We start from the raw sequence: 57,671 nt of genomic DNA, 5'->3' as shown, positions 1-57,671 counted from the left end.
AAAAGGATGTTGTAATGAGAGTGTTGCATATATACATATAGATGACAAAAGTATCGTCATACATGAAGATAGCTCATTATATAATAAAAAGGTATCTGAAACAATAAGCTATATAAGGAATAAATACAGTCAAAAATCGTCAGTGATAGGAATAGGTCCTATTGGAGAAAGAGTACAACCTCTAGCTTCTATTTTTAGTACTTATATGGAGGGCATTCCATCTTACTATTGTTCTAGAGGAGGTATGGGAGATATATTAGGGTCAAAAGGAATAAAGGCAATTGCTATTTCTTCAGACTTTCATTTTAACAGTAAAACTCATGATGAAGAGGCATTAAAAAATCTTGGAAAAGAGTTAACTAAGCTTATAATCGAACACCCAGTGTGTGGCGATGCGCTGCCAGCATACGGTTCTATAACTTTGATGAAAATGATGAAAGATGGAAAACAGTGGAATAAAGCTGAAAGCAAAGAGGATAAGATAAAAAATGAATCTACTGATAAACAGAATAGCGTTTGTAAAATAAATAAAACTTGTGCACCTCTATGCGTGGTAGGATGCTTGAATAGGTATTCAAAAAGTGATGATTCTGTATTTTTAGCACCTGCTGAAAGTGAGGTATATGCTGCGATAAAGAAAGAATTTGGAATTGACGATAAGTCATTTTCTTCTAATGTAAATAGGGAAGCTTTTGAATTGGGCATAGATAGCGTAGAGTTTGTATTCACTTGCTCATTGATGTCCAGGGTGCTAAATAAAACATATTCTAAAGAAGATATACTTAATGCTTTGAAAGAAATAGATGAGGACACACTTCAAGGAAGAACATTGTGTAGTACTACACGTGGAATTTATAGTTTATATAATGATAAAAAAAATCTTAAATACATGGTTAGCAAACCTTCAATAACCGAAGAAAATATGTTTAATATTTCATTACCATATAAGGTAAAGGAATATGAGGACTTAAATGACTTAGAATATCTTTATGCAAGCATGATAACACTAGAAAATCTGGGATTTTGTTTGTTTACCTCTTTTGCTTTTTTTGATAAGCAAGAAGGTATAGGTATGTTATCAGATTTATTTTATTATAAGACTGGAATAAAAATAAAAGAGAAAGACTTAATAGAATATAGTCTAAAATGTTTAAGTGATGAACTTGAAGCTGAAAGACAATCTAAAACAAGCAGTATTCAAAAAAGAATACCCGAATTTGTTAAGGTTCTTTATAGGTACTTTGATATGAAGTGATAAATTAAGTTATATTTGCTGAAAAAACAATCTGTGTCATCTCGACATAGATTGTTTTTTACATCCAATTAGATGTTTTATAACTACAATTTTTGATAAAAAAATGCTATAATTTAGTAAAGAGTAACATTATGATTAAGAGGAGTGAAATTATGATTTTCAAATGGAAGGATTCTTTTTGTACAGGAATAGAAGAAATTGATGCTCAACATAAAAGGTTATTTGAAATTGGCTCAGATTTATATGATATAGCTATATTAGACGATGGATTTGACCACTACGATGAATTAGTACAGATATTAAATAGCTTAAAGGATTATACTAAGTATCATTTTGAATATGAAGAAAAATTGATGAAGCAATATGAATTTCAACTGCTTGAGCAGCATAAAATTGAACATGATAAGTTTATAGGTAAATTAGTTGAGGTTGAGAGTGGAAATATTGATGAGAAGCAGAAGAGAACAATATTAGATATGATTGATTTTGTTGCAAACTGGATTAGCAATCATATCTTAAAGTCAGATTTTAAGTATAAGAGTTATTTTAATGAAAAGGGAATTGTTTAGATAGGAGAACTATTGATGTTTGAAAAATACGGATTATTTCTTAAAAGTGACTTTGAAACTAGAGTGTTATATGAGGATGAAAGTGACATTGATATAATAATACCCATAGATAACAGAACTTTAAATTTGAATCTAGCAGGAATGCCCAAGTATATAAATTCAAGAATGCAATTTCCACTTGTAAAAAATATTATTATAAGGCTTAGTAAGTCAAAAGAAATAAACACATGTACTATTCATTTTCTTAGAAGTATAGACTTACAGTCTTCTATTACTAATTTTGAAGTGAATTATACTAACTATGTTTTAAGAGTAAAGCTAGTTGAGTATTCAGCAGAGTTTTCTATCGAATTAGAAAAATAAAAGCATAATTTTAAAATAAAAATAGGATGGTGATATAGTGAAAAAAGATTTTTTTAAAAACAATCGAAAAAAGTTAACTGATAGTATTGGAGACAATTCCTTACTAGTACTATTCTCTGGATCTGCTCCTCAAAAATCTGCGGACGAGGTATATGAATTTGTCGTAAATAAGAACTTTTATTATATGACGGGTACAGAAAGAGAGAACTTTGCACTACTTATTTACAAGAACAACGGTGAGACTAAGGAAACACTGTTTATTGAAAAAGTAACTCCACTTGAGGAAAAATGGACAGGAAAAAGGATGACGCAAGAAGAGGCGAGAGAAATTTCTGGAATAGAAAACATAGAAGCTATAAGTAATTTTAAAAACTTTTTTAATAGCCTTATGTTAAGAGGTGAATATTCTAAGATATATCTTGATCTCGAGAAACGTGGATGGGACTCAATTAGTACTCCTGCATTGAAGTTTGCTAATGATGTTGCTGAAAGGTATCCTTATTTAAGAATAAAAAATATTTATCATAAGATTGCTAAGTTAAGAATGGTAAAAACTAAGGAAGAAATAGAAATGATAAAAAATGCAATTTCTATTACTAATAAAGGTATTAAGAGTCTTATGAGGAATGCAAGGCCAGGTATGTTAGAATATCAACTAGAGGCATATTTTGATTTTGAGATAAAAACACTTGGATCAAAGAGGTTTGCTTTTAAGACAATAGCAGCTTCAGGTGAGAATGCTACTGTTTTACACTATGATAAGAATAACTGTGAGATTAAGGAAAATGAGCTTATTCTTTTTGACCTAGGGGCACAGTATAAAAATTATTGTGCAGACATATCAAGGACATTTCCTATAAATGGCAAGTTTACTGATAGACAGAAGCAAATATATGAGATTGTGTTAAAGGCTGAGCTTGAGACAATAAAAGCAGTAAAGCCAGGGTTACCTTTTAGGGAGTTAAATAATGTTACCAAGAAAGTATTAGCCGAAGAATGTAAGAAAATAGGATTAATAAAAGAAGACTCTGAAATATCAAAATACTATTATCATGGAGTGAGTCATTATTTAGGGTTAGATACTCATGACGTTGGGGATTATGATGTTTGTTTACAGCCCGGTATGGTTTTAACTGTAGAACCTGGATTATACATAGAAGAAGAAAAAATAGGAATTAGAATAGAAGATAATGTTGTTGTCACTGAAAATGGCTGTGATAATTTATCATCAAATATTATAAAGAACATAGAAGATATAGAGGCTTTTATGAATAAATAAAAACAAAGTGAATGTGTATACACATTCACTTTGTTTTTTGAGACAAAATTATCATTTTATACGTCACTGTTTGCATGGGCAATTCTTGCACATGCAGCGGCAGCGATACCGCCTATCAAATCATCAAGAAAAGTATTTACTTTTCCACTTTCTTTCCCGATTCTATCTACTTCACCTATTATGCCTAGTTTGAGCTTATCTAGATATCCATAATTAGTAAAGCCTATGGAACCATAAATATTAGTTATACTAAGTGCAAGTATTTCGTCAATACCGTATAAAGATTCATCCTTTTTAATTATGGAAAGAAGAGGTTCCTCGATTAAGTTATTTTCTGCTAGAATATCAAGCTGAATTCCGGTTAATACTGCATTTTGTACTTCTCTTTTAGTAAGGACCTTTTCTACGTTTTCAATAGCATCATCTAAAGTCATTTTTACGTATCCTTTTTGTAGATCATATACTAATTCTGCTATATCACGAATTTTGACTCCTCTTTCTTCTAGCTTTTTTATAACTATTTCTTTCATTAAATTCCTCCCAATATTTCAAATAGTTTCTTGATAAAAGCAAATAGAAGTTAAATGTCTCCAGTATATATTATTCATCATTGGAAAATAGTATGCTATCTATGGCATAAGTTATATTGCTTCTTTGATTAAGGACAAACAGTTCTCGATACAACTGTTTAGTCCACTTATATTTGTTCCTCCACCTTGGACTAATTGTTGGCTTCCTCCCCCACGTCCATCAATATAGCTAATTGAAGCATTAAGAATTTCTCTCATATCAACTTGTATATTTTCTGATCTGCCTAAAATTATTTGACATTTATCTTGTTCTATTACTCCAAATACACATACTATATCATCGCAAGATAAGATTTTAGAAGTCAAAAACTTTACTTCTTTAAGATCCGAATTACTAAAGGTTTTCTTTATTAATTTGACTCCATTAAAAAACATACTGTCATTTATTAATTCTTTGCTTTTGTAGTTAAACAATTCTTCTTTAATTTCTTTATTTTCTTTTTCTAAATTTTTATAATCATTGTATAATTTTTCAACACTATTAAAAGTGCTGATGTCTTTTGCTGACAGTAGGGTAGAGATATTATTAATAATAGTATTTTTCCAAGTATAGTCCTTTAATGCTCTATTACCACATACAAACTCTACTCTTATATTACCTTTATATTTTTCCCACTTTCTTATTTTTAAGATTCCTACTTCTCCAATTCTTCTGTGGTGAGTACCTGCGCATGGAGAGAAATCAATGTTGTCAATTTCTACAATTCTGATATTTGATTCGACTTTTGGTTGCTTTCTTAAGGGCAATTGTGATGCTTGTGTTTTATCGACAATATAGGTTTTAATTGAAAAGTTAGAATAAATTACTTCATTGGCAAACCTCTCTATCTTCTCTAAATCGTTGTCAGTAAGGCTAGGTATCGTTACATCTATATATACATATTCGCTTCCAAGATGAAATCCTACAGTTTTAGCGTTATAGAGTTTTGCAAAAACGGCCGACAGTAGATGTTGGCCAGTATGCTGTTGCATATGGTCAAACCTCGTATCCCAATCAATATTTAGATTGACGGTATTCGAAGTAATATTATCTTCAACTATATGAATTATATCATTACCATCCTCATATACATCAATAACTTCTACTCCTCCTATGCTCCCTTTATCTCTAGGTTGTCCACCAGATAAGTGAGGGTAAAATATAGTACGATTTAGTGTAATGTAAAATTTTCCATTAGAATATTCTTTTTTGACAACCTTGGCATTAATCTCTCTTAAATATGGATTATTAAGATATAATCTTTCAGTCATTTTATCACCTCTGAGTTACTATTGAAAAGTTTTAATCTCGTCTTCGCTTATATATAAAACATTGTTGTTCTTATCTATCACTTTATAGTATTTACCAGCTAAATTCAATAGATAATCTACAGTTTGAGAGGTATCTTCTAAGATACCTACAGTTTGCTTGTTAGCAATAAGCTCACCTTCACCAATTATGAAAGCATTGTATTTATTACTCCACGAGTATTTTATTTCAAAATTTTTTTGATCTACTAATTTAAAATCACTAGGGATATTATCTTCATTATTAGAAGTTCCTTTGTATTTTAAGATTGTTTTAGATATGAACAATGTAATATTTTCATGGTCATTAGATATATTATCTATTACACTTCTTTCTGTTATTTTATACCATTTAGGATTTTCGTGTGAAGGATTAGTCCATTTTTCATAGTAAAATGCGCTGTAGTCTAATGATTGTCTAAATACCTCCTTGAAGCCTGAGTCTAGCTTTGTAAATATCTGAATATAATTATCAGTAAAGAAAGCCCCTGTATTTTCGTCTAATGTTTGATCTAATATTATAAAAGCTTTATTTTTTTTATTATTTTTGATAGACATGACATTATTTATATTGGTTAGATTATCAATTTTATCATTTAAAACATACATTTCGTTATATTTTTTATAAATTCCTATTACACCTGTATCTTTTGAAATGTTCAATGCAATTATGAGTTCTTCATTACTATCGCCATATACGTCAATGGGGTATATGAGCATTTCAATGTAATCAGAATAATCAATCCAATTATTATATTCTAAGTCTTTTAAAACAATTTCTTTTATCTGCTTTCGTGCGGCTGTCTTTAATGATTCATCATTAGAAAAAAAATTATCAATAAGCTTAGTACGAAGATTACTTTTAAGCGGAATTATATCATAAAAAACTACATGTTCTGTTTTTGACTCATAATATATATTTCCCAAAAAGATGCAAAATAGAAATAATATAATAATCAAAATACTTTTAAACCCCTTCAAATACAAAACCTCCTTGACTATACATTGACAAAGTGTTGTAGTTGGTATAAAATAAATGGTACAACATTTTAATCATTTAAATACATTTCATTTAAATCATATCTTACTTATGGGTCAATCGATTTTTCTCAAATACCCTTTTTAAATAATATTTTCTAATATTTATTTTTATTCTGTTATGAGATGTAATCTTATAAATTATTATTTTATGGGAATAATTCCAATATACCTTTTTATGTCATCCAACTGGAAAAATATAGATATTACATTAATTTGAAAGGAGTGCGTTGAATGGAAGAAAGAATTAGTAGAAAAAAATTAATATCTTTAAAGAGAGCAGAGGATTTAAAGACTAAAATTCAAGATTATTTAGATATTAAGGACGAAATTCCAAAGGGACTAGAACTAGCTGACAAAATAAATGAATCTAAAAGAAGGATATTAGATGTACTTGGAGGAAGTGAAGAAGATTGGAGTAATTATAAGTGGCAGCTAACTAATAGAATAAGTGATGCAGAGACTCTAAGTAAAATAATAAATCTTTCAGAAGTAGAGAAAAAACTTATATCTAAAGTTGGGAAAAAGTATAGATGGGCTATATCGCCTTACTATGCGAGCCTTATGGATACGGACGATAAATATGATACAATAAGATTATTAGCTATTCCCTCTGTAATTGAAATTGTTGAGGATTCTGGTGATAATGATCCTATGGCAGAGGAATATACAAATCCAGCTGGAAGTATAACTCGTAGATACCCAGATAGACTGATAATAAACGTTACTAACGAATGTGCTATGTATTGTAGGCACTGTCAACGCAGAAGAAATATTGGACAACAAGATGAACACAAGAGTACTGAGGTTATTAAACAATCTATCGAATATATTAAAAACAATAATGAAATAAGAGATATACTTATAACCGGTGGAGATCCTTTAACCTTACCTACTGATAGACTTGAATGGATATTAAAGGAGTTAAAAGAAATTCCACATGTAGAATATATTAGAATAGGATCTAGAACACCTGTAACTATGCCACAGAGAATAGATGATGAATTAGTCAATATGCTAAAGAAGTACCATCCTGTCTATTTGAACACTCATTTTAACCATCCTAAAGAAATAACTAAAGAATCTAAGGAAGCTTGTGAAAGATTAGCTAATGCGGGAATTCCACTTGGAAATCAAGCTGTACTATTAAATGGTGTAAATAATGACAAGTTTGTAATGAGATGTTTAAATCATGAATTGTTGAAGATAAGAGTTAAACCATATTATATTTTCCATGCTAAACATGTGAAAGGAACAGCGCATTTTAATACTTCCATTGATGACGGGTTAGAGATCATGGAGTATTTAAGAGGATACACTTCAGGGATGGCTATTCCTACTTATATTGTAAATGCACCTAAGGGCCAAGGGAAAACACCAATTTTACCTCAATATTTAATATCGCGTGGAAAAGATTATATAATGTTTAGAACCTGGGAGGGTAAAGTTATAAAATATGAAAATCATCCAACAGTAGATATAAAGGATGTCTATTAAATAATAGGTTAGAGTGTTGTCTCTAGCCTTTATTTTTTGAAACGTAGATAGTATATATTTTGTAGGCTATTTAGTATAATATTATTTACATATATTTTGTAAAAAATAAAAAATCGAAATAGGTGATGTCATGGACTTTATTGAATACCTTAAAAATGTTCCCATCTTTTCTCAACTCTTAGAGGCTGATTTAAAGAAACTTGAAAATATTGCAAAAGAAAGATTTTATAAAAAAGGAGCTCTTGTAATATCTGAAGGCAATAAAGGCGAGGCAATATATATAATAAAAACAGGAAAAGTTAAAATTTATAAGACTTCAAGTGATGGTAGAGAAATTATTTTAGATATTAAAGATGCTGGCAAAATATTTGCTGAAGTTACATTATTTAATGGCGGCATGAATCCAGCTACTGTTGCAGCTATTGAAGACTCTGTTATTTATTGTATTAATAACAATGATATTGAAATGCTCATAAAGAATAATCCGGATATGGCTTTAGAAATAATCAAGGTTTTAAACAAAAGACTACAGGAAGCACAGGCTAAAATTAAAAATATGGCACTAAACGATACTTACGTGAGAGTATCTCAGATGCTACTAAGACTATCTGAAAAGTATGGCGATTTAAAAAATGGAGTTATTGAGCTTAATGTTAATTTAACAAGAGAAGAATTAGCTAGTCTAGCTGGGACCTCGAGAGAAACTGTTAGTAGAATATTAAGTCAATTTAGTAAAGAGAAGATACTAAAAATAAGTGGAAGAAAAATAACTATTCTCGACATAAATAAAATAAAAGAATGGTCAATATAGAAGGTTTTGCTTCTTTTTTTTCTTTTATATATTGAACTTATCGATTTTATATCTAGCTGCGTATAATATTATAAGAAATATAAGCTAAATGTGGTATGAAATGCTATAATATGGAAATAATAAAGATGACTTAAGGAGGTGTTCTAGTGGATATATTGAATTCGATTGCTATAGACCTATATGAATTTATTGATTTTTTCTGCTTGAAATACAAATATGACCACCGAGGCATTCTTAAGAAGTTTAGACTTAAAAGTGGGTTAAATAAACAGTTAAACGATGAAACTTGGTATTGTTTATTTTTACAAAAATCAGCATTCAATTATTGTGCAAAGTTTTTATTAATAAAGTTAATGGAGGATAATGATAAAATAGCCTGCAAACTAAACAATGACGGTTTAAAGAAATGGAATAGCTTAGTCAGCAATATAAGTGGACAGTATGGAAGATTATATGAATTAGCAGAATTAGACTTGTTAGAGGCAGAAGATGTAAAGTCGGCATTTAAGCAAAGTGACTATGATATATATCAGATAGATGATGAGCTTGCAGCTTTTTTTATTGAAAGATTGAGAAAGTACGAATTCAAGTCATACACACATGAAATGATCTATCAAATTTTTAATAGATTGTATACTGATGAAAAACGAGTAGGACTCAATTTACAGTATTTTTATAAACCTGCAAATGCAATAGATTATATGTTATCTTTAAATAAGCAAAAAGAAAACCTCGTGTAGGTTTTCTTTTTGCTTATTTAAAGATTTTAATAGTCATCATAATCTTCAAACTCATCATAATCTTCATTACTTGTATCGTAAGTATCTTCATCGTCATAATCATCATATTCGTCATCATCAGAACAATTCATATAGTTGCTTTCAATAACATCATCCAATTCACCAGCATGTATCCTATCAGCTTTTTCTCTGATAAAATTGCCTACATCATATAGTTCTTCACTATCCATAACTTCAGCTGTTTCGTCTAATATTTTAATTATAGAGTCTACTATATCTGAAAAAACAGATACACTGTATCCTGAATCTTCGAACTCTTTTTCTGATATAATACTTGATATGACTTCTAAAGCTTGTTCTATACCTTCTAAACTAGTATAGTAAATTTCATCATATAGTTTGTTTAACTCACTTACTTCAATTTTTATTCTATCCATAAATAACCTCCTTACAAGCATGTTAATGTTATTAATGCATAAAAATGTCTATGTACTTATTGTTAAGATTAATATATGTAGTATTAACTTATTAAATGACATATAGTATGTTTTTTATACATAAATTAGCTGTACAAATTGTTTGTAAGCATAATATATTTTACTGGAAAAATGTTGAGATTTCAACAACTAAATTATGACATCATACGAAAAATTTCAACTAATTTTGAATAGTTTTTTTAAAAACTGTGATATAATATTTTGGGAGGTAATTACATATGAAAAAATATGCATATAAAATAGAAAATTTTAGAGCTTATGGAGTAACATCGTTAGTGCTTACAAAAGAGCATGAAAAAAGACTTAATGAACTAGGTAATGAAGGCTGGGAATTAATTGAATTAAATACTTTGAAAAACCCAAGAAATATAATTGCAGTATTTAAAAAAGAAACAACAGAATAGATAGTGGGTGTAATAATTGTTTGTTTTTAATACAAATTGTAGCGTGTTTATATCCTTAAGCACTAGACTAGCTTTTGTACGAGGAAATAAGGCTATTGGATACGACTATATAATTATTGGGATTTTACTATTAATATTTTCACTTAATAGAATGTATCGTAAGAGGAACAAATAACTTTTATAAATTTATATTGCTCATAGTACTATAAGTCCCTCAAACTTATATAATAATAGTAGAAAATAAGGGAAGGGGTTATATGCTATTTGAGATATATGATATATCAGTAATCCCTATCCTAATGTTTCTTACTAAAATAGTAGTAACATTAGGTGTAACTAAAAAATTTAGCCCTTTTTTGCAATGGTTTTTGGAATCATAATAGGAATAGCTTATTTTTTTCCAGATAATATGTTGAAGGATATTTTAGTTGGGTTGTTCATAGGGGCATTATCTGTAGGGTTTTATAGTGCACCTAAAAATATATATCAAGAGTTCGAAGATAGAAAAGAGAAAATGAAAGATAATAAATAATTTAATGGGGATTAGAAATCTAATCCCTTTATTTTTATTTAATATTGTTACGAATTGTTAATGTTTGTAAAAAATATTGTAATAATTATTATTTTGAATACTGCTATAATGTAGTTAATAGCATGAAAATTCAAAAAATGGGGGTACTTAAAATGGAACTAAGTGAGATTAAAGATATGGTTGGCAAAATTAAGGCTAATATACAACAAGTCATAGTTGGAAAGGACGATGTTATTGATTTACTATTGACTTCAATGATATGCTCTGGACATGTTTTGCTAGAAGATGTACCGGGACTAGGGAAAACAATGCTTGCAAAATCACTAGCAAAATCTATAAATAGTTCATTTAATCGTATACAGTTTACACCTGATTTGCTTCCTTCTGACATTATTGGAATTAACTTTTATAATCAGAAGGCGGGAGAATTTCAGTTCAAAGAAGGGCCATTGATGAGTCAAATTATTTTAGCTGATGAAATAAATAGAGCTACCCCAAGAACACAATCCAGCTTACTGGAAGCTATGGAAGAACATCAAATAAGCGTTGATGGAATAACATATGAGTTAAAAGAACCTTTTTTTGTTATAGCAACTCAAAATCCAATAGAAACTGGTGGAACATTCCCTTTACCTGAAGCTCAACTAGATAGATTTTATATGCAGCTTTCAATGGAATATCCAAGCTTTGATGAAGAGTTAGAAATACTTCTACGATTTAAAAGCAATAATCCTATAACAAAATTGAATTCTGTAGTAGATGCAGAAGATATAATTAAAGCAAGGCATTGCTTTACTAATGTATTTATAGATGAAGAGATCATAAAATACATACTAAAAATTGTTAGAGCAACTAGAGAACATGAAGAAATAGAACTAGGTATAAGTCCTAGGGGTAGTATGGCTTTGTTTAGAGCTTCTCAAGCTTATGCTGCTATAAAAGGTAGAGATTATGTTTTGCCTGACGATGTAAAGGCACTAGTTAGGCCTATTTTTGTACATAGACTTCTGTTAAGTGGACATGCTTCCTTAAAGGGAAGAAATGTTGATGACATTCTAACTCAAATAATATCTAAGATCAATACTCCTGTAGAGAATAATAAAGTTGTTTAGAGGTAGGAGATTATGAAAACCATACTAATTATATTAGTTTTATTAGGAGCTCTCTCTATAATAGTAAATCGGTGGGATAAAATATCTTTTAAAAATATTGAGTATAAAAGGTATTTGGATAAAGAAAGAGTTTTTATTAATGAAAAGGTTAAAATGACAACAGAAATAGTAAATAGGAAACTGCTACCTCTTCCTTGGATAGAGGTACGCGCAGAGATACCTAATGAATTTATTCTAAAAGATCAAAAAGTTACTATGATTAATGAAAAGAGCAAAAAAATATATAGAGTAATTACTTCACTAATTAGCTTTCAAAGAATTAAAAGATACAATACTTTATACTGCAATAAACGTGGATATTATTCGGTTTACGATACTAAGCTTTCAATTGGAGATATTTTTGGTTTTGCAACTGCTGAAAAGTATATAAGTTATCCCATGGTTCTTATAGTTTATCCTGAAATAAAGCCTTTAGAAAAGCTAGTTGTACGAAATAATGGACTTCAAGGAGAGGTATCTGTAAAACGATGGATTATACCTGATAATACTGAAGTAATAGGTGCAAGAGAATATACTAGTAGTGATAGCTTTAATGCAATTGACTGGAAAACTACTGCAAGGGTTGGCAATCTCTATGTAAAAAAATTTGATTTTACAGCAGATCCTTCAATAGTGACGATTTTAAATGTTCAGACCAGTAAGGTTCATTGGCAGGATGTGAAGACTGATATAATAGAAAAAGGTATAGATTTGATTGCAGCTATTACTCAGAAAGCTATAAACGAAAAGATTTCAATCGGGTATACTTCCAATGCATATTTTAATGGTGAAAATCAAGAACTATTCATAGAACCAAGAATAGGATTGTCTCAAAAAACTATAATACTTGAAGCATTAGCTAAAACTTCATATACAAGAAGAATAAGCATTGAAGAATTATTCAAGAGTAAGATAAAATGCTTTTCATTTAAAAGTACAATTGTTTTATTAACAGCTTACATTTCTGATGGGCTTAGAACAGAGCTAAATTATTATGCAAAGCATGGATATAGAATTAAGCTTATTTTACTAGATAGTTCAGTAGAAGTGAATAGTCTAGTAAAAAATATTGAAGTGCTTTTATGTAGCGATTTAGTTGAATCTGCAAGATAGGAGGAGAAAAATGCTAAATATATTAGATAGAGTGTCAGATGCGGCTGTAAAATTTTCTAGAGATATAATTAATATTTTTATGTTTGGATTACTTACTATTGGAATACTATTTGGAAATGTTGACATTTTAAATAATAACTCTTTGATAAATCAGATACTAATATCTTGCTTTGCTAATTATTTATTAAGTTATATGTTTTCATATTATATTATAAAAAAGACTTTTATTAGTTTAAAAATAAGATTCATATTACCCATGCTTGCAACATGCATTTCTTTAGGAAGCATTATTCTGTTTATGGGTAGCTTAACTATTGGACTTAAAATAGGAGTTTTAATACTCAACCTAATTTTATGGCTAAAAGGAATAGGTGCCGTTTCTTATGATGATGATTATAAGACAGCAAAAAATAGATTTGCTTTAAATATCATAGTATTATTATCACTTATTATGATTAATTTTTTTATGCAGAATTTTGTTTTTATTTATAAAATAACAGAAGTATATTTGCCGATTTATTTTATAATACAAATTTTATATTTTGCAAGGTCTAGCTTGCTAAATGCTTATAGAGGAAAAAATATAAACACCATTAATATGACAAGAAATATACGTATATTCAATATAATATCAAGTTTAATTACTCTTACTATATTATTATTAATAATGACAAATTTTTTTGGAGCTGGAGATTTTAAGATAGTCTCAGGTGCTATGAGTTTTATTCTTAAGGTTATTGAAAAAGTACTTAGGATAGTTTTTTACCCAGTATTACTTTTACTTTCTAAGGTAGCGCAGCTAGTAAGCAAAAAGCTTGATAAGTACAGTGCCCTATTTGAAAAAACTCTGAGCAGCTTTGGAGATAGATTAGATAATAGGTATGATGAGCTTTTCTTTATAGAAAATCCCATAGTAAATTTAATATTTGTTTTTATAAAATGGACTATTTTTGCTGTTCTTGTTTTTTTTATTCTGTTTTTTATATTTAGAAAAATGAAAGATATATCTCCATATAAAGTGGATGAAATTGAAGAAGGAGAAGAAAAAGATTTTGTTCTTACTATTAAGGATGTAAAGCATATATTTAATAAAAGGATAAAGAATTTAATAAGCAAGATAGTAAACCGAAAAACAAATGACTTAAGTTCTTTACATATCATAAGACGTTTATATATTGAGGTTATTTTGAAGCTTAATAAAAAAGGATATAGATTTGAAAGATGTGATACACCTAATGAATATCTATCAAATATTGATGATAATAGATATGTAAATGCAGGTCTTGATAAGCTTACCCAATATTATAATGAAGTTAGATATGGGCGAAAAGAAATAGAAAGCGCTAGTATAGCTGAGTGTGTCAATATAAAAGCTAACATTGATAAAATTGAATAGCCATAAAACAGAACAATGTATCGGTACAATGAGTGCAAAACTTGTGAAATCATCCTTGACGACCCATACAATCGTGATATAATTATATTATAATGATGACAATTGTTGCTTAGGGGGGCTTTGATGAATAATTTTAATGTAAGAAGACTAACGTATGGAGGGCTGATGACAGCTTTAGTATTTGTAGCAACGGCTATAATACCCCAAGTTCCAGTTCCATTTACAGAAGGCTATATACATACTGGTGATAGTATGATTTTTGTTGCTGCTATCATGCTAGGCTGGAGATATGGAGCTATTGCTGGTGGATTAGGTTGCGCTATGGCTGATTTATATTTGACATACACTCATTGGGCATTACCAACCTTTATAATAAAGAGCTTGATGGGTGCTATAGTAGGATTTATGGCACAAGAATATAAAGATAAGAAAATTAATGTACTAAGAAACATTGTTTCACTCGCTATAGGTGGTGGATGGATAGTATTAGGAATATTGTTAAAAAGATTTATGACAGCAAAGCTTGCTGGATTTAGTGATTCAGAGTTAGTATATAGATTGATGCAAAAATTTGAATTTAATAGTATCGATCAATTAAAGAATTTAGTAAATTATGTTCAAATTTCTTTGACTATAGCAATTATTGTTATACCTATAGCAATAGTAATATTATCTTTAATACTGCACAAAATGGATAAGAAATTATTTAGCATTAATAATTTGATGGGGATGACATTGGCAGGACTATGGATGGTTATTGGATATTATATTGCTGGTGGGATATTAAAGGGAAATATGCTGGTTCCAATCTTTAGCATACCATCGAATCTAATCCAGTTTATCGGAGGAGCTGCAATAGCATTTCCAATAATTATAGGTCTTAAAAAAACGAAATTTTTTGATTCTATTAATATAAAGCTTTAGGTTGATCCTAAAGCTTTTATTCTATTCAATATGTCAGAATATTTTGAATAAAATAAGTTTTTTTATTTTTATTTATGTATAAATATAACTAATAATAGCACTCAACGAGGAAAACATTTTCCTGTTTATTGAGATTTAGTGATACCATATCAAATTAATGAAAAAGCATTAGAAAAATACTGTATATATATACATAGAGTGAATAAATATGAGTAAATTGATTCCTTGACAATATCGTTAAATGTTGAATATAATCAAAATATAGGGATAAATAATTATTTTTAATTATGAGAATGATGTATAGAGAGTGTATAAAAGGGGGATTCGGTTTGGCAACGGAGAGGAAAAATATTCTTAATGTAACTTCCGAGATTGGAAAGCTCAAAGCTGTGCTTTTACATCGCCCTGGTAAAGAGCTAGAAAACCTTGTACCAGATTTTTTAGAAAGACTTTTATTTGACGATATTCCATACTTAGAGTTGGCTAAAAGGGAACATGATAATTTTGCTGAGGTTTTACGAGGAAATGGAGTTAAAGTTGTATATCTTGAGGAACTGGCTGCAGAGTCAATAGCAGATACAGATATCAGAAAAAGATTTATTGAAGAATTTTTAGATGAAAGTAATGTTGTTGGGTTAGGAACAAGAGAAGTACTTAAAGAATATTTTGGAAAGTTTAATAACAAAGAGCTTGTTGATAAGATGATGGCAGGAGTTAGAAAATCAGAGCTACCAAATTTAATAAATAAATCGCTGATTGATTTAATTGATAATAAATATCCTTTTATACTAGATCCTATGCCTAATCTTTATTTTACTAGAGATCCATTTGCTACTATTGGGAAAGGTATTACTTTAAATCATATGAGAACTGAGACTAGAAACCGTGAAACTATTTTCGCAAAATATATTTTTGAATACCATCCTGAATATAAAGATGCAGATATACCTATATGGTTTAATAGGAACGAAACTTCATCAATTGAAGGTGGCGACATATTAGTTTTAAGTCCTAAGGTAGTTGCAATTGGAATATCAGAAAGAACTGATGCAGTTGCAATCGAGAAATTCGCGAAAAATATATTATATGCAAATCAATCATTTGAAACAGTTCTTGCATTTGATATTCCTAAAAAAAGAGCATTCATGCATTTAGATACAGTTTTTACTATGGTTGATTATGACAAGTTTACTATACATCCTGAAGTTGAGGGTCCATTAACTGTGTACTCAATTGCTAAGAGTAATAGATTCTCTGGTGAACTGAGTATAACAAAAGAAGAGGCAACATTACAGGAAATTCTTAAGAAGTATTTAGATTTGGCCAAGGTAGAACTAATAAGGTGTGCTGGAGGAAATGCTATAGATGCTGCTAGAGAACAGTGGAGCGATGGTTCAAATACATTAGCTATCGCACCAGGAGAAGTTGTAGTGTATGCAAGAAATTATGTTACTAATAAACTTTTAGAAGATCATGGGATTAAAACTCACATTATATCATGTTCGGAGTTATCGAGGGGTCGTGGTGGCCCAAGATGCATGAGTATGCCTTTATTTAGAGAAAATACTTTATAATATACAAATTAAGTTTCAAAAATAAAGGGGGATAAAAATGGCATTTAATTTAAAAGGAAGACATTTTCTAACATTAAAGGACTTTACACCAAAGGAAATAGAGTATCTTATCGATTTAGCAGCAGAGCTTAAAAGACTTAAATATGCAGGTATAAGACCAAGAACTCTAGAAGGAAAAAATATAGCACTTATATTTGAAAAACCATCAACTAGAACAAGATGTGCATTCGTAGTAGCAGCAGTAGATGAGGGAGCACATCCAGAATATCTAGGAAAAGGTGATATCCAGTTAGGTAAAAAAGAATCAGTAGCAGACACAGCAAGAGTACTAGGAAGAATGTTTGATGGAATAGAGTTTAGAGGATTCAAGCATGAAACAGTAGAACAATTAGCAGAGCATTCAGGGGTGCCAGTATGGAATGGATTAACAGATAGGTATCATCCAACACAAATATTAGCAGACTTCTTGACAATAAAAGAGCATAAAGGATACTTAAAAGGAATAAAGTTTGCATATGTAGGAGATGGAAGAAATAATATGGCAAACTCCTTAATGATAGGAGCAGCAAAGATGGGAATGGATTTTAGAATAGTATCACCAAAAGAATTGTTCCCAGAAGAAGAACTAGTAAAAACAGCAAGAGAAATATCACAAGAAACAGGTGCAACAATAACACTAACAGAATCAGTAGATGAAGGAGTAAAAGAAGCAGACGTAATCTATACAGATGTATGGGTATCAATGGGAGAAGAAGAGCACTTTGCAGAGAGAATAGCACAATTAAAGCCATACCAAGTAAATATGGATATGATAAATAAAGCAGATAAAGAAGTATTGTTCTTACATTGCTTACCAGCATTCCACGATAGAAAAACAACAGTGGGGGAAGAAATATATAAGGAACATGGAATATCAGAAATGGAAGTTACAGATGAAGTATTTGAAAGTAAGCATTCAGTAGTATTTGATGAAGCGGAAAACAGAATGCATACAATCAAAGCTGTTATGGTTGCTACACTGGGGAAGTAGGAACTATAGATATTAGATAGGTAAAAAGGGGATATGGGGTTTATATAACGATGAACAAAGCTTGGATAAAATTTATTCAAGCTTTGTTCGTTTTTGTTATAGGAGGTTAACTAGTAGCATATATGGTATAATATATAAAAGCTTGTAAATGTTGCAAATAAAATATGATAAGGTGTTAATATGAAGAGACCATTTGTATATATGATGATACCATTTATAATAGGAATAATTTTCATATATAAACTTGATGTAAACATATATTTTCTAAAGATTCTATTATTATTACTTATTGTAATTGCTATTGTATGTATTTTTGTTAAAAAAGGATATAACCTAATATTATTATTATTATTTTTTGTCGTTGGTTCATTATCGTATATAAATAGTATAGATAACGATTTAAGTGATTTTTTGGATGAGGACTTAACTGCAAAATGTAGAATTATAAGCAAAATGAACAATAATAAAGATTATAACACATATATAGCTAATACACTGATCATAAGCATAGACAAACATTCATACTTTGTTGATGAGAATATAATTTTGAGAGTTTATGAAGGACAAGCTCTTGACATTGGAGATACGGTTAAAGTAAATGGGATATTAAAGAGGCCTGACAGAAATACAAATCCGGGCTTATTTAACTATAGACTATATTTACAAGCCCAAGATATATTTTGCATACTGACTACAAATGGTCATAATACAGACATAATTTCTAAACGACAATTAACACATGGGCAGATAGTGTCATGTAAGTTTAAAGATTATGTTGTACGTACTCTTGACAACTTTCTAAATACTAAAAATAGTAATATAATGAAATCAATAATTCTTGGCGATGACAGCTTCTTAGATGACTATACTGAAGAAAAGTTTAGAGGTTTAGGAATAGCTCATATTCTCGCAGTTTCTGGTCTACATATAGGTATAATATTTTTAGTCATCACATTCTTTCTTAGACTACTTAAAGTGGATAAAAAAATATCGGTAATAATAGCTATATTATTAATATGGATATATGGATATTTTATAAACTTTCCATCATCTGTGCTTAGGGCTTCTGTAATGTTTAGTACACTTATTCTTTCCACTTTGACCTATAGAAGGTATGATTCTCTAAATGTTCTTGCATTTTCAGCATTAATTCTTTTAATGTATAGACCTTCTTTTGTATTTAGCATGGGATTCCAATTTTCTTATATAGCTACAGCTTCATTAATCGTTTTTACTAATAGAATTAACGGTTTTATATCTAATGAATCTAGTGAGAATAGTAAAGCTTATAAGATTTTATCTCCATTAATAGCAGTTCAGATTGGCATGTTTCCAGTTATGAGTTATTATTTTAATAGCTACTGTATTTTTTCCATACTATCAAATCTATTAATAATCCCATTATTGTCTTTGAGCTTAATGATGAGCTTTGTGTTGCTACTTATCTCGCTGATGAATATTAAAATTGCTGTTATTGTCGGATTTTTTATAAATGCTTTGATAAACATATCTGACTGGTTTACTGATATTATTTATAATATTCCATTACTAAATGTGGTTTTGAGGTCGATGACATTACTGGAGATATTGTTATACTATTTAATGTTAATGATATTGCTAAAAGTGATAAGATTAGATTTTTTGAACTCTAATATAGCTAAGTTGATTTTTGCATATTTAGCTACGGTGATTTTTTTGAATATATCAATTGTGCTTACCGAAGACAATGTAATTATTGATTTTATAGATGTAGGACAAGGAGATTGTAGCTTAATAAGAACAGACGGAAAAAGCATACTTGTAGATAGTGGGGGCACTATTCTAAGTGATTTTGATGTAGGCAAAAACATCATTCTTCCTTATCTAAGAAAACAAGGTGTTAGAAAGATAGACGCTGTATTTATAAGTCATTTTCATGAAGATCACTGTGAAGGGTTGGTGTCACTTATTGGCAATATAAAAATAGAAGGCATCTTCATAGGATATAATCCAACGAATAATAAATTATATAGTACTATAAAGAATCTAGCAAAAGAGCAAGATATTGCAATGGTGGTTGTTAATAAAAATGATATTATCAGATTGAATAAGCATAAATATATTAAAGTTTTGAGTCTACTTGATAATTACGAAGACATAATGCTATATAATGAGAATAACTTATCAATAGTAATGCTCTTAGAGGCTTTTAACAAAAAAGTTTTATTTACTGGAGATATAGAAAAGGAAGTGGAGGCAACGCTAGCTAATGAGAACAGAAATTATGATGTTGATATACTTAAGGTACCACATCATGGCAGTAAAACATCATCAACACAAAGGTTCATTACCAGTTATGCTCCTGAGTATGCAGTTATACAAGTAGGAAAAAATAATTTTGGTCATCCTTCTCAAGAAGTACTTAATAGATACGTAGATAATAATGTGAAAGTATATAGAAATGATATAGATGGAATGATTACTGCTAAGCTAGATCAGAATTCAATAAAAATAACTCCTTATCTACAAAAGAAACAAAATTTACATGATATAATAATAAAATATAAGATAAAAATATTTTTTATGATATTTTATTTATCAACTATATACTTTATACTTAAAAGAAATGCAAATTACTTTTTAAAAGATATTAATGATGAGGTGACTAAATGAGCTACAAAATTTTTCTAAACGATATAGAAAAAAATAATCTTAAAAAGGTATACATTTTATATGGAAATGAGATGTATTTAAAAGATTGGTTTTTGTCTGAAGTAAAGAATAGATATGTTGATAAATCATTTGAGACATTAAACTATGTACATCTAGATGGGAAAGAGATATCAATTGATAACATTATTAATGCATGCGAAACACTTCCTTTCATGTCTGATAAAAAAATAGTAGTTGTTGAGGACGTGACTTATTTTACTAGTACTAAAGGTAGTAACGTCCAAGATGAAGAAGAGTTAAGTAATTATTTACTTAATCTTAATGAATCTACATGTTTAATCTTCGTAGAAAAGGAAGATAAAATTGATAATAGAAAGAAAATAGTTAAAAAAGTAAAAGAGGTTGGTTCAGTAATTCAGCTTACTAAGCTTAAGGATGAAGAGTTGAACAAATGGATTTTAGATATATTCGGAAAGAATGGCAAGAAAATATCTAAAAAAGACATTTATTATTTTATACAAGCTTCAGGATACTTTGAAAGTAGTATTAACAAAACTTTATACGACTTAGAAAATGAAATAATAAAAATATGTAATTATCTTGGTGATAGAAATGAAGTCACAAAAAATGATATTGATAAAGTAGGTATTAAAACACTTCAAAACAATATTTTCAAGCTTGTTGATGGAATTGGACAGAAGAAAACGGAAGTCTCTTTATCTATTTTTAATGAAATGCTTTTAGAAAGTCAGCCACTGCAGGTAATACTTCATATGATAATAAGGCAATTAAGACTATTATTAATGGCTAAGCTATTAGAAGAAAAAGGGTATAGTCACGGAAGCATTGCTCAAAAGATGAATATACATTCATTTGTAGCGCAAAAGATAGTAGGTCAGAGTAAAAACTTTACTATAGAAGAATTAAAAAAAGGATTAGAAGATGGACTAGAAGTTGATAAAAGCATAAAAACAGGGAAAATGGATAGTAAGTTAGCTGTTGAGATGCTTATAGTTGAATTTTCAAATTTAAAATAAATATAAGATAGACTAATGATTTGAAACATTATTAAGTGAAGATTACCTTCACTTTTTTTGTTTCGACTATAACACACCATAAATGGATGATTGTAGAAGGAATTCTAATGTCTTTATAGAACTAGTTAACGAGGTTATAAATTGAAGAATGAAAGGACAATGGCAATGAAAAAGCGATATAGCATTAATTTGTATACAAATAAAGCTATAAACATAATATATGTCACTAATATTGCTCAAATAGTACTGTTAGCTTTTGTTACCTATACTTTTGTGTTGTATGATAATCAACAGAATCTATTTAAAGATAATTTAGATATACTAATGTTTTTTTTAGTTTCTATATCATTAGTTAATAATTATATAGCAATAAGGGATATTAAGTCGATAAAACATTTGCATATTCAAAATGTTATGCAGAGTAAAACTTTAGATGAAATAAATGACTTAAATAATACACTTCGTGCTCAAAGGCATGATTTTTTAAACCATCTTCAAGTCGTATATAGCTTGATTGAGCTTAAAAGTTATGATGAAGTTTCTAACTACATTGAAATGGTGTATAAGGATATAAAAAAAGTAAATAGAATTTTAAAAACATCTAATACAGCGATAAATGCGCTGCTTCAAGCAAAGGTTGTAGATTGTGAAGATAATAATATATTAACAGACGTTAAAATTACTACTAGACTTGAAGAGTTAAAAGTACCTTCGTGGGAAATGTGTAGGGTTATAGGTAATCTAATAGATAATGCAATAGATGCTGTAAAATATATAGCTGAAAAACAATTTATAACTATTGAAATCAATGAGGTGAGAGACAGTTATTTTTTTGTAGTAAAGAATAATGGTGGGATCATTAGTAATGACATGGTGGATAAAATATTTGTACCTGGATATACAACGAAAAATGAAAAAAATCGAGGCATGGGCTTAGCAATAGTAAAAGAAATAGTCTCAAAGTATCATGGAGACATTTCTGTAAGTAGTGATGATAAGGTTACAGCCTTTAGTGTCAAGATACCAAAAAGATATAATTAGGTAATCTGACATTTTAAGCAGATATATGTATAATACAGACAATATGTATTTAAGATTTATAAAATAGATATATAATTAAGGTATAAGAAGTAAATATTTTGAGGGGAGGGGGAGTATTTGGTAATATCAGAGCTAATTGCAAATATAGGACTATTGTCAGCTATATTTTTTGGACTAGGATTTGTATTTATTATAATTGAAATGTTTGTTCCAGGCTTTGGAGTGCCTGGAGCACTAGGAATTGCTTTTCTTGTTATTGGTATTATTGTCACAGCGAATACTGTACTTGAGGCCTTAATTCTAATTATGATTATATTAGCAGTGTTAGGAATTCTAATATCTGTTATTTTGAATTCTGCAAGCAAAGGAAAGCTTTCAGGAAAGATTGTTTTATCTACTGCGATGAAAAACGAAGACGGTTATATAGGGACTAGTGATATGCAATATTTCCTTAATAAGCAGGGAACTGCCATAACCGTTTTAAGACCAGCAGGTACAGTTGATTTTGATGGAGTGAAGCTTGATGTAGTTTCAGAAGGAGATTATATAGCTAAAGGAGCTGTTGTAAAGGTTATAAAAGTATCTGGAAGACGTATTGTGGTAAGAAAAATAGATGAAGTAAAAAATAACAATGAGTAGGAGGATGTTTTATGCCAATCTTTGCCGGTATATTAATAATAGCTGCTATAGGAGTAGTGTTAGCTCTTTTCTTTAGTTTTGTTCCTATAGGACTTTGGATTTCTGCTGTTGCTTCTAATGTAAGCGTAAGCATACTAACTCTTATTGGTATGAAGCTAAGAAGAGTTAATCCTAACAAAATAATAAGAGCCTTAATAAAAGGAAGAAAAGCTGGATTAGATATTTCAAGTGATCAGCTAGAAGCTCATTTCCTTGCAGGAGGAGATATTGATAGTGTTGTAAATGCACTTATAGCAGCTGAAAGAGCGAATATATCACTTGAGTTTGAAAAGGCAACTGCAATTGATTTAGCAGGACGTGATGTTTTTGAAGCAGTACAGATGACTGTAAAACCAAAAGTCATTGAAACTCCAGATATTGCCGCTATTGCTAAAAATGGAATAGAATTAAAGGTAAAAGCAAGAGTGACAGTAAGAACAGATATTGATAAGCTTATCGGAGGTGCAGGTGAAGAAACAATCATTGCTCGTGTAGGTGAAGGTATAGTTACTACAGTAGGTTCGGTTGTAACCCATGATGCAGTTTTAGAAAATCCTGATCTTATTTCAAAAACGGTTCTAGAAAAAGGACTTGATGCTGGAACAGCATTTGAAATCTTATCAATAGATATAGCAGATGTTGATGTCGGGAGAAATGTTGGTGCGAAACTACAGACTGATCAGGCTGAAGCTGACAAACATATTGCTCAAGCAAAGGCAGAAGTAAGAAGAGCAATGGCTGTTGCTAAAGAACAGGAAATGTTGGCCGCTGTTCAAGAAATGAGGGCAAAAGTAGTAGAGGCTGAAGCAGAAGTGCCAAAAGCATTAGCTATAGCATTTAAAAACGGTAAGATTGGAGTTATGGATTATTATAATATGAAAAATGTAATTGCAGATACAGACATGAGAGAAGCTATTTCAAATATTAATAAAAATGATATTAGTGAAATAGAAAAGGAATAGTGGGTGGTTAGGATGTCTACAAAAACGTCAAATAATAAGAATTGTAAAGAGCTGTGTTCCAATCTAAATAAAAAAGATGCGCGAAATAATGATTTTATATTAAACTTCAATAGCAAAACAATTCTTCAAGGAATAATTTTATCTGAGATATTAGGAAAGCCAAAGGGACAAAAAGGAATGGTGACAAGACATGGGTATAAAGGTACTAATAGCAGATGATGATATAGGAATGAGAATGGTATTGAGAAAGATAGTAGAAAAAGTTGAGGGTTTTGAAGTTGCTGCAGAAGCAGAGGATGGTAATAGTGTTCTTTGCTTTCTAGAAAAAATAGATCCCCAGGTCATATTTCTAGACATTGAGATGCCGGGACTAGATGGAATTGAATGTGCAAAGATGGTATCTGATATAGATCCCAAGAAGATGATAATATTTGCTACTGCTCATCCAGAGTTTATGCCGGAGGCGTTTGAAGTATATGCTTTTGACTATATAACCAAACCTTTTAAAATAGATAGAGTTATCAAGACACTCAGTAGAATTAAGGATACTTGTTCGAGCAATTATGCTGATAATGTAAAAGATGTAATATTTCAGCAATCTCCTTTGGATAAACTGATAATTAAAAATAAAGATGGTGTCAACTTTATAGATATGGAAGATATAGTTATGGTACAAAGGGAAGGAAGAAGCACAGTTATTTATACAAATGATGATAAACATATGACATCAGAAACTTTAGGTGACATAGAAAGTAAGCTTGAAAAAACTCTATTTTATAGATGTCATAAATCATACATTATTAATATGTCTAAGATATCTAAGATATCTCCATACGGGAGATGGACGTATATAGTGAATTTTAAAGACTGTGATAAAGATGCATTAATAACTCATAAAAAATATGAAGAGTTAGAAAAAATTTTTGAATTATGATTATCAAAAACTAAAACACTTCGGGCATAGCCCGAAGTTATTTATTTAAGTTATTACTCTAGTTGATGAAATTATACAGCAGCATTAAGTCTTTTTGCTAAACGACTAACATGTCTAGAAGCAGCGTTCTTATGAACAGTATTTTTTGCTGCAGCTCTAGAAAGCTTTCTTTCAACTACTTTAAGTAATGCTTTAGCTTCATCAAAGTTTCCGTTGTCTAAAGCTTTATCGAACTTAGCTATATAAGTTTTTATTTCTGATTTTCTTGATTTGTTTATAGACGTTCTAACTTTAGTAACTTCGATTCTTTTCTTTGCTGATTTAATATTTGCCATCAGGTTCACCCCCTTCGAATGCAATTAACAAAAGTAATTTTACCATGAAGAGATACAAAATGCAAGCAAAATATGCTATTTCTTTTGTTTTCCCAGAAATATAAAGATTATTGAGAGCTATTATTTCTATTAGTATAAATATTGCCTATAAGAGCAAATATAATACTAAAGAAAATTAATCTGTTTATAATAATGGAGGTAGAGCTATGTTTCAAGTAAGGACAGATTTGGCTATTGAAGCGAGAGAATTGTATCAGCAGAGAAATAAAAAAGAAATATCGGGTGTTGAAGTAGAAAAGGATGAAGCTAATGACTATACTATAACAAGGGTAAAAGTTTTAAATAAGAATGGAGAGAAAAAGATTGGCAAGCCTGTTGGAAGCTACATAACTATAGAAGTCCCCGCGCTTAGTAGAGCAGATCAAGATTTAAAAGATGAAATAAGTAAAGTATTGGCAAAAGAATTAAAAGTATTAATAAATCCAAATAAACTGACAAAGACTTTAGTTGTAGGTCTTGGGAACTGGAATGTAACTCCAGATGCATTAGGACCAAATGTTGTTGATAAGGTATATGTTACTCGGCACCTGTTTAAGGCTTATAATAAGACTGAAGATGATGCTATGGCTAACGTTTCAGCTATATCTCCAGGTGTTATGGGATTAACAGGTATTGAAACAAGTGAAACAATAAAAGGTATTGTTGAAAAAACTTCTCCCGATATTGTAATAGCAGTAGATGCTCTTGCATCAAGAAAAATGGAAAGAGTAAGCACTACAATTCAAATATCTGATACAGGCATAAATCCTGGTTCAGGAGTAGGAAATAAAAGAAAAGCACTAAATAAAGAGTATTTAGGTGTTCCAGTAATAGCTATAGGAATTCCAACTGTAGTAGATGCTGCTACGATGGTCAATGATACAATGGAATTGATAGTAGAATCAATGAAAAATCACTCTGAAAAAGGAAGTAATTTTTATGAAATGCTTGAACAAATGGAGTCTGAAGATAAACATGAATTGATAAAGGAAGTGTTAATGCCTTATATGCCTAACGTAGTAGTAACTCCAAAAGAAATAGATGATCTAATAAGTAGCTTGTCGTTAGTTGTTGCTAATGGTATCAATATATCACTACATCATGGCATAGACTTAAAGGATGTTAATAGATATATTAATTAAATATAAGTAAGAATTTTTATATAATAAAATCCTGTAGGCTGCTATAGGATTTTTGTATGCTCTTATTTAATCATATTAACACTGAGTATAGAATATAATTTCATATAATACTTTAGAAAAAAGGTTAGGAGTGTTAATGATGAGGTTAAAAAAAATGGATAATAATAGAATAATATATATATTTATAGCTATTTTATGCCTGCTAAATTTTTTTCTTGGAGTAAAAGTTATAAGAAAAGCAGCTAATAATAAAGAGACGACAGACATTAAATATAAGGCAGAGGTAGAAGAGATAGCAGTTCCTGTTTTTAGTAATACAAGTGATGACAGTCACTTAAATACTGAAGCTGTTGATTTAACAATTAATGATGATAATAAACAAGAAGACAATTTTTATATAAGGCTTTTCTCAAGTTCGAATATATATATGAAGCGTGTGTATGATGTTCAAGTAGAAAAAGATAATCTAATGAATTTTAACAGATTATGGTCAAAAGTGTCTATTTTTTTTGAACCAAAGACGTATTTTAAAAGCCAATTTCCTGCAATTTTCAAAATGTTTGATGCTACTGCTGTAAGTGGAAATAATGCTGAGTTTATTGAAAATGGAAATGAAGATGAAGGTGAAGAAAACGAAGCTATTGTCCTTGAAGATATAGTGTTCATAGAAGACCCAATTGAACATAACGAAGGTGAAGAACAACTAGGAACTGATGATAATGAGCAGATTGCTTCTAATACTACACAAACTCCAAATTCTATTAATTTAGATCATGAAAATCCTTATATTCTAATTTATCACACTCATGGAACTGAAGCATATTTACCTATTAAAACAGGTAGATTTCATACAGACAAAAGAGAATATAATGTAATAACTATAGGAGAAATCATTGGAAAGGTATTAAGTGAGAAAGGTCATAAACTTAAACATGTAGATATTTATCATGACATACCATCATACAATGAATCCTATGCTCGTTCTTTAGCAACTGCAAAAGATGAGTTAAGCAAGAATAAGAATATAAAACTAGTTTTTGATGTACATAGAGATGGAATTGAAGAAAATGCTAGTTATATAGAAAGAGCAAAAAAAGATTCTAAGGTCACAATTAACAGCAAAGAAGTTGCAACCTTTTCTATGGTTATAGGACCACAAAATCCAAATAAAGATGAATTAATAAAATTTGCAAAATACATTAAGTCAGTATCGGATAAAATGTATCCGGGATTATGTAAAGGAATTATCATAAAACCCTATGGGAAATTTAATCAGTACCTAAGTGATTACTACACTCTATTAGAGGTAGGAAGCAATCTAAATACAATAGACGAAGCAAAAGAATCAGCTAAACTAATTGGCGAAGTCTTAAACGAGGTTATAAATGGAATACAAGATAATCAATAAAATGAACTTTGAAAGGTAAACTGAGTGTTTATCTTTTCTTTTTTTTTACTTAAAATAATGGTATAATAGATTTTGGTATTTGATAAGATGAGGAGGTAACAAGAATGAGCGAAGGAGATAATAAAATAAGGAAAGAGATATATGAATGGATAAAAAGTATTGCACTAGCTGTTATAATAGCAGTATTGATTAAGACCTTCTTATTTAATACAACTTATGTTTTAGGTTATTCAATGTATCCTACATTACATGAAAGAGATAGGCTTTTTACTAATAAGATAGTGTATATGCTTGGTGAGCCAAAAAAAGGAGATATTGTTGTATTAAAAGCACCAGATGATCCAGACAAGGATTACATAAAAAGAGTAATTGGTGTGTCTGGTGACAAAGTTGAGATTATTGATGGTAAAGTATATGTAAATGATGAAGTGCTAAATGAAGAATATATTAGTGAAGAAGCTTATACGTATACTTATGAAGATAGTGTATGGGAAGTACCAGAAGAATATGTTTTTGTTTTAGGAGATAATAGAAACAAAGGTGCAAGTAAAGATAGCAGATATTTAGGTTTGATTTCAATAGATTCTATTAAAGGAAAAGCTTCATATAGATATTATCCTTTTGATAGTAGATTTGGGTCACTATACAAATAGGAATAAAGAACCAGAAAGTTGTCCATAATAATGCTGGTGATTATTGTGGAAAGCAGAGTAGAAAGGTATAAAAAAATTAAGAACTATAAAAAGCAAAGGCGACTAAAATTTGTGGTTTTTGTTGTATGCTTTTTGTTTTTATTAATTAGCTTGTATAAAGTAGATAATACTTTAAGGGAAATAATGTGTATATCTGATAAACGTATTTATGGAATTGTGAATGATAATGACTTATATAGGCTTTATCTCATGGGTGATGAATACATTATCGATAAAGAGCAGATAGATTATTACTTAGGTGAGATTGTCTCTCAGACTAAGCGTGTATTTCGGACAATTAACTATTATAAAGAGAAATTTTTTGATAGTTAAAAGACCAGAAAAAAGTCTGGTCTTTTAACAGTTTTTAACTTATGTTATAATTTATAAAGATTACTTCCATTTCGGAGGAGGATAAATATGGGAAAAGACAGACAAAGTAGAGTAAGAAATTTTTCTATAATTGCACATATAGATCATGGGAAGTCAACTTTAGCAGATAGGCTGATTGAAAAAACGGGTCTAGTTACACATCGTGAAATGCAGGAACAATTATTAGATAATATGGATTTGGAGAGGGAACGAGGCATAACAATAAAACTCCAAGCTATAAGGCTTGTGTATAAAGCGAAAGATGGTAACGAGTATATACTTAATCTTATAGATACTCCGGGGCATGTGGACTTTAATTATGAGGTTTCAAGAAGTTTAGCGGCATGTGAAGGAGCTTTATTAGTAGTAGATGCTGCACAAGGTATAGAGGCGCAGACATTAGCAAATGTTTATTTAGCTTTAGAACAGAATCTGGAAATATTACCAATAATAAATAAAATAGATTTACCAAGTGCAAGACCTGAAGAAATCAAGAAGGAAGTTGAGGATGTAATTGGACTTGACTGTGAAGATGTACCGATGATATCAGCGAAAGAAGGGTTAAACATTGAAGATGTACTAGAAGATATTGTACACAAAGTACCAGCACCTCAAGGAGATAGCGAAGCACCTCTTAAGGCACTTATTTTTGATTCTTATTATGATAGTTATAAAGGAGTTATAGCTCTTACAAGGGTGGTAGAGGGAACTATAGAACCAGGTATGGAAATAAGAATGATGGCCACCAATAAGAAATTTGAAGTTACAGAGGTAGGAATATTTGCTCCTAGACAAGTTAGTATAGATCAGCTGTCTGCTGGTGATGTAGGTTATGTTGCAGCCAGTATTAAAAATGTTAAAGATGCAAGGGTTGGAGATACTATAACAGAAGCGAGCAGACCTACAGACAAGCCATTGCCTGGATATAAAAAGGTAACTTCAATGGTATATTGTGGTATATATCCTGCTGAAGGAGAGGATTATAACAGCGTCAGAGATGCATTAGAAAAATTACAAGTAAATGATGCAGCACTTGTTTTTGAACCTGAGACTTCTATTGCATTAGGATTTGGTTTCAGATGTGGATTCTTGGGACTACTTCATATGGAGATAATACAGGAAAGATTAGAAAGAGAGTTTGACTTAAACATTGTAACTACTGCTCCAAGTGTAATATATAAGGTAAAGAAAAAGAATGGAGAAGAGTTTACGCTTCAAAATCCTACTAATTTACCACCGACTACAGAAATAGAATATATGGAAGAACCTATAGTTGATGTAAATATAATGACACCGACTGACTATGTTGGAACAATAATGGAATTATGCCAAAACAGAAGAGGTATATTTATTAACATGGAATATATAGAGCAAACAAGAGTCGTGATGCACTATGAGATACCTCTGAATGAAGTTATATATGATTTCTTTGACGCTATAAAATCAAGGACTAAAGGATATGCATCACTAGACTATGAATTGAAGGGCTATAAGAAATCTGAATTAGTAAAGCTTGATATTTTAATAAATGGTGAATTAGTGGATGCATTCTCGATAATTGTACATGAAGAAAAAGCTTACGAGAGGGCACGTATGATAGCAGAGAAGCTTAAGGATGTAATTCCTAGACACCAGTTTGCTGTTCCGATACAAGCAATTGTTGGAGCTAAGATAATTGCAAGAGAAACTGTAAGAGCTCTTAGAAAAGATGTTCTAGCAAAATGTTATGGTGGAGATATTACTAGAAAGAAGAAACTACTGGAAAAGCAGAAGGAAGGAAAGAAGAGAATGAGACAGCTAGGTAGTGTGGAAGTACCACAAGAAGCATTTTTAGCTGTTTTAAAGTATGACGATAAATAGTCTAAAATGCACACATACGTGTGCATTTTTTTTAGGAGGTCAATTTGATGAAGGATATAGGGGTATATGTGCATATTCCTTTCTGCAAAAGTAAATGCTTATACTGTGACTTTAATTCATATACGAATAAGCAGGATTTAGTTGAGAAATATATATATTATTTAAAAAAAGAAATTGATTTGTATACTGCTGAATTAAAAGAGTTTAATGTTAAGACGATATTTATTGGTGGTGGTACGCCTTCATATGTGGATGGAAGGTACATCTACGAAATAATAGAGCACATGAATAAACGGTTAAATATGAGTAAATTAGCTGAATTTAGTATTGAGGTAAATCCTAAAACACTAGATAGGGAAAAATTAAATATTTATAAACAAATAGGAATAAACAGAATAAGTATGGGAGTCCAGTCTTTTAACAATGATATGTTAAAGAGAATAGGAAGAATTCATTCTGCTAATGATGTTATTGAAACTTATAACATGATAAGAAAACATGGATTTGACAATATTAATTTTGATATTATGTTTAATTTACCAGAACAAAGTATAGACAATGTAAAAGATACGCTAAAAAAAGCAATAATTTTAAGTGCTGATCATATTTCATACTATAGTCTAAAATTAGAGGAAGGTACTCCATTTTATATTAGCCATCAAAAATCTGAGCTACAATTACCAGACGAGGATGAAGAAAGAGAGATGTACCATTCTGGAGTAGAATTATTGAAGCAAAATGGATATTATCATTATGAAATATCTAATTTTGCAAAGAAAGAATATAAATGTGAGCATAATCTTATATACTGGAACGTAGAACCATATGTTGGATTAGGAATATCAGCTCATTCAAATATTAATAATAAGAGATATGGAAATTTATATGATTTTGAAGATTACTTTACTAAAATAGATAATAAAGAGCTTCCAATAACTGAAGTTGAAGTTATAAATAGAGAAATGGAAATGGCTGAATATATTATATTAGGGCTAAGACTTATTCAAGGAATTAATAAAAGTAGATTTGCTAGGAGATTTAGTGTTGATATAGGCGAAAAATTTGGAGATATAATTACCAAACATGTTAAACAAGGGTTGTTATATGAAGACCTCAATAATATTAAATTAACTAAACAAGGACTTGATTTATGCAATCTTGTTTTTATGGACATATTACCGTAGATAATAGTATAAAAGTATTAAATGGATTAAAGAAATAGTTTTAAAAAGGTATTGACAAATTGAAATATCAATGATAAGTTAAAAACATAAAGATTAGCACTCGATAGCATAGAGTGCTAATAACGAAAAAAGATGGAACTTGTTTTCATCTTTTAATAACAATAGGATGTGATAATAGTATGATGCTTGATGAAAGAAAACTTAGAGTCTTGCAAGCTATTATACAAAGCTATATATCAAGTGCAGAGCCTATAGGATCAAGAACTATTTCTAAAAAGTATGATTTAGGAGTTAGTTCTGCTACTATTAGAAATGAGATGTCTGATTTAGAAGAGCTTGGATATTTGGTTCAGCCGCATACTTCTGCAGGAAGAATTCCCTCAGATAAAGGTTACAGACTTTATGTAAATAGGCTTTTACAGTCAGCCAATATTGATTTTATACTTCGCCAGGATATAAAAAGTATATTGATGAAAGAAATTGGAGAGATAGATACAATTATTCAAAATGCTGCTAAAATTCTTTCTAAAGTGACTAACTATACTTCACTTGCTATAGCACCGCAGTTAAAAAAAGGTCAATTGAAGCATATTCAACTAATACCGATAGATGAAACAAAAATATTAGTCGTAATTGTCACAAATTCAGGCGTCGTAAAAAATACTGTTCTAAGAGTAGACAACGAAATAGCTTTAGAGCAACTTAATATGATAACTAATTTCCTTAATGAAAATTTAAGAGGGTATACAATTGAAGAGATTAGCTCTGGTATTCATGAAAAATTAGTAAATGAAATGTATTCTTTGAAAGATTCAATATCAAATATAGTTCCTATAATCATTCAAACCTTAGATGATACTGCGGAGATCCAGCTTTACTCTGATGGAGTAACGAAGATATTTAATTTTCCTGAATACAACGACATTAATAGGGCAAAAGAATTTATATCATTCATAGAAAACAAGAACACTGTTGTTGATATGATGTTAAACAGTAACTTTAACGATATCGAAGTAAGAATAGGTAATGAGAATAGTTATGACGAGATAAAAAATTGTAGCGTTATTACTGCAACTTATAGTATTAATGGCAAAACAATAGGGAAAATTGGAGTTATAGGACCTACACGAATGGACTACTCAAATGTAATATCAACAGTCAGATCGTTATCCTTAGATTTGAATGAAATAATTGAAAAATATTTCATAAAATAAGGTGTGAGATTTAATTCTTGCACCTAACTAATGTAATTTAATTTGCTAGTTGGTTACTAAAGCATATGTTTTATGAAAAATTAAGAACAAAAAAGAATTAGTGAGGTGAAGGAAGTGGCAGTAGAAGATATTAAGGGAAAGCAAGAGAAAAAAAGTGATACTGTAGGTGATAATATAACGGAAGAAATCAACAGCAATTTTGAGGCAAATGTTGATGATTTAAAAGATGAAGCTAATAACGTAGAATATGAAAAAATACAAAATGAGTATGAAAATACGCTAAAAGAACTTGAAGAAGTAGATAATAGATATCTTAGGTTGCAAGCTGACTTTAATAATTATAGAAAAAGAGTTGAGAAAGAGAAAGAGTCCACCTATTTATATGCATCTCAAGAACTGATATGCAAACTTCTTCCAGTGATTGATAACTTTGATAGAGCCTTAGAAATTAAAATAGATGAAACTAAGCTTGAAAACTTTTATCAGGGAGTAGAATTGGTTTATAAACAGTTTGTTGATATCCTCAAAGACAGTGGGTTAGAAGAAATAGATGCATTAAATCAAAAGTTTGATCCTAACTATCACCATGCAGTTGCCCAAGAAGAAAGTGATCAACATGCTGAAGACACTGTGATGGAAGTATTCTTAAAAGGCTATATGTTAAAAGATAGAGTTGTAAGACCAAGTATGGTTAAGGTTGCAAAATAGTATAATACTACATAGGGAGGAATGAAAATGAGTAAAATAATAGGTATTGATTTAGGAACAACTAATTCTTGTGTAGCAGTTATGGAGGGTGGAGAGGCAGTTGTTATAGCAAATGCTGAAGGTAACAGAACTACACCATCTGTTGTTGCATTTACTAAAGATGGAGAAAGACTTGTTGGAGAAACAGCAAAAAGACAATCAGTTACTAATCCAGATAGAACTATAATGTCTATAAAAAGACACATGGGTACTGATCATAAAGAAGTTATAGATGGAAAAGAACATACTCCACAGGACATTTCAGCAATGATTCTTCAAAAATTAAAAACAGATGCAGAAAATTATCTAGGAGAAAAAGTTACTGATGCTGTTATTACAGTGCCAGCATACTTTACAGATAGTCAAAGACAAGCAACAAAGGATGCAGGAAGAATTGCTGGGTTGAATGTTAGAAGAATAATCAATGAACCTACTGCTGCATCACTTGCTTATGGTATAGATAAAGACCAAGATCACCATAAAATAATGGTATTTGACTTAGGTGGAGGTACTTTCGACGTATCAATACTAGAGCTTGGTGATGGAGTTTTTGAGGTTATATCAACTAAAGGTGATAATATGCTTGGTGGAGATGATTTTGACCAGGCTGTAATAGACTATTTAGCTGAACAATTTAAAAAAGAAAATGGAATTGATTTAAGAAATGACAAGATGGCGCTTCAAAGATTAAAGGAAGCATCTGAAAAGGCTAAAAAAGAGCTGTCAAGTGTAATGACAACAAACATTAATTTGCCTTTTATTACAGCTACTCAAGCTGGACCTCTGCATTTGAATATAGATTTAACTAGAGCTAAATTTGAAGAGTTAACTCTACATTTAGTTGAAAGAACATTGGGGCCTACTAAGGCAGCAATGCAGGATGCAGGATTAAGTGCAGCTGATATAGACAAAGTAATATTAGTTGGTGGTTCAACTAGAATACCAGCTGTTCAACAAGCAGTAAAGAACCTAACAAGCAAAGAACCTCATAAAGGAGTTAACCCTGATGAAGTAGTAGCATTAGGTGCAGCAATCCAAGCTGGAGTTTTAAGTGGTGAAGTAAAAGATTTATTGTTATTAGATGTTACACCATTATCATTGGGGATTGAAACTCTTGGAGGAGTATTTACTAAGCTAATAGAAAGAAATACTACTATACCTACAAAGAAAAGTCAGGTGTTTTCAACTGCTGCAGATAGTCAAACTGCGGTTGATATACATGTACTTCAAGGAGAAAGACAGATGGCAAGTGGTAACACAACATTAGGTAGATTCCAACTTACAGGAATTCCACCAGCACCAAGAGGAATACCACAAATTGAGGTAACCTTTGATATAGATGCTAATGGTATTGTTAATGTTTCTGCTAAGGATTTAGGAACTGGTAAAGAACAAAAAATAACAATAACAGCTTCGACAAATTTATCGGAAGAAGAGATTCAAAATAAAGTTAAAGAAGCCGAGAAATTTGCTGAAGAAGACAGAAAGAATAAAGAATCTATAGAGGTTAAGAATAACGCTGACTCACTTGTTTATCAAACAGAAAAAACTCTAAAAGAGCTTGAAGGGAAAATAAGTGATGATGAAAAATCAAAGGTTCAAGCAAAATTAGATGATTTGAAGAAAGCTCTTGAAGGAAATAACGCTGATGATATTAAAAAGAAAACTGAAGAGCTTACAAATGAGTTCCATGCACTGTCACAGAAAATGTATCAACAAGCTCCAGATCAAGGGCAGCAAAACGCTCAAGGTCAACAAAGCAGTAATGATGATAATGTAGTAGATGCTGATTATGAAGTTGTTGATGATGACAAATAGTGTTTATCAAAGCTAAATCCCATGGGTTTAGCTTTGGTTTTTCCTATTGACATATCAAGTAATATGGCATAAACTTAAATTCGGTTATTTAATATTTAGTAGGTGACTACACCATTGAAAGGTGGTGAATATATGAGTAAAAGAGATTATTATGAAGTCCTTGGTGTTAATAAACAAGCAAATGAACAAGAAATAAAAAAAGCTTATCGTCAATTAGCAAAAAAATACCATCCAGATTTAAATCCGGATAATAAAGAAGCAGAGCATAAATTTAAAGAAGTTAATGAAGCATATGAAGTCTTAAGCGATGAAGAAAAAAGAGCAAGATATGATAGATTTGGTCATGATGGAGTTAATGGACAAGGTGGAGGATTTGGACAGGGTTTTTCTGGTGGTTTTGGAGACATATTTGAAGATATATTTGATATTTTTGGTGGTGGTTTCTCAGGAAGTAGAAAATCAGGTCCTAGAAAAGGTGCTGATTTGAAATATAAGCTGGATATAAAATTTGAAGAAGCTGCTTTTGGTGTTGAAAAAGAGATTAAATATAGAAAAACAGAAAATTGTTCAGTATGTGATGGAACAGGAGCTAAGCCAGGAACTAATAAATCTACTTGTACTAAATGTAATGGAACTGGAGAAGTTAAATATGCGCAAACGACTCCATTTGGACAATTTGTACGGGTAGGAACATGTGATAAATGTAATGGGTTAGGCCAAATCATAGATAGTCCATGTACTAATTGCAGTGGAACTGGAAAAGAAATGAAAATGAAACGAATTAACATCAAAGTTCCGGCTGGTGTTGATACAGGGTCAGTAATTCCTTTGCGTGGAGAAGGTGAACCAGGTGAAAAAGGAGGACCTTCCGGAGATTTATACGTTTATATTAATGTAGAACCACATGAAATTTTTGCTCGTGAAGGTAATGATATAATATGTGAGATACCAATATCGTTTGTTCAGGCTGCTATCGGGGATGAGATACAAGTTCCATCATTAGAGGGTAATGTTAAATATACTATCCCTGAAGGAACGCAGACTGGCACGATATTTAGACTTAAGAACAAAGGAATTCCTAATGTAAGAGGCTATGGAAGAGGAGATCAGTACGTTAAAGTTGTAGTTCAGGTTCCTACAAAGCTTAATGAAAAGCAGAAAGAGCTCTTAAGAGAGTTTGCTAAGGAAAGTGGAGATGCTGGACATGAAAATAAAAAAGGCTTTTTTGATAAAGTCAAAGATGCTTTTACAGGATAATAATCACTCCATTTATTGGAGTGATTATTGTATATCATCAATAATTACTGGTTTTTTTTACATATATGGGGTATAATAATTTGAGAAAAATAAAGCTTATCTAACTTGTTAAGAAGGATGTGAAGTTTATGAAATGGATTGAGGTCCAGATTAAAACGACAACAGAAGCGGTAGAAGCTGTGTCAAACATTTTATATGAGGTGGGTGTTGGAGGACTAGCTATAGAGGATCCAAATGACATTATTTTGCAGACTGCAAATGATGATTGGGATTTTATAGACTCCAGTTTACTGGACCAAGATTTTGAAGGAGTTATAGTTAAAGGATATTTTCCTGAGAGTGAAGATCTTATTGATAAGATTGAACTAATAAAACAAAATGTAGAAAAAATACCACTATACAATTTAGATAAAGGACTCGGTGAAGTAACGACTACAGAAGTATATGAAAAAGATTGGGCTCATGCGTGGAAAAAATATTATAAGCCAAAAAAAGTAGCAAAAAATGTAGTGATTAAGCCGTCATGGGAAGAGTATATAGCTGATAAAGATGATATTATTATTGAACTCGATCCAGGAATGGCTTTTGGAACAGGGACTCATGAAACTACTATAATGTGTATACAACAACTCGAAAACTATGTTAAGAGCGGAAGTACGGTTTTTGATGTTGGGTGTGGAAGTGGAATACTATCTGTGGCTGCTGCTAAACTTGGAGCAAGGAGAGTTATAGGAGTAGATCTTGATGAACTTTGTGTTAAAGTTTCAAAAGATAATATTAAGATTAATAATGTAGAGGATTTAGTAGAAATTAGACATGGTAATTTATTAGATGTAGTTGATGAAAAAGCAGAAGTAGTAGTTTCGAATATTATTGCTGAAATAATAATAATTTTATCTAAGGATATTAAAAAATTCTTAAAGAATGATGGTGTTTTTATTGCCTCAGGGATAATAAATGAAAAGATAGACAGTGTTAAACAAGCATTAATAGAAGAAAATATGGAAATAGTTGAGATTATAAATATGGGTGAATGGGCATGTATTGTCTCTAAAGTTAAAGAAGGTAACATAGATGCATAGATTTTTTGTAGATAAGAATAATATTAATTTAAGCTCTATTGATATAATAGGTGAAGATGTTAAACATATAAAAAGTGTATTAAGGCTTAATGTTGGAGATGTTGTAGTTGTATGTGATAATGATCGAACAGATTACACCGCTAAGATAATATCTATAGATAAAAACATAGTTCAGTGTGAAATATTAAGTAAAGAAGCTTCTAAAAGTGAACCACCTATTGATATAATATTATATCAAGGGTTGCCAAAGGCCTCAAAGATGGATTTAATTATTCAAAAAGCTACCGAGCTTGGAGTAAAAAAAATTGTACCAGTTATAACTGAAAGAACAGTTGTGAAGATTCAAGATAGAAAAAAAGAAAATAACAAGCTCGAAAGGTGGAACCGTATAGCTGAGGAAGCTGCTAAACAAAGTAAAAGAGGTATAATACCACAGGTAAATAATATACTTGATTTTGATGAAATGATAGCTATTCTAAAAGAAAAACAAGCTGTCATAGTTCCATATGAGAACGAAGAAAACACTGGTATTAAGGATGTGTTAGAAAACTGCAGCTGTAAGGAAATTCATATATTGATAGGACCAGAAGGTGGATTTGAAGAAACTGAAATACAATCGTTGATAAATATTAAATGTAACATAGTAACACTCGGTCCAAGAATATTACGAACTGAAACTGCTGGGTTAGTTACTTCAGCTGTAGTGCTATATGAACTTGGAGATTTAGGAATGGTTTGATGAAAAAAGTAGCTTTTTACACCCTAGGACGCCTAAGAGTTAAAGTGAATATGATTGCTCCTATACCTGCACAGTGTAGTATAGAGTGGATGGCAAAAAGACCACTATTTTGATTTAGTGGTCTTTCTCATTTAAGAAATATATAGTTGTATCAGAATTGCCTTTTTTCTTAATTAACCATCTATCTAGAAACTCTTCTAAGATTGAAGTCGCATCTGACCGACTTATATCAGTAAGCTTTTCTACTTCTTTTCTATTTACTGATTTATTTTCCTTATATAGTTCAAAAACTATAGAGAATACAATCTGAAACATCTCCTTCATATGCAGATCATAACATTAGAAAAAGAGCTAAATTGGAAGGACAGTTGGAATCGAAAGCTAACTACAACGATTTTAGCAAAAGTTTTATAGATGCTAGATTCTATGTGGATAGCATACTGATAACGATTAATAGAGTTGAACATGACTATGACAAAGCAGAAATTAATCAGGAAAGACGAGCTGGAAGGTATGGGAAACTATATTAATAAAGTTGGTAATTAGATTCCCTAAATGATATTATTTACTTACGAAAAGAAAGGGAGTAGCGATAATAATAGAGAACATGGACAAGCTAATCAAGTCTTTTTCAAATGATTAGTTACCAGTTAAGTATATTAAACCTAAACAGCTTATTTGAAATAAATAAGTACAAGTCAAAGTAGGCTTGTACATAAAAGAATAATTTAGTCATGTCTATATTTTACTAATTTGTGATATAATGTGTAATTGATACAACTGTAAATGAGTATTCACGATACGATTCGAGAATACAAATATTAACTAACATTCTGTACATAGTAAAAATGGAGGTATTAAAATGATTGATGATACTTTTCAACAATACATAAGGAAGATTATGCTAAGACGAGATGATGTTGAGAACTTTGATACTTATCCATTCTCACTCAAAGCAGTAGGACATTTAGATAACATAGATTTACATCCCAATGTTACTTTTTTAATCGGAGAAAACGGAAGTGGAAAATCAACTTTATTAGAAGCGATTGCAATTGCATATGGGTTCAATCCTGAAGGTGGAACAAAAAATTTTAATTTCTCAACAGTTCAAACACATTCAAAATTATATGAGTATATCAAATTAGTTAAGGGAACAAGAAGGGCTAAAGATGGCTTCTTCTTAAGAGCAGAGAGTTTTTACAATGTTGCTTCTAACATTCAAGAGTTAGATCAAGGTGGTGTAGGGGCAAGAATTATCGATTCGTATGGTGGCAAATCTTTACATAATCAATCACATGGTGAATCTTTCATGTCCGTAATATTAAACAGATTAGGTGGAAACGGAATATATATTTTTGATGAACCTGAGGCTGCTTTATCACCAACAAGACAAATGACTTTAATTAGTAGAATACATGAACTTGTTAAAAAGGATTCACAATTTATAATAGCTACCCATTCGCCAATAATTATGTCCTATCCAAACTCGATAATTTATAGTTTAGATGATGGATTTAAAGAAATTGAGTACGAAGATACTGATCATTATCAAATTACAAAAAGATTTATGAATAATACGAGCAAAATGTTGGATATCTTGTTAGCTAATGAATAAGAAGGAGACGAATGTCAGTTAACGTACAGTATACACCATCCTACAAAGGATGCACAGAACACTATAAACTGTAAGAATGTTATAGTAAATGATGACATGGGGGCTATTTTTTGGCCTTGTTTGATAAAGTAAGAAGTTAAAAATATAGATAATATATTTGAGAAGCTATTTATGAGGTATTTGTTGAAAAATGCGACATATGAATGATGTAAACAATTCAATAAATTGAAATTTGAAAGGAAGATATTTTATGAAATTTAAGAATCCTATGTTGGTTGTAACCGATATGGAGAAATCAAAAATATTCTATAAAGATGTTTTAGGATTAAGGGTTATTATGGACTTTGGAGCTAATGTCACTTTAACTGGTGGAGTTGCTCTGCAAACAAAAGAAAGTTGGAAAGAGTTCATTCAGAAAAATGATAATGAAATAATTTTTAATGGCAACGATGCTGAACTGTATTTTGAAGAAGATAATTTTGACAGCTTTATTGAAAAACTAAATACTCTTAAATACATTGAATACGTACATCCTGTTTATGAACATAGATGGGGACAAAGAGTGGTTCGTTTCTATGATTTAGACAAGCATATTATAGAAGTTGGCGAAAACTTGAAAACCGTATGTAAACGCTTTTTAGATAGTGGACTTACTGTGGAAGAAACAGCAAAAAAAATGGATGTCCCTATTAAATTTGTACAAGCATGTGCGAAATAATTTCTAATTTGTAGAACTGAAGCAACATAATTTTGGTTTTAGGCATGTCGCATCTTTCTTATTACGCGAAGGATTATAGAGGAAAAGCGTCATCACTTTCTATAACAAAGGCTTAGCAGGCACTGGAAAGAAAGTATAGGGAAAAAGGCCGACGTTGCTAAGCCTCGGGACATTAGCAGAAATAAGTTACGAGGAGTAAGGTTAAAGAATAAGCTAGTTATCAATCATATGTAGTACATCTATGACTTTAAGTAAAGTTTATAGGATAGCACTGATTTTAGTATGTTTTTGTAAACAACAATAATATTCTAAATACTATAGTTATTTTATAATATTGTAATATATTAATGCAAATACAAATACTGTATATATATAAACACATATATATTATGGTAGATAAATTGTTTTTTCTATAGCAATAATAAGCTTATTATTTTGAATAGAATAATATCCACATATAATACTAAGATGCTATCAATATATTCTAAGTTCTTGAAATATTATTTTGACATTATAGAATCTGTGTGGTAACTTATTCTTTATGAGGTGCACCTATGATTGCATCGTATAATAGACTGTGGAAATCACTTAAAATACAACAGGTTTCCGAGATATGGTTGGAATTAGTAATTATACTTTGGCCAAGCTAGGCGAAAATGAATATGTCGCATTAATGTTATTAGAAAAAATATGTACATCTCTTGATTGTAATGTAGAGGACGTAATGGAATTTGTGTCCAATGGTAATACTATTTGTAAGGATTATTAATAGTTAAATATCGTAATTTTTATAATAAATATTAGTTTTAGGAGGAAAGCTACTGTAATGGCAAGTAATAGTAATGAAAAAAACAGGTTAAAACCTGATGAAATAAAAAATAAACATAAAAATAAACGCAAAAAAACCGTAGCCATATTCACTTTAGGATGTAAAGTCAATCAATACGAGACAGAAGCAATGGCTGAATTGTTCCAAAAAGAAGGTTATAAGATCGTTGACCATGAAGAGTATGCTGATGTATATGTAATAAATACGTGTACAGTCACTAACCTAGGAGATAAAAAATCAAGACAGTTTATTCGAAGAGCTAAGAGCAAAAATGATGATTCAATAATTGCAGTTGTTGGCTGCTATGCTCAGACATCACCTGATGAAGTTTTAAAAATTGAACAAGTGGATATCATACTTGGGACAAATGAAAGAAAAAGGATAGTAGAACTATGTGAGGAAGTATCAAACGAGCGAAAAAAAATAAACGCAGTTTCTGATATCATGGCTATAAGAGAATTTGAAGAGATGAAAATTGAAGAAGTAAAGGGAAAAACGAGAGCTTTCCTTAAAATACAGGAAGGGTGTAATCAATATTGTTCATATTGTATTATTCCATATGCTAGAGGTCCCATTAGAAGTAGAAGAATAGAAAATATCACAAATGAAGTTCAGAAATTAGCTGATAATGGATTCAAAGAGGTTGTTCTAACCGGTATTCACATTGCGTCTTATGGTAAAGACTTAGGAGAAATTAGACTTATCGATGTTATAGAAAAGGTGCATGAAATAGAAGGAATAGAAAGGATTAGACTTGGTTCTATTGAACCTACACTTATTACTGAAGAATTCATGCAAAGATTATCTAACCTATCGAAGGTTTGTGATCATTTCCATTTGTCATTACAAAGTGGTAGTGATACGGTATTAAAAAGAATGAATAGAAAATATACTACTGAACAATATAAAGAAATTGCAGAATTAATAAAAAGATATATGCCTAATGCTGGATTAACTACCGATATTATAGTTGGATTTCCTGGTGAAACAGAAGAAGAGTTTTCTCAAACATGTAAGTTTGTTGAAGATATTGGTTTTTCTAGAATACATGTATTTTCATATTCACCTAGGAAAGGGACACCGGCTGCAAAGCATAAAAACCAAGTTCCATCAAGTATTAAGCACGATAGAAGTAAAAAGCTTATAGAAATTGGAGAAAGATTGACAAAATCGTTTATAACTCATTTCATAGACGCTGAACTTGATGTTTTATTTGAAGAAGAGTCGAAAAATAAAATTGGCTTTATTGAGGGATATACAACTAATTATATTAGGGTTTTATGTAAAGGAGAGGTCTCGCTAGAAGGAGAGATACTTCTAGTTAGGATTAATCATATAGAAGATGAAAATTTAATTGGAGAAATAAATTTTAATTAGAGGAATTTTTGTATTTTTGTTGAATATTAAAATTGTATGTTGTTATAAGGAGGTGAAATGGGTGTCAGATTGTATTTTTTGTAGCATTGTTAAAGGAGATATACCTACTAGCAAAATATATGAAGATGACAAGGTAATAGCTTTTAATGACATAACCCCACAATCTCCTGTCCACATTTTGATTATTCCAAAGGAGCATATACCTTCTATAATAGGAATCGATAATAATGGTGACATTATAAGCCATATCTTTAGTGTAATAAATAAAATTGCTAAAGAAAAGGGTCTTGATAAAAAAGGATATAGGATTGTGAACAATTATGGTGAGGAAGGTGGACAGACGGTTCCTCATTTGCATTTTCATTTATTGGGAGGAAGGCAGATGCAATGGCCTCCAGGCTAAAATTACAGTTGCATAAAACAAATTTTTAATGTATAATAATCTAGTGCCGAATTCCACTTACTGCATATAGTATAGTAAAGACTTGTTGTAGTGGTTGAGGGGAGGGAGAATTGAATGTCAGAAATAAGAATCGGGGAAAACGAATCTTTAGATAATGCTCTAAAAAGATTTAAAAGACAGTGTGCAAGAGCTGGCGTTTTAGCTGAAGTTAGAAAAAGAGAGCATTATGAAAAGCCGAGCGTAAAGCGTAAGAAAAAATCTGAGGCTGCAAGAAGAAAAAATAGTAGAACCAGATAAGAGGTGAAAATTATGTCCCTTAAAGAGAAATTGATGGATGACTTGAAAACTTCTATGAGAAACAGGGATAAGACACGTAAAGACGTTGTTACTATGATAAGAGCAGCTGTAAAGCAGAAAGAAGTTGATGAAAGAGTAGAATTAGATGATGAAAGTATCATCGACATAATTTCTAAGCAAGTTAAGCAGAAAAAAGATGCTGTTGAGGACTTTCAAAAAGGTCAGAGACAAGATTTAGTTGAGCTTACTGAAAAAGAAATTGAGATTCTACTTGAGTACTTACCACTACAATTGACTGAAGCTGAACTTGACGAGATAGTTAAAGCTGCTATTGATGAAGTTGGTGCAAATACAGCGAAAGATATAGGAAAAATCATGTCAAATGTTTTACCTAAGGTTAAAGGTAGAGCTGATGGAAGCTTAGTTAATAAAATAGCGAGGCAATATTTAAAATAATGGAAACCTGAATACGAAAGTGTTCAGGTTTTCTTTTATTGAGAAATAATTGTTATCCGATTCAGAGTATGCTAAAATATATTTAACAGAATTTTAAGAAAATTTAAAAGGGGGAGAGCATATGTTTAAAAAAGTAGTTTCTAGTTTCCTATTTATTATTATGTTCTTTTGTAGCTTTTCCATGTTTTCAGATGCTTTCTCTCAACCCAATATAGTATTGAAGTCTATTAGAAATAATGGAAAGATATATATACGAATACTAACTCCTACTAATGTGAAAATGGTTAACGCTTATATTAGTTCTAATGAAGGTCAGACTAAGGCAATTGTTAATAAAGATTATTATGGAGTAATTAATGAAGATGGAATAGAATATAATGAATTTGTTATATCAAATAATAATACAAATTTTACTGGAGACGACAGGATAAAAGTGATATCTGGCTATACTTCAAAGACCGAAGAGTTGGTTAGTGCAATACCTTATGACATAATTACTAAAGGATACTCTACAGAAAAAAAAGAATTAAGAGTTATGACCTTCAATATGCATCACGGTAAAGATAAGGCTGGGAATGATAGGTTTGAACTTATTAAGGAGCTTATAAAACAACATAATCCTGATATCATAGCACTACAAGAAGTTGATAAAAATGCTACAAGAACTAATTTCAGAAATCAGTTGAAAGAGCTTGGGGACAAGCTGTCTATGCATTATTATTTTGGACCAAACAGGAGTATTCTTAAAGGTGAATATGGTAATGGAATTTTGAGTAAATATCCTATAATTGATACACAGAATATTAAGCTTCAAGGCAAAGAGACAAGAGGGTTATTGAGATGTGTAGTTCTAGTAGATGATTTGAGAGTTAATGTTTTTGTGACACATCTAGGACTTGATGCTGAAGAGAGAATCAAGCAATTTAATGTAATCAAAGATTATATAGATATCTATGAAGATAATCTAATTATGGCTGGAGATTTTAATTCGTTAGCAAGTGACCCTAATATAATCTATCTTCAAAATCGGTTAAATGATACTGGAGATAAAACTATAAATAGCTATCAAAACACATTAAATGTCTTTAGAAATAATCTCAGAATAGACTATATATTTTTAAATAAAGATGTAAAAATCAAAAGATATAAGTTGGAAAAAGTGGATTATTCAGATCATTTTCCTATTTTTGTAGATATAGAAATTTAACATTTTACACGAATGATTAGTAATAAAGGAGAGTTTACTGCGCAACGCAGTACTCTCCTTTTTCATGTTGTGATGTTTCAAAATTACATATAATAAGTAATACAAAAGTTATAACAAGCATAAATTTTATATATGAAGGAGGGCTATAGGTGAAGAAGAAAGTAAATGAAATTAAGTCTAATGTTTCTGATATTCTTGAATTGCCTAAGGATATTGTGTTAGATTTGCCTAAAATAGTTATGATTGGCAATTTGCAAGTTTATATTGAAAATCATAAAGGTATAATTGAATATGGGAAACAAAGAATTAGAATAAATACCAATAGTGGGATATTAAGAATAACTGGTAAAGATATGTTTATTAGAAGCATTGTATCTGAAGAAATAGCTGTTGTAGGTGAAATAGATATGGTTGAATTTTCTGAATAAGGAGTGTTAAGCTTGCTTGTTATAAGAATATGGAATTATTTTCGTGGATATGTTATTATAAAAATTGAAGGACTTACACTTGAGAAATTTATAAATCTTTCTATCGCTAAAGATATATTTTTGTGGGATATAGTGAGACTGGACTATACTACTCTAGAAGCCAAAATAAGTATAAATGGATTTAAAGATTTAAAAGAGGTAGTTAGAAAGGTTGGTTGCAGGGTTAGTATTAAGGACAAAAGAGGATACCCTTTTGTTGTTCATAAGTTCAAGTATCGTAAGATGCTATTTTTAGGGTCTGTAGTAGCTATCGTGTTAATCTTATATCTGACTTCTTTTATATGGTCGATAGATGTAGTAGGAAATAAAAGAATAAAAAATAATGAGATTAACAAGCAGCTAGCTTTGCTAAATGTTAAGTCAGGCATAGCTAAGAGCAAGGTTGATACTGATTTGATAAAAAATGTTATATTGTCAAATATAGATGGACTTTCTTATGCGCATGCACAGATTAAAGGTACTAAGCTAATAGTTGAAGTAAAGGAGAAGGATGTACCTCCTGAGATGATTGATGATGAAACACCTTGTAATATTGTTGCAGAAAAAAAAGCTGTTATAGAAAAAATCTATGCTAAAAATGGAAAAAGCCAAGTTGAAAAAGGAGATATCGTTAAAGAAGGTCAGATTCTCATATCAGGAATAATTAAAGATGAAAGAATGGAAAATGCACTTATTGTACACTCTGATGGCAAGATACTTGGCAGGACATGGTACAGCGAAATCATTGAAGATCCTATTATCAAGTCAATAAAAGAAGAGACAGGAAGAGTTTTTACAGCAAAAGAAATAAAAATAGGGGATAAAAGACTGCAATTACTTAATGGAGATATTCCATTTACTAACTATATAGAAGATAAGAAGACAAAGAAATTGCTGAAAACAAAAGCTTTTGAGCTTCCTATTGAGATAATATCGCATATTTATAAAGAAGTGAATATAAAAAGAGTAACTCAAAATGTTGATGCTCTTAAGAAAATTACTGCTGTCAAAGGAGTACAACAGATTATGAATAAAATACCTACTGGATCTCAAGTCTTATCTAAAGATGTTAAATACAGTATAGAAGATAACGTACTGATAACTGAAATAAGAGTTGAAGTAATAGAAGAAATAGGACGAAAAGAAAAAATTCAAAGCTATTGGGAGGATTAATATTGGGAAAAGAGACGTATGAAAAAAGAATCAAAATACTTGACGGAGACTATACAAGAGAGCTGTTTGGTAATTTTGATGAAAATGTTAAACTTATTGAAAAAGAATTCAATGTTGATATAGTTTCAAGAGATGGTGAACTTAGAATAATAGGTGATGAAAATATTGTTTTTTTAGTAGAGAAACTTATTCTAAATTTGATAAATATAATAAAGAAGCAAGGAAGACTTAGTAAGCAAGAAGTGTTTTACTCTATTCAGCTTGTTCAAGAAGGACAGGAAGATAAGATGAAGGATTTATTAAATGAAGTTATATGCATAACTGCTTCAGGGAAAAGTGTCAAACCAAAGACTCTTGGCCAAAAAAGATATATTAATTCAATAAAGTGTAATGGTATTGTATTTGGCATAGGACCAGCTGGTACAGGCAAGACTTATTTAGCAATGGCAATGGCTGTAAATGCATTTAAAAATAAAGAAGTAAATAGGATAATACTTACTAGGCCTGCTGTTGAGGCTGGCGAAAGTCTTGGCTTTTTGCCTGGAGATCTTCAAGAAAAAGTAGATCCATATTTAAGACCACTTTACGATGCACTTTTTGATATACTTGGTGCTGAAACATATTCTAAATACATGGAAAGAGGATTGATTGAAGTAGCCCCCTTAGCATATATGAGAGGAAGAACTTTAGATTCTTCTTTTATTATTCTTGATGAAGCACAAAATACTACTAGTGAGCAGATGAAAATGTTTCTTACAAGACTAGGCTTTGGTTCAAAAGCAATAATTACTGGAGATATTACACAAATAGATCTTCCTAGAGGGAAAAGCTCTGGACTAAAAAAGGTAACGGAGATACTTGATGATGTTAGAGGAATAGATTTTGTGTATTTATCTAAAAAAGACGTTGTAAGGCACCAACTGGTTCAGCGCATTATTGAAGCATACGAGAAATACGAGGATAATATCAAAGAGTAATATAAAATTGACCATGTGGAGGGAATTTCATGCTCCAATTTATGAAGAAAATGGACAAACCGATAAAAGGAAAAATAGCATCTTTTTTCAGTAAGACTGTTGTAAAACAGATTATTATAGGGATTGTATTTACCATATCACTGTATTTAATTACTGTTGGTAATATTGCGCCTGAGAAAATTACTGTAAAGATAGGTGATGTTGCTCCTGATGATATAAGAGCTACAAAAGATATAATAGACGAAAATGCAACTGAAAGACTTAAACAAGAGGCTATGGATAGAGTTGAGTCAAGATATAGAGTGGATACATCAATACAAGTAAAAGTAAAGAATGAAATCAAGAAATTTTTTGAATTAACTAAAGAAATACAAAATATGGAAGAAATAACATTGGTTAAGAAAGCAGCACTACTAGAACAGCAATCTAATATAAAACTTACTGAGAATGATTATAATGCAGCAATCAGGTTATCTGATGAGTCTCTTTTGACTTTAGAAAGCAATATTTATGAGATAGTAACTCAAATAATGGGGTTTGGTATAAAAGAAGAGGAACTTGAATACGAAAAGCAGAATGTTGCTAAAAACTTTGATAATCTTGAAAACCTATCAAACGATGCAAAAACTTTAGGAATTAGTATTATCAATTTAACTATTAGGCCAAACTGGTTTCTTGATATTGAAACTACTCAACAAAAAAAGAAAGAAGCTGCAGAACAGGTTCCAGATGTAGTTATAAAAGAAGGGCAAATTATAGTTGAACAAAAGCAGATAATAGACCAGAAAGCTTTTTCTCTAATAAAAAAATCGGGGCTAATTAAAGAAGCTGAAGGCTTTGATTATAGTATAATTTTTGGAACATTAATCATAATACTTATATTTGAAATGATAATTATTGCGTATTTATATATTTTTGATAAGAAGGTTCTTTATAATTCAAAACTCTTACTTATTCTTTCTATTATAATATTATCAATAATAATTATTTCTAAAAGTATTTATGGAATTTCCGGATATCTAGTACCAATTTCTACAGCAACAATGCTGATTTCTTTACTTATTAATCCAAAGCTTGCTATACTTACTAATTTAATTTTATCTGTAATTATTGGCACAATAACCTCTAATGACTTAAACATGATTATTCCACTTTTAATTGGTGGAACAGCTGGCGTATTTGCGGTAATAAATACACACCAGCGATACAATATTTTACTTACTGGACTGCTAGTGAGTGGAATAAATATTTTAATTATAACAGCTTTTGGTTTAATTTATAACTTAGAGTTGCATGAACTCATAAGCAGGTGCATATATGGTGCATTAAACGGACTTTTTAGTGCGATACTAACTATTGGATCTCTACCATTATGGGAGAGTCTGTTTGGGATATTAACGCCTCTTAAGCTGCTAGAATTATCAAATCCCAATCAGCCATTACTAAAGAAATTATTGCTTGAAGCGCCTGGTACGTATCATCACAGTATAGTAGTTGGAAATCTTAGCGAAACTGCAGCAGAAGCTGTAGATGGCAGTCCTTTACTTGCTAGAGTAGGTGCATACTATCATGATGTAGGGAAGCTAAAAAGACCATATTTTTTCAAGGAAAATCAACTAAATGGGGAAAACCCTCATGACAAGATAAATCCAAGCTTAAGTACTTTAATAATTACTAATCATACAAAAGATGGAGTAGAATTTGCTCAGAAGTATAAATTGCCAATGCAAATTAGAGATATAATTCAACAACATCATGGCGAAACTTTAGTTGCATATTTTTATCATAAAGCATTAAACGGAGACAATGCAAATTCAGTTAAGCCAGATACTTTTAGATATGATGGACCTAAGCCACAAACTAAAGAAGCTGCTATTGTTATGCTAGCAGATTCTGTAGAAGCGGCAGTAAGAGCTATGCGTGAACCAACTAAAGGCAAAATTGAAGGTCTTGTTAGACAAATAATTAAAGATAAATTGAACGACGGACAGCTTGATGAATGTGGCCTGACATTAAAAGATTTAAGTACTATTGCTAATTCTTTTGTTAATGTATTAATGGGCATTTTTCATGAAAGAATAGAATATCCTAAACTAGATTTAGCTGAGCTTAAAGGAGGCAATTAGATGCAGATAGTAATAGAAAATTCTCAAGATAAATTCCAAATAGATGATAATATAGCCGAGTTAATCGAAAATGTTGCGATAGAATGCATGAATGTTGATAATAAATCAATAAATTATGAGGTCAGTGTTACTTTCGTAGATGATGAAGAGATAAGAATCTTAAATAATGAGTATAGAAATATTGACAGATCAACTGATGTCTTATCTTTTCCTATGGGAGAGGAGGATAATTTTAACGTTCCTTATACACCTTTATTGGGAGATATTGTGATTTCACTAGAGACAGCTCAAAGACAAGCAAGAGAATTTGGACATTCATTAGAACGAGAAATTGCTTACTTAACAGCACATAGTATGTTTCACCTTATAGGATATGATCATATTAATGAAGCAGATAAGATTGTAATGAGGGAAAAAGAAAAACTGGTGATGAAAAATCTTGGTATTTTCAAAAAATAAACAGAATAAGGTGTTTGCATGAAAGTTAGAAAACTAATTGATAGCTTTAACTATGCTGTTTCGGGGATAATATATACTTTAAAAACTCAAAGAAATATGAGAATTCATTTTATTGCAGCTTTTTTTGTTTTGTCTTTAAGTCTATTTTTTAATTTTAGTAGAATTGAGCTACTATTATTATTTTTTACTATTTCTCTAGTAATAATTGCCGAAATGATAAATACTGCAATTGAAAAATCGATAGATATTTTTACAACAAAATATCATCCATTGGCAGAGATAGCAAAGAACGTAGCTGCTGGTGCAGTTTTGATTGCAGCAGCTAATGCTGTAGTTGTTGCATATCTGCTTTTTTTTGATAGAGTTAGTCCATTTACAGAACATATCATATATAAAATCAGTAATTCGCCGATACATTTAACTTTTATAAGCATAATACTAGTAATAATTTTAACTATATCAATTAAGACTAAAACACAAACTGGTACTCCTTTTAGAGGTGGTAAAATTAGTGGACATTCTGCAATAGCATTTTCAATTGCAACAGCAATTACATTTATGGCACAAAACACTTTTCTGGCCACATTAAGCTATCTTATTGCCTTTTTGGTCGCAGAAAGTCGTGTGGAAGTTAAGATACACTCTTTTTTTGAAGTATTTACTGGCGCATTATTAGGAATACTTATTACTGTACTAGTCTTTCAGGCAATTGGGTAATTGGAGGGATAATCTTGTCTGGTGTTAATATATATATTCGATTTGGAATAGTTGCAATTCTGCTATTTTTTTCTGCATTATTTTCAAGTTCTGAAACAGCTATAACATCAATTACAATAGCAAAAATAAGGCAACTAAGAGAACATGATGAAGAGTCCGCTAATATTTTAAAGCGTGTAAAAAGAAAAACTGGAGACATATTATCTACTATTCTTATTGGTAATAATCTTGTTAATATTGCCGCTACGGCAATTTTAACTGAATTGACTGGAGTGATTTTTAAGGGGCAAAGCTCAACTTTTATTGCTACACTAACTATGACTGTGCTAATTTTAGTATTTGGGGAGATAACACCAAAATCCTATGCAGCTCAAAATCCTGTTAAAGTTGCGGTTAAAGTTGCAAGACCATTAGAACTATTATCTTTTATATTCAAACCTATTCTACTAGTTTTAACCAGCATTACAAATGCAATTATTAAGATGATGGGCGGCGAAGTATTGTCGAGCACTCCTTTTGTTACTGAAGAGGAAATTAGGTCATTAGTAGATGTTGGTGAAGAAGAAGGTATATTAAAACATCAGGAGAAAGAGATGATTGAAGGAATATTTGAGATTGATGATATAGATGTAACCGAGGTTATGGTTCCAAGGATTGATATAATAGCTATATCTGAAGATGAGGGGATGCAAGATGCTCTTGAGTTAATAATAACATATGGCCATTCAAGAATACCTGTTTTTAAAGATACAATAGATAATATAACTGGAGTAATATATGCTAAAGATTTGTTACCATTTGCATCATTTAAAGATAAAAGGATAGAAGAAAAGCCTATTACAGAGCTTATGAGAACAGCATATTACGTTCCTGAAACAAAAAAAGTTAGTCAGCTATTAAAGGAGCTTCAGCAGAAAAAGATACATATGGCTATAGTACTCGATGAATATGGCGGAACAGAGGGCCTTGTTACTATCGAAGATATTCTAGAGGAAATAGTTGGCGATATACTCGATGAATTTGATAGTGAAATAGATTTGATAGAAAAGATAAGTGAGAATACATTTTTAGTAAAAGCAGAAGTTTCATTAGAAGAAATAAATGAGATTTTTGATGTGGATTTACCTGAAGAGGACTTTGATTCATTAGGAGGATTTGTATTTAGTACTCTTGGAAGAGTTCCAGTACAAGGTGATGTAGTTACTTATGATAACTTGAAAATGGCAGTAACAAAGGTGCACAACAGAAGAATTAGAATGATTGAAGTGAAGAGCATTATTGAAAAAGAGTAGTTTATCTCAAAAATACAAAAGGGGGAAAGTCAATGTCTAAAAAATATAGTATACTATTGGCTTTTATTTTAATTATTGTAATGAGCATTACAGCATGTTCTAATAAAGAGAATAAAGGTGAAATTCCAGCAGATAACATTGTAGATAATGAAACTAAAAGTGAAGATGATATTGGTGATGAATCAACCGGCATAGAAGAAAATGAAATAAAAGATGGAGTTATCTCTCCATTTAGTGGTATTATTGTAGAAAAGAGCAAAGTGGAACGAAGACCAGTTGCAATTATGTTTGATAATCACCCAAGAGCGAGATGGCAGTCAGGATTGAGCCAAGCTGAAATTGTGTATGAATTCTTAGTTGAGGCTCCATATACTAGATATATGGGAGTATTCTTAGTTAATGAGCCTGAACTTATCGGGCCTGTTAGAAGTGCACGACCTTATTTTATAACAACGCTTCTAGAATATGATCCAATCTATGTAAGATGTGGAGGAAGTGAAGCAGCCAAAGCAGACGTTAAAAAGTATAAGATTGCTGATATAGATGGACTTTATAGCGGTGCCTTTTGGAGATATAAGAAAACAGGCAAGAAAGAGCCAAACAATCTTTATACAAGTATGGAAGCTATAAGAAAAGAGCAAAATAGATTGAAATATAAACAAGATAGCAACTTTAAAGTATTGAAATTTAACGAAAGTGATCTAGACATTGAAGGTGCTAAGGCAGAGAATATAGTGATTAACTATAATTCAGATAACACTACTAAGTATGTATATGACAGTGAAGCTAAAGTATACAATAGATATAAAGATGGAAAATTACACGTAGATGAATTTGATGAAACTCAAATAATTGCTAAAAATATAATTATTCAAGAAGCGAAGACAAAGTTATTAGATAGTGAAGGGCGACTGGATATACAGCTTGTAGGTAAAGGAAAAGGAATGTATATAACTAATGGCAAAGCAAAAAATATAACATGGAGTAAAGAATCTATTAATAGTAAAACAATATATTATGATGAAACAGGAGAAGAACTAAAACTAAATCCTGGAGTAACCTGGATTCAAGTAACTAGAATTAGTCCATCTATTGAGATAAAATAGGGGGTGATTATATGGATGCAAAACAATTAATTAAAAAAGCTCTTGAAGCTCAAGATAAAGCATATGTTCCATATTCAGGGTTTAAAGTAGGAGCTGCTTTATTGACAAAAAGCGGAAATATATATACTGGATGCAATATTGAGTCAGCTTCGTATACTCCAACTATATGTGCTGAGAGAACGGCTATATCAAAAGCTGTGTCTGAAGGAGAGCAAGATATTGAAGCTATTGCTGTTGTAGGTAATCCAGAACAATTTACCTATCCATGTGGTGTGTGTAGGCAGGTGATTAGAGAATTTGGCAGAGATGCAACGATAATTATAGCCAAGAATGAGAATGAGTATAAAATGTATAAGCTTGATGAGCTGTTACCTTATAGCTTTGGACCTGAGGATTTGGAGAAAGAAGATAAATAGGAGTGAAAACAATGATATACAAATCAGGATTTGCAACAATAATTGGGAGACCAAATGTAGGAAAGTCTACGCTACTAAACCGAATAATCGGAGAAAAGATTGCTATCATTTCAGATAAGCCACAAACAACAAGAAATAGAATTCAATGTGTTTACACTGGTGATAATGAGCAAATAGTATTTTTAGATACTCCTGGAATACATAAGCCTAAAAACAAGCTAGGGGAATATATGGTGAATGTATCAAAAGAAACACTTAATGAAGTTGATGTAATACTATGGCTTGTAGATGAAAGTACTGAAATAGGACCTGGGGATAAGTTTATAATGGAGCAAATTCAAAATATATCTACACCTAAAATATTAGTAATTAACAAAATAGATAAATTGAAAAATGAAGAAGTCACACAAATTATTGAAAATTACAGTCAGTATGACATTTTTAAAGATATAATCCCTATTTCTGCACAGGAAGGCTTAGGTGTTGATAGGCTACTCAGAGTTATAGTAGACATGCTACCAGAAGGACCGAAATATTTTCCAGAAGACATGATAACAGATCAGCCCGAAAGACAAATAGTCTCGGAAATCATCAGAGAAAAAGCATTAAACTACTTAGATGAAGAAGTGCCCCATGGTATAGCAGTTGGAATTGATATGATAAAGCAAAGAGAAAATAAAAATATTATTGATATAAATGCCACTATATATTGTGAAAGAGAATCACATAAAGGAATTATCATTGGGAAAGGCGGAAGAAAGCTTAAGGGTATAGGGAAAAGTGCAAGACTAGATATTGAAAATCTCTTAGGTAGCCAAATATTTCTTACTTTATGGGTTAAAGTAGAAAAAAACTGGAGAGAGAAAGAAAAGCTTATAAAATATTTTGGATACAGATAATGTAAAAGCACATTTTGTTCATTTTGTATTAAATAGCACAATTTGCATTGTATTAAAAATGCAATCTAGTAATAAACTAATATATAAATAGTCTATTATAGGAGGGAAATATAATGCTATTGAATGAAATGTGGCAAATATTTGAAGTTACAGGTAATGTGGATGCATATCTTTATTATAAAGAAATTGAAGAAGTAGTGATAAGTAAAGATATTAAGATAGAAGGAAATAAAATTCGTGAAGAGAAGTTACTGCAGGGATTTTAACTTGAGGTGAATAAATGTTTGTAACCACTGAAGGATTAGTATTACGTCAAACTAAATACGATGAGTCAGATAAAATACTCACAATATTTACGAAAAAAAACGGTAAGATACAGGCTATAGCAAAAGGAGCAAGAAGTCCAAAAAGCAGTTTGGTTGCTAGTACACAGGTTTTTTGCTATAGCAATTTTTTGCTGTATCAAGGTAAGAACTTTTATCATATAAATCAAGGAGAAGTGTTGAATTCTTATTATGGATTAAGAGAGGATTTGCATAAGCTTGCATATGCTACATACATGATAGAGCTTATTGATGCAGGTATATCGGAAGAAGAGTCTAATGAAAAGCTATTTGAAATGCTCGTAAAAGCGCTCAAGGTTCTTTCTGATACAAAGCAAGGATATAAAAAACTTACTTTAGCCTTTAAATTGAAATATATTAGTTTTATCGGCTATAGACCACATCTAGGAAGCTGTGTTTTATGTGGAGGACAAACTAATAATAACATAAAATTTAGTACTACTCATGGCGGTATAGTGTGTGAAAAATGCCTAAAAAATGATTTGTATGGTGATACTATAAATCGAAACACTCTATTAAAATTAGAAGAATTATTATATACACCACTAAATGATATAAATGAAGTAAAATTAGCAGATGACGAGATAAATAAAATTGAAAAAATACTAATGAAATATGTTTTTTCTCGTATTGAGAAAAGAAATTTTAAGTCGCTAGAGTTTATACATGCCCTAGAAAAATAAAAAATGGAGGTATTAGGATGGAAATTAGTCTAGAGAAAATTGATACCATAAGAGAAAGAACTGGATTAAGCTATAAGGATGCAAAAGAAATACTAGAAAAACATAATGGTAGCGTTGTTGAAGCATTAATTGATATCGAGCAAAACCAGGGGACTTGGAGTGAGAACATTTCTAGCAAAGGCGATGTAATTATTGACAAACTTAAAGAAGCACTTAGAAAAGGAAATGTAACTAAGATTACTATTAAAAAGGATGGAGAAATAATAGTAAATATTCCAGTTACTGCTGGAGTGATTGGAGCGTTATTGGCTGCTCCTATGGCAGCGTTTGGGTTGACAGCTGCAGTGTTAGCAAAATGTAGTATTGAAATAACGAAAGAAGACGGCGAAGTAGTTGATATTAATTCAATGGCAGAAAAGACAGTAGATAAAGTAAAAAAAGCTGTTAAAAGAGAAGATAGAAATGGCTCTAATTTAGATAATGATTCTGAACAAAATATTGATAATGAGTAGTATTGACAACATTAAAGTTATCTGCTAAATTATGTACTATAGTAATTATTATGTTGCAATGAGGAAGAAAGTAGCTAACCAAATCTCTACAGCGAGTTAGGAAGGGTGCAAGCCTAATGTGATTTCTTAGTGAATGGAGCTTCTGAGCACTTTAACTTAAGTGGATACCTTTTGGTATCAAATAGGGTGGAACCGCGGAAGTAACCTTTCGTCCCTATAGGGATTGAGGTTACTTTTTGATTTTCTATAGAAAATATTAGGTAATTGCGAAACTCATGATTAAAAGAGGTGTAGAAAGAACCTATAGATGTAGAAGTGAATTTTTAAATGTAAACTAATGTGTTTTATGCAA

At 30.6% G+C, this 57,671-nt stretch carries 62 protein-coding genes and 1 other annotated feature (1 of these 63 running past the window's edge); of the genes, 56 read left to right on the top strand and 6 right to left on the bottom strand.

The window, feature by feature from the left end; all coding sequences use genetic code 11:
* The 4 genes from HNR33_RS00310 to HNR33_RS00295 form a co-directional block, all read left to right on the top strand.
* Positions 1 to 1,255: the 3' portion of an aldehyde ferredoxin oxidoreductase N-terminal domain-containing protein gene (locus HNR33_RS00310; RefSeq protein ID WP_429079072.1), read on the top strand. 317 nt of this gene lie to the left of the window's left edge; 1,255 of the gene's 1,572 nt are visible here — the last part of the coding sequence; the start codon falls outside the window, past its left edge; its stop codon occupies positions 1,253 to 1,255.
* Between the two features lie 152 nt (positions 1,256 to 1,407).
* Positions 1,408 to 1,824, top strand: a complete 417-nt coding sequence (locus HNR33_RS00305) for a bacteriohemerythrin (RefSeq protein ID WP_429079071.1) — start codon at positions 1,408 to 1,410, stop codon at positions 1,822 to 1,824.
* 15 nt (positions 1,825 to 1,839) lie between these two features.
* Positions 1,840 to 2,187 carry a hypothetical protein gene (locus HNR33_RS00300; protein ID WP_429079070.1) on the top strand — a complete coding sequence of 116 codons (348 nt, stop codon included), beginning with the start codon at positions 1,840 to 1,842 and terminating at the stop codon, positions 2,185 to 2,187.
* Between the two features lie 37 nt (positions 2,188 to 2,224).
* Positions 2,225 to 3,466: an aminopeptidase P family protein gene (locus HNR33_RS00295; RefSeq protein ID WP_429079069.1), complete on the top strand. Its 1,242-nt coding sequence runs from the start codon at positions 2,225 to 2,227 to the stop codon at positions 3,464 to 3,466.
* 56 nt (positions 3,467 to 3,522) lie between these two features.
* Here the strand turns inward: HNR33_RS00295 and HNR33_RS00290 are convergent, their stop codons facing one another.
* The 3 genes from HNR33_RS00290 to HNR33_RS00280 all read right to left on the bottom strand — a co-directional run bounded on the left by HNR33_RS00290 (position 3,523) and on the right by HNR33_RS00280 (position 6,324).
* The gene (locus tag HNR33_RS00290; RefSeq protein ID WP_429079068.1) at positions 3,523 to 3,996 is read right to left on the bottom strand and encodes a phosphatidylglycerophosphatase A family protein; all 474 of its coding nucleotides are present in this window, start codon (positions 3,994 to 3,996) and stop codon (positions 3,523 to 3,525) included.
* A 111-nt stretch (positions 3,997 to 4,107) separates the two neighbouring features.
* A complete protein-coding gene (locus HNR33_RS00285) occupies positions 4,108 to 5,307 on the bottom strand; it encodes an alanyl-tRNA editing protein (protein ID WP_429079067.1) in 1,200 nt (399 codons plus the stop codon).
* An 18-nt stretch (positions 5,308 to 5,325) separates the two neighbouring features.
* Positions 5,326 to 6,324, bottom strand: coding sequence for a hypothetical protein (locus HNR33_RS00280; RefSeq protein ID WP_429079066.1), 999 nt, complete (start codon positions 6,322 to 6,324; stop codon positions 5,326 to 5,328).
* Between the two features lie 291 nt (positions 6,325 to 6,615).
* Between HNR33_RS00280 and eam the strand changes: the two genes are divergently transcribed.
* The 3 genes from eam to HNR33_RS00265 all read left to right on the top strand — a co-directional run bounded on the left by eam (position 6,616) and on the right by HNR33_RS00265 (position 9,429).
* Positions 6,616 to 7,878 carry a glutamate 2,3-aminomutase gene (gene eam, locus HNR33_RS00275; protein WP_429079065.1) on the top strand — a complete coding sequence of 421 codons (1,263 nt, stop codon included), beginning with the start codon at positions 6,616 to 6,618 and terminating at the stop codon, positions 7,876 to 7,878.
* Positions 7,879 to 8,008: 130 nt separating this feature from the next.
* Positions 8,009 to 8,689: a Crp/Fnr family transcriptional regulator gene (locus HNR33_RS00270; protein WP_429079064.1), complete on the top strand. Its 681-nt coding sequence runs from the start codon at positions 8,009 to 8,011 to the stop codon at positions 8,687 to 8,689.
* Positions 8,690 to 8,835: 146 nt separating this feature from the next.
* Positions 8,836 to 9,429, top strand: coding sequence for a hypothetical protein (locus HNR33_RS00265; RefSeq protein ID WP_429079063.1), 594 nt, complete (start codon positions 8,836 to 8,838; stop codon positions 9,427 to 9,429).
* A 26-nt stretch (positions 9,430 to 9,455) separates the two neighbouring features.
* Here HNR33_RS00265 and HNR33_RS00260 read toward each other — a convergent pair whose 3' ends face one another.
* A complete protein-coding gene (locus HNR33_RS00260; protein ID WP_429079062.1) occupies positions 9,456 to 9,866 on the bottom strand; it encodes a hypothetical protein in 411 nt (136 codons plus the stop codon).
* A gap of 278 nt (positions 9,867 to 10,144) precedes the next feature.
* Between HNR33_RS00260 and HNR33_RS00255 the strand changes: the two genes are divergently transcribed.
* From HNR33_RS00255 to HNR33_RS00185, 15 genes are all read left to right on the top strand, one after another.
* Positions 10,145 to 10,330 carry a DUF4177 domain-containing protein gene (locus HNR33_RS00255; protein WP_429079061.1) on the top strand — a complete coding sequence of 62 codons (186 nt, stop codon included), beginning with the start codon at positions 10,145 to 10,147 and terminating at the stop codon, positions 10,328 to 10,330.
* A 361-nt stretch (positions 10,331 to 10,691) separates the two neighbouring features.
* Positions 10,692 to 10,862 carry a hypothetical protein gene (locus tag HNR33_RS00250; protein ID WP_429079060.1) on the top strand — a complete coding sequence of 57 codons (171 nt, stop codon included), beginning with the start codon at positions 10,692 to 10,694 and terminating at the stop codon, positions 10,860 to 10,862.
* 152 nt (positions 10,863 to 11,014) lie between these two features.
* Positions 11,015 to 11,974, top strand: coding sequence for an AAA family ATPase (locus HNR33_RS00245; protein ID WP_429079059.1), 960 nt, complete (start codon positions 11,015 to 11,017; stop codon positions 11,972 to 11,974).
* 12 nt (positions 11,975 to 11,986) lie between these two features.
* Positions 11,987 to 13,126, top strand: a complete 1,140-nt coding sequence (locus tag HNR33_RS00240; protein ID WP_429079058.1) for a DUF58 domain-containing protein — start codon at positions 11,987 to 11,989, stop codon at positions 13,124 to 13,126.
* A gap of 10 nt (positions 13,127 to 13,136) precedes the next feature.
* Entirely contained in the window at positions 13,137 to 14,522 is a 1,386-nt protein-coding gene (locus HNR33_RS00235) for a DUF4129 domain-containing protein (protein ID WP_429079057.1), read from the top strand.
* Positions 14,523 to 14,645: 123 nt separating this feature from the next.
* On the top strand, positions 14,646 to 15,446 hold the full coding sequence (locus tag HNR33_RS00230) for an ECF transporter S component (protein ID WP_429079056.1): 801 nt from the start codon (positions 14,646 to 14,648) through the stop codon (positions 15,444 to 15,446).
* Between the two features lie 329 nt (positions 15,447 to 15,775).
* On the top strand, positions 15,776 to 17,020 hold the full coding sequence (gene arcA, locus HNR33_RS00225) for an arginine deiminase (protein WP_429079055.1): 1,245 nt from the start codon (positions 15,776 to 15,778) through the stop codon (positions 17,018 to 17,020).
* 37 nt (positions 17,021 to 17,057) lie between these two features.
* Positions 17,058 to 18,050, top strand: coding sequence for an ornithine carbamoyltransferase (argF, locus tag HNR33_RS00220; RefSeq protein WP_429079054.1), 993 nt, complete (start codon positions 17,058 to 17,060; stop codon positions 18,048 to 18,050).
* A 180-nt stretch (positions 18,051 to 18,230) separates the two neighbouring features.
* The gene (locus HNR33_RS00215) at positions 18,231 to 20,702 is read left to right on the top strand and encodes a DNA internalization-related competence protein ComEC/Rec2 (RefSeq protein ID WP_429079053.1); all 2,472 of its coding nucleotides are present in this window, start codon (positions 18,231 to 18,233) and stop codon (positions 20,700 to 20,702) included.
* Positions 20,699 to 21,739: a DNA polymerase III subunit delta gene (gene holA, locus HNR33_RS00210; RefSeq protein WP_429079052.1), complete on the top strand. Its 1,041-nt coding sequence runs from the start codon at positions 20,699 to 20,701 to the stop codon at positions 21,737 to 21,739. The genes HNR33_RS00215 and holA overlap by 4 nt, the downstream gene beginning before the upstream one ends.
* 141 nt (positions 21,740 to 21,880) lie before the next feature.
* Positions 21,881 to 22,780, top strand: coding sequence for a sensor histidine kinase (locus HNR33_RS00205; protein WP_429079051.1), 900 nt, complete (start codon positions 21,881 to 21,883; stop codon positions 22,778 to 22,780).
* 117 nt (positions 22,781 to 22,897) lie between these two features.
* Positions 22,898 to 23,419 (top strand): NfeD family protein, encoded by a 522-nt coding sequence (locus HNR33_RS00200; RefSeq protein WP_429079050.1) that lies wholly within the window; start codon positions 22,898 to 22,900, stop codon positions 23,417 to 23,419.
* Between the two features lie 11 nt (positions 23,420 to 23,430).
* Positions 23,431 to 24,420: a flotillin-like protein FloA gene (gene floA, locus HNR33_RS00195; RefSeq protein WP_429079049.1), complete on the top strand. Its 990-nt coding sequence runs from the start codon at positions 23,431 to 23,433 to the stop codon at positions 24,418 to 24,420.
* 12 nt (positions 24,421 to 24,432) lie between these two features.
* Entirely contained in the window at positions 24,433 to 24,639 is a 207-nt protein-coding gene (locus HNR33_RS00190; protein ID WP_429079048.1) for a hypothetical protein, read from the top strand.
* Positions 24,611 to 25,354, top strand: coding sequence for a LytR/AlgR family response regulator transcription factor (locus HNR33_RS00185; RefSeq protein ID WP_429079047.1), 744 nt, complete (start codon positions 24,611 to 24,613; stop codon positions 25,352 to 25,354). The genes HNR33_RS00190 and HNR33_RS00185 overlap by 29 nt, the downstream gene beginning before the upstream one ends.
* Before the next feature lie 71 nt (positions 25,355 to 25,425).
* Here the strand turns inward: HNR33_RS00185 and rpsT are convergent, their stop codons facing one another.
* Positions 25,426 to 25,689 (bottom strand): 30S ribosomal protein S20, encoded by a 264-nt coding sequence (gene rpsT, locus HNR33_RS00180; RefSeq protein ID WP_429079046.1) that lies wholly within the window; start codon positions 25,687 to 25,689, stop codon positions 25,426 to 25,428.
* Between the two features lie 206 nt (positions 25,690 to 25,895).
* Here rpsT and gpr point away from each other — a divergent pair, with 206 nt between their 5' ends.
* The 12 genes from gpr (at position 25,896) to HNR33_RS00120 (ending at position 39,243) form a co-directional block, all read left to right on the top strand.
* Entirely contained in the window at positions 25,896 to 26,870 is a 975-nt protein-coding gene (gene gpr / locus HNR33_RS00175; protein ID WP_429079045.1) for a GPR endopeptidase, read from the top strand.
* Positions 26,871 to 27,009: 139 nt separating this feature from the next.
* Positions 27,010 to 28,278: a stage II sporulation protein P gene (gene spoIIP / locus HNR33_RS00170; RefSeq protein WP_429079044.1), complete on the top strand. Its 1,269-nt coding sequence runs from the start codon at positions 27,010 to 27,012 to the stop codon at positions 28,276 to 28,278.
* A 104-nt stretch (positions 28,279 to 28,382) separates the two neighbouring features.
* Entirely contained in the window at positions 28,383 to 28,931 is a 549-nt protein-coding gene (gene lepB / locus HNR33_RS00165; RefSeq protein WP_429079043.1) for a signal peptidase I, read from the top strand.
* 45 nt (positions 28,932 to 28,976) lie between these two features.
* Positions 28,977 to 29,303 (top strand): hypothetical protein, encoded by a 327-nt coding sequence (locus tag HNR33_RS00160; protein ID WP_429079042.1) that lies wholly within the window; start codon positions 28,977 to 28,979, stop codon positions 29,301 to 29,303.
* An 87-nt stretch (positions 29,304 to 29,390) separates the two neighbouring features.
* Positions 29,391 to 31,202: a translation elongation factor 4 gene (gene lepA / locus HNR33_RS00155; RefSeq protein ID WP_429079041.1), complete on the top strand. Its 1,812-nt coding sequence runs from the start codon at positions 29,391 to 29,393 to the stop codon at positions 31,200 to 31,202.
* Between the two features lie 47 nt (positions 31,203 to 31,249).
* Positions 31,250 to 32,386, top strand: a complete 1,137-nt coding sequence (hemW, locus tag HNR33_RS00150) for a radical SAM family heme chaperone HemW (protein ID WP_429079040.1) — start codon at positions 31,250 to 31,252, stop codon at positions 32,384 to 32,386.
* A 113-nt stretch (positions 32,387 to 32,499) separates the two neighbouring features.
* Positions 32,500 to 33,600, top strand: a complete 1,101-nt coding sequence (gene hrcA, locus HNR33_RS00145; protein WP_429079039.1) for a heat-inducible transcriptional repressor HrcA — start codon at positions 32,500 to 32,502, stop codon at positions 33,598 to 33,600.
* A gap of 114 nt (positions 33,601 to 33,714) precedes the next feature.
* Positions 33,715 to 34,308: a nucleotide exchange factor GrpE gene (grpE, locus tag HNR33_RS00140; protein ID WP_429079038.1), complete on the top strand. Its 594-nt coding sequence runs from the start codon at positions 33,715 to 33,717 to the stop codon at positions 34,306 to 34,308.
* A gap of 27 nt (positions 34,309 to 34,335) precedes the next feature.
* Positions 34,336 to 36,165 carry a molecular chaperone DnaK gene (gene dnaK / locus HNR33_RS00135; RefSeq protein ID WP_429079037.1) on the top strand — a complete coding sequence of 610 codons (1,830 nt, stop codon included), beginning with the start codon at positions 34,336 to 34,338 and terminating at the stop codon, positions 36,163 to 36,165.
* A gap of 132 nt (positions 36,166 to 36,297) precedes the next feature.
* Positions 36,298 to 37,422 carry a molecular chaperone DnaJ gene (dnaJ, locus tag HNR33_RS00130; RefSeq protein WP_429079036.1) on the top strand — a complete coding sequence of 375 codons (1,125 nt, stop codon included), beginning with the start codon at positions 36,298 to 36,300 and terminating at the stop codon, positions 37,420 to 37,422.
* Between the two features lie 128 nt (positions 37,423 to 37,550).
* Entirely contained in the window at positions 37,551 to 38,504 is a 954-nt protein-coding gene (gene prmA / locus HNR33_RS00125; RefSeq protein ID WP_429079035.1) for a 50S ribosomal protein L11 methyltransferase, read from the top strand.
* On the top strand, positions 38,497 to 39,243 hold the full coding sequence (locus HNR33_RS00120) for a 16S rRNA (uracil(1498)-N(3))-methyltransferase (RefSeq protein WP_429079034.1): 747 nt from the start codon (positions 38,497 to 38,499) through the stop codon (positions 39,241 to 39,243). The genes prmA and HNR33_RS00120 overlap by 8 nt, the downstream gene beginning before the upstream one ends.
* A gap of 114 nt (positions 39,244 to 39,357) precedes the next feature.
* Here HNR33_RS00120 and HNR33_RS00115 read toward each other — a convergent pair whose 3' ends face one another.
* Positions 39,358 to 39,567, bottom strand: coding sequence for a hypothetical protein (locus tag HNR33_RS00115; RefSeq protein WP_429079033.1), 210 nt, complete (start codon positions 39,565 to 39,567; stop codon positions 39,358 to 39,360).
* 32 nt (positions 39,568 to 39,599) lie between these two features.
* Here HNR33_RS00115 and HNR33_RS00110 point away from each other — a divergent pair, with 32 nt between their 5' ends.
* From HNR33_RS00110 to HNR33_RS00005, 22 genes are all read left to right on the top strand, one after another.
* Entirely contained in the window at positions 39,600 to 39,773 is a 174-nt protein-coding gene (locus HNR33_RS00110; RefSeq protein WP_429079032.1) for a hypothetical protein, read from the top strand.
* A 332-nt stretch (positions 39,774 to 40,105) separates the two neighbouring features.
* Positions 40,106 to 40,861 carry an AAA family ATPase gene (locus HNR33_RS00105; RefSeq protein ID WP_429079031.1) on the top strand — a complete coding sequence of 252 codons (756 nt, stop codon included), beginning with the start codon at positions 40,106 to 40,108 and terminating at the stop codon, positions 40,859 to 40,861.
* A 250-nt stretch (positions 40,862 to 41,111) separates the two neighbouring features.
* A complete protein-coding gene (locus tag HNR33_RS00100; protein ID WP_429079030.1) occupies positions 41,112 to 41,579 on the top strand; it encodes a VOC family protein in 468 nt (155 codons plus the stop codon).
* Between the two features lie 613 nt (positions 41,580 to 42,192).
* Complete coding sequence (locus tag HNR33_RS00095; RefSeq protein ID WP_429079029.1) at positions 42,193 to 42,348, top strand: helix-turn-helix domain-containing protein; 156 nt, start codon at positions 42,193 to 42,195, stop codon at positions 42,346 to 42,348.
* A gap of 57 nt (positions 42,349 to 42,405) precedes the next feature.
* Positions 42,406 to 43,785, top strand: a complete 1,380-nt coding sequence (gene mtaB, locus HNR33_RS00090) for a tRNA (N(6)-L-threonylcarbamoyladenosine(37)-C(2))-methylthiotransferase MtaB (protein WP_429079028.1) — start codon at positions 42,406 to 42,408, stop codon at positions 43,783 to 43,785.
* A 61-nt stretch (positions 43,786 to 43,846) separates the two neighbouring features.
* Entirely contained in the window at positions 43,847 to 44,188 is a 342-nt protein-coding gene (locus HNR33_RS00085; RefSeq protein WP_429079027.1) for a histidine triad nucleotide-binding protein, read from the top strand.
* 114 nt (positions 44,189 to 44,302) lie between these two features.
* Complete coding sequence (gene rpsU, locus HNR33_RS00080; protein WP_429079026.1) at positions 44,303 to 44,485, top strand: 30S ribosomal protein S21; 183 nt, start codon at positions 44,303 to 44,305, stop codon at positions 44,483 to 44,485.
* 12 nt (positions 44,486 to 44,497) lie between these two features.
* Positions 44,498 to 44,941: a GatB/YqeY domain-containing protein gene (locus HNR33_RS00075; protein ID WP_429079025.1), complete on the top strand. Its 444-nt coding sequence runs from the start codon at positions 44,498 to 44,500 to the stop codon at positions 44,939 to 44,941.
* Between the two features lie 121 nt (positions 44,942 to 45,062).
* Positions 45,063 to 46,148, top strand: a complete 1,086-nt coding sequence (locus HNR33_RS00070) for an endonuclease/exonuclease/phosphatase family protein (protein ID WP_429079024.1) — start codon at positions 45,063 to 45,065, stop codon at positions 46,146 to 46,148.
* A 149-nt stretch (positions 46,149 to 46,297) separates the two neighbouring features.
* A complete protein-coding gene (yqfC, locus tag HNR33_RS00065; protein ID WP_429079023.1) occupies positions 46,298 to 46,576 on the top strand; it encodes a sporulation protein YqfC in 279 nt (92 codons plus the stop codon).
* 12 nt (positions 46,577 to 46,588) lie between these two features.
* Positions 46,589 to 47,788 carry a sporulation protein YqfD gene (gene yqfD, locus HNR33_RS00060; protein WP_429079022.1) on the top strand — a complete coding sequence of 400 codons (1,200 nt, stop codon included), beginning with the start codon at positions 46,589 to 46,591 and terminating at the stop codon, positions 47,786 to 47,788.
* Positions 47,789 to 47,790: 2 nt separating this feature from the next.
* Entirely contained in the window at positions 47,791 to 48,765 is a 975-nt protein-coding gene (locus HNR33_RS00055; protein WP_429079021.1) for a PhoH family protein, read from the top strand.
* Positions 48,766 to 48,794: 29 nt separating this feature from the next.
* Positions 48,795 to 50,891: an HD family phosphohydrolase gene (locus HNR33_RS00050; RefSeq protein ID WP_429079020.1), complete on the top strand. Its 2,097-nt coding sequence runs from the start codon at positions 48,795 to 48,797 to the stop codon at positions 50,889 to 50,891.
* Positions 50,892 to 51,350 carry an rRNA maturation RNase YbeY gene (gene ybeY, locus HNR33_RS00045; RefSeq protein ID WP_429079019.1) on the top strand — a complete coding sequence of 153 codons (459 nt, stop codon included), beginning with the start codon at positions 50,892 to 50,894 and terminating at the stop codon, positions 51,348 to 51,350. It abuts the gene before it with no gap.
* An 18-nt stretch (positions 51,351 to 51,368) separates the two neighbouring features.
* Positions 51,369 to 52,067, top strand: a complete 699-nt coding sequence (locus HNR33_RS00040; RefSeq protein ID WP_429079018.1) for a diacylglycerol kinase — start codon at positions 51,369 to 51,371, stop codon at positions 52,065 to 52,067.
* A 14-nt stretch (positions 52,068 to 52,081) separates the two neighbouring features.
* Complete coding sequence (locus tag HNR33_RS00035; protein WP_429079017.1) at positions 52,082 to 53,359, top strand: hemolysin family protein; 1,278 nt, start codon at positions 52,082 to 52,084, stop codon at positions 53,357 to 53,359.
* Positions 53,360 to 53,391: 32 nt separating this feature from the next.
* Positions 53,392 to 54,465: a DUF3048 domain-containing protein gene (locus HNR33_RS00030; protein ID WP_429079016.1), complete on the top strand. Its 1,074-nt coding sequence runs from the start codon at positions 53,392 to 53,394 to the stop codon at positions 54,463 to 54,465.
* An 11-nt stretch (positions 54,466 to 54,476) separates the two neighbouring features.
* Positions 54,477 to 54,881 (top strand): cytidine deaminase, encoded by a 405-nt coding sequence (locus tag HNR33_RS00025; RefSeq protein WP_429079015.1) that lies wholly within the window; start codon positions 54,477 to 54,479, stop codon positions 54,879 to 54,881.
* A gap of 14 nt (positions 54,882 to 54,895) precedes the next feature.
* On the top strand, positions 54,896 to 55,780 hold the full coding sequence (era, locus tag HNR33_RS00020; RefSeq protein ID WP_429079545.1) for a GTPase Era: 885 nt from the start codon (positions 54,896 to 54,898) through the stop codon (positions 55,778 to 55,780).
* 113 nt (positions 55,781 to 55,893) lie between these two features.
* The gene (locus HNR33_RS00015) at positions 55,894 to 56,046 is read left to right on the top strand and encodes a YqzL family protein (RefSeq protein ID WP_429079014.1); all 153 of its coding nucleotides are present in this window, start codon (positions 55,894 to 55,896) and stop codon (positions 56,044 to 56,046) included.
* 14 nt (positions 56,047 to 56,060) lie between these two features.
* Positions 56,061 to 56,807, top strand: coding sequence for a DNA repair protein RecO (gene recO, locus HNR33_RS00010; protein ID WP_429079013.1), 747 nt, complete (start codon positions 56,061 to 56,063; stop codon positions 56,805 to 56,807).
* A gap of 17 nt (positions 56,808 to 56,824) precedes the next feature.
* Positions 56,825 to 57,319: a DUF4342 domain-containing protein gene (locus HNR33_RS00005; protein WP_429079012.1), complete on the top strand. Its 495-nt coding sequence runs from the start codon at positions 56,825 to 56,827 to the stop codon at positions 57,317 to 57,319.
* 49 nt (positions 57,320 to 57,368) lie between these two features.
* Positions 57,369 to 57,538 (top strand) — a binding site (T-box leader).
* Positions 57,539 to 57,671 lie beyond the last annotated feature (133 nt).

It is taken from the genome of Brassicibacter mesophilus (genome assembly GCF_050433385.1).
Lineage (GTDB): Bacteria > Bacillota > Clostridia > Tissierellales > Proteiniboraceae > Brassicibacter > Brassicibacter mesophilus.
The sequence above is the reverse complement of the archived record's forward strand: the minus strand, read 5'-3'. Positions and strand labels throughout refer to the sequence as shown.

Excerpts from the sequence above, each read along its gene's own strand:
- HNR33_RS00305 (WP_429079071.1), top strand. The coding sequence starts at position 1,408 with ATGATTTTCAAATGGAAGGATTCTTTTTGTACAGGAATAGAAGAAATT.
- HNR33_RS00300 (WP_429079070.1), top strand. The coding sequence starts at position 1,840 with ATGTTTGAAAAATACGGATTATTTCTTAAAAGTGACTTTGAAACTAGA.
- HNR33_RS00290 (WP_429079068.1), bottom strand. The coding sequence starts at position 3,996 with ATGAAAGAAATAGTTATAAAAAAGCTAGAAGAAAGAGGAGTCAAAATT.
- HNR33_RS00285 (WP_429079067.1), bottom strand. The coding sequence starts at position 5,307 with ATGACTGAAAGATTATATCTTAATAATCCATATTTAAGAGAGATTAAT.
- eam (WP_429079065.1), top strand. The coding sequence starts at position 6,616 with ATGGAAGAAAGAATTAGTAGAAAAAAATTAATATCTTTAAAGAGAGCA.
- HNR33_RS00270 (WP_429079064.1), top strand. The coding sequence starts at position 8,009 with ATGGACTTTATTGAATACCTTAAAAATGTTCCCATCTTTTCTCAACTC.
- HNR33_RS00260 (WP_429079062.1), bottom strand. The coding sequence starts at position 9,866 with ATGGATAGAATAAAAATTGAAGTAAGTGAGTTAAACAAACTATATGAT.
- HNR33_RS00255 (WP_429079061.1), top strand. The coding sequence starts at position 10,145 with ATGAAAAAATATGCATATAAAATAGAAAATTTTAGAGCTTATGGAGTA.
- HNR33_RS00250 (WP_429079060.1), top strand. The coding sequence starts at position 10,692 with ATGGTTTTTGGAATCATAATAGGAATAGCTTATTTTTTTCCAGATAAT.
- HNR33_RS00245 (WP_429079059.1), top strand. The coding sequence starts at position 11,015 with ATGGAACTAAGTGAGATTAAAGATATGGTTGGCAAAATTAAGGCTAAT.
- HNR33_RS00240 (WP_429079058.1), top strand. The coding sequence starts at position 11,987 with ATGAAAACCATACTAATTATATTAGTTTTATTAGGAGCTCTCTCTATA.
- HNR33_RS00235 (WP_429079057.1), top strand. The coding sequence starts at position 13,137 with ATGCTAAATATATTAGATAGAGTGTCAGATGCGGCTGTAAAATTTTCT.
- HNR33_RS00230 (WP_429079056.1), top strand. The coding sequence starts at position 14,646 with ATGAATAATTTTAATGTAAGAAGACTAACGTATGGAGGGCTGATGACA.
- argF (WP_429079054.1), top strand. The coding sequence starts at position 17,058 with ATGGCATTTAATTTAAAAGGAAGACATTTTCTAACATTAAAGGACTTT.
- HNR33_RS00215 (WP_429079053.1), top strand. The coding sequence starts at position 18,231 with ATGAAGAGACCATTTGTATATATGATGATACCATTTATAATAGGAATA.
- holA (WP_429079052.1), top strand. The coding sequence starts at position 20,699 with ATGAGCTACAAAATTTTTCTAAACGATATAGAAAAAAATAATCTTAAA.
- floA (WP_429079049.1), top strand. The coding sequence starts at position 23,431 with ATGCCAATCTTTGCCGGTATATTAATAATAGCTGCTATAGGAGTAGTG.
- HNR33_RS00190 (WP_429079048.1), top strand. The coding sequence starts at position 24,433 with ATGTCTACAAAAACGTCAAATAATAAGAATTGTAAAGAGCTGTGTTCC.
- HNR33_RS00185 (WP_429079047.1), top strand. The coding sequence starts at position 24,611 with ATGGGTATAAAGGTACTAATAGCAGATGATGATATAGGAATGAGAATG.
- rpsT (WP_429079046.1), bottom strand. The coding sequence starts at position 25,689 with ATGGCAAATATTAAATCAGCAAAGAAAAGAATCGAAGTTACTAAAGTT.
- gpr (WP_429079045.1), top strand. The coding sequence starts at position 25,896 with ATGTTTCAAGTAAGGACAGATTTGGCTATTGAAGCGAGAGAATTGTAT.
- spoIIP (WP_429079044.1), top strand. The coding sequence starts at position 27,010 with ATGAGGTTAAAAAAAATGGATAATAATAGAATAATATATATATTTATA.
- lepB (WP_429079043.1), top strand. The coding sequence starts at position 28,383 with ATGAGCGAAGGAGATAATAAAATAAGGAAAGAGATATATGAATGGATA.
- lepA (WP_429079041.1), top strand. The coding sequence starts at position 29,391 with ATGGGAAAAGACAGACAAAGTAGAGTAAGAAATTTTTCTATAATTGCA.
- hemW (WP_429079040.1), top strand. The coding sequence starts at position 31,250 with ATGAAGGATATAGGGGTATATGTGCATATTCCTTTCTGCAAAAGTAAA.
- dnaK (WP_429079037.1), top strand. The coding sequence starts at position 34,336 with ATGAGTAAAATAATAGGTATTGATTTAGGAACAACTAATTCTTGTGTA.
- dnaJ (WP_429079036.1), top strand. The coding sequence starts at position 36,298 with ATGAGTAAAAGAGATTATTATGAAGTCCTTGGTGTTAATAAACAAGCA.
- prmA (WP_429079035.1), top strand. The coding sequence starts at position 37,551 with ATGAAATGGATTGAGGTCCAGATTAAAACGACAACAGAAGCGGTAGAA.
- HNR33_RS00120 (WP_429079034.1), top strand. The coding sequence starts at position 38,497 with ATGCATAGATTTTTTGTAGATAAGAATAATATTAATTTAAGCTCTATT.
- HNR33_RS00115 (WP_429079033.1), bottom strand. The coding sequence starts at position 39,567 with ATGAAGGAGATGTTTCAGATTGTATTCTCTATAGTTTTTGAACTATAT.
- HNR33_RS00105 (WP_429079031.1), top strand. The coding sequence starts at position 40,106 with ATGATTGATGATACTTTTCAACAATACATAAGGAAGATTATGCTAAGA.
- HNR33_RS00100 (WP_429079030.1), top strand. The coding sequence starts at position 41,112 with ATGAAATTTAAGAATCCTATGTTGGTTGTAACCGATATGGAGAAATCA.
- HNR33_RS00095 (WP_429079029.1), top strand. The coding sequence starts at position 42,193 with ATGGTTGGAATTAGTAATTATACTTTGGCCAAGCTAGGCGAAAATGAA.
- mtaB (WP_429079028.1), top strand. The coding sequence starts at position 42,406 with ATGGCAAGTAATAGTAATGAAAAAAACAGGTTAAAACCTGATGAAATA.
- rpsU (WP_429079026.1), top strand. The coding sequence starts at position 44,303 with ATGTCAGAAATAAGAATCGGGGAAAACGAATCTTTAGATAATGCTCTA.
- HNR33_RS00075 (WP_429079025.1), top strand. The coding sequence starts at position 44,498 with ATGTCCCTTAAAGAGAAATTGATGGATGACTTGAAAACTTCTATGAGA.
- HNR33_RS00070 (WP_429079024.1), top strand. The coding sequence starts at position 45,063 with ATGTTTAAAAAAGTAGTTTCTAGTTTCCTATTTATTATTATGTTCTTT.
- HNR33_RS00050 (WP_429079020.1), top strand. The coding sequence starts at position 48,795 with ATGCTCCAATTTATGAAGAAAATGGACAAACCGATAAAAGGAAAAATA.
- ybeY (WP_429079019.1), top strand. The coding sequence starts at position 50,892 with ATGCAGATAGTAATAGAAAATTCTCAAGATAAATTCCAAATAGATGAT.
- HNR33_RS00040 (WP_429079018.1), top strand. The coding sequence starts at position 51,369 with ATGAAAGTTAGAAAACTAATTGATAGCTTTAACTATGCTGTTTCGGGG.
- HNR33_RS00030 (WP_429079016.1), top strand. The coding sequence starts at position 53,392 with ATGTCTAAAAAATATAGTATACTATTGGCTTTTATTTTAATTATTGTA.
- HNR33_RS00025 (WP_429079015.1), top strand. The coding sequence starts at position 54,477 with ATGGATGCAAAACAATTAATTAAAAAAGCTCTTGAAGCTCAAGATAAA.
- HNR33_RS00015 (WP_429079014.1), top strand. The coding sequence starts at position 55,894 with ATGCTATTGAATGAAATGTGGCAAATATTTGAAGTTACAGGTAATGTG.
- recO (WP_429079013.1), top strand. The coding sequence starts at position 56,061 with ATGTTTGTAACCACTGAAGGATTAGTATTACGTCAAACTAAATACGAT.
- HNR33_RS00005 (WP_429079012.1), top strand. The coding sequence starts at position 56,825 with ATGGAAATTAGTCTAGAGAAAATTGATACCATAAGAGAAAGAACTGGA.